46 protein-coding genes, 2 tRNA genes and 1 riboswitch are annotated in these 46,053 nt (G+C 46.9%); of the genes, 31 read left to right on the top strand and 17 right to left on the bottom strand.

Annotation, left to right across the window (positions count from 1 at the left end; genetic code table 11):
* Positions 1–273: 273 nt before the first annotated feature.
* On the bottom strand, positions 274–1,410 hold the full coding sequence (locus GBH70_RS11595; RefSeq protein WP_151681200.1) for a M20 peptidase aminoacylase family protein: 1,137 nt from the start codon (positions 1,408–1,410) through the stop codon (positions 274–276).
* A gap of 96 nt (positions 1,411–1,506) precedes the next feature.
* Positions 1,507–1,836: a hypothetical protein gene (locus tag GBH70_RS11590; protein ID WP_151681199.1), complete on the bottom strand. Its 330-nt coding sequence runs from the start codon at positions 1,834–1,836 to the stop codon at positions 1,507–1,509.
* 199 nt (positions 1,837–2,035) lie between these two features.
* Between GBH70_RS11590 and GBH70_RS11585 the strand changes: the two genes are divergently transcribed.
* Positions 2,036–2,350: an iron-sulfur cluster biosynthesis family protein gene (locus GBH70_RS11585; protein ID WP_172967411.1), complete on the top strand. Its 315-nt coding sequence runs from the start codon at positions 2,036–2,038 to the stop codon at positions 2,348–2,350.
* Between the two features lie 16 nt (positions 2,351–2,366).
* Positions 2,367–3,356: an acrylyl-CoA reductase family protein gene (locus GBH70_RS11580; protein WP_151681197.1), complete on the top strand. Its 990-nt coding sequence runs from the start codon at positions 2,367–2,369 to the stop codon at positions 3,354–3,356.
* A 279-nt stretch (positions 3,357–3,635) separates the two neighbouring features.
* Here the strand turns inward: GBH70_RS11580 and GBH70_RS11575 are convergent, their stop codons facing one another.
* Positions 3,636–4,511: a cation diffusion facilitator family transporter gene (locus tag GBH70_RS11575; protein WP_172967412.1), complete on the bottom strand. Its 876-nt coding sequence runs from the start codon at positions 4,509–4,511 to the stop codon at positions 3,636–3,638.
* Between the two features lie 379 nt (positions 4,512–4,890).
* Between GBH70_RS11575 and GBH70_RS11570 the strand changes: the two genes are divergently transcribed.
* The 15 genes from GBH70_RS11570 (at position 4,891) to GBH70_RS11505 (ending at position 21,299) form a co-directional block, all read left to right on the top strand.
* Positions 4,891–6,126 carry a glycosyltransferase gene (locus tag GBH70_RS11570; RefSeq protein ID WP_151681195.1) on the top strand — a complete coding sequence of 412 codons (1,236 nt, stop codon included), beginning with the start codon at positions 4,891–4,893 and terminating at the stop codon, positions 6,124–6,126.
* Positions 6,123–7,538, top strand: a complete 1,416-nt coding sequence (locus GBH70_RS11565; protein ID WP_151681194.1) for a lipopolysaccharide biosynthesis protein — start codon at positions 6,123–6,125, stop codon at positions 7,536–7,538. The genes GBH70_RS11570 and GBH70_RS11565 overlap by 4 nt, the downstream gene beginning before the upstream one ends.
* Positions 7,539–7,759: 221 nt before the next feature.
* Positions 7,760–8,419 (top strand): sugar transferase, encoded by a 660-nt coding sequence (locus GBH70_RS11560; RefSeq protein WP_151681193.1) that lies wholly within the window; start codon positions 7,760–7,762, stop codon positions 8,417–8,419.
* Between the two features lie 29 nt (positions 8,420–8,448).
* Positions 8,449–9,798 (top strand): UDP-glucose 6-dehydrogenase TuaD, encoded by a 1,350-nt coding sequence (gene tuaD / locus GBH70_RS11555; protein ID WP_151681192.1) that lies wholly within the window; start codon positions 8,449–8,451, stop codon positions 9,796–9,798.
* Complete coding sequence (locus tag GBH70_RS11550) at positions 9,791–10,729, top strand: NAD-dependent epimerase/dehydratase family protein (RefSeq protein WP_151681191.1); 939 nt, start codon at positions 9,791–9,793, stop codon at positions 10,727–10,729. The genes tuaD and GBH70_RS11550 overlap by 8 nt, the downstream gene beginning before the upstream one ends.
* A gap of 52 nt (positions 10,730–10,781) precedes the next feature.
* A complete protein-coding gene (locus GBH70_RS17280; protein WP_253693808.1) occupies positions 10,782–11,231 on the top strand; it encodes a hypothetical protein in 450 nt (149 codons plus the stop codon).
* Positions 11,129–12,292, top strand: a complete 1,164-nt coding sequence (locus GBH70_RS17645; RefSeq protein WP_308697049.1) for an O-antigen ligase family protein — start codon at positions 11,129–11,131, stop codon at positions 12,290–12,292. The genes GBH70_RS17280 and GBH70_RS17645 overlap by 103 nt, the downstream gene beginning before the upstream one ends.
* Positions 12,258–12,947, top strand: a complete 690-nt coding sequence (locus GBH70_RS11540; protein ID WP_151681189.1) for a YveK family protein — start codon at positions 12,258–12,260, stop codon at positions 12,945–12,947. Before GBH70_RS17645 ends, GBH70_RS11540 begins: the two co-directional genes overlap by 35 nt.
* Positions 12,948–13,712, top strand: a complete 765-nt coding sequence (tuaG, locus tag GBH70_RS11535; RefSeq protein ID WP_151681188.1) for a teichuronic acid biosynthesis protein TuaG — start codon at positions 12,948–12,950, stop codon at positions 13,710–13,712.
* Between the two features lie 17 nt (positions 13,713–13,729).
* On the top strand, positions 13,730–14,887 hold the full coding sequence (gene tuaH / locus GBH70_RS11530) for a teichuronic acid biosynthesis protein TuaH (RefSeq protein WP_308697046.1): 1,158 nt from the start codon (positions 13,730–13,732) through the stop codon (positions 14,885–14,887).
* 286 nt (positions 14,888–15,173) lie between these two features.
* Entirely contained in the window at positions 15,174–16,916 is a 1,743-nt protein-coding gene (locus tag GBH70_RS11525; RefSeq protein ID WP_151681186.1) for a phospho-sugar mutase, read from the top strand.
* A 257-nt stretch (positions 16,917–17,173) separates the two neighbouring features.
* Complete coding sequence (locus GBH70_RS11520; protein ID WP_151681185.1) at positions 17,174–18,502, top strand: N-acetylmuramoyl-L-alanine amidase family protein; 1,329 nt, start codon at positions 17,174–17,176, stop codon at positions 18,500–18,502.
* A gap of 283 nt (positions 18,503–18,785) precedes the next feature.
* The gene (locus GBH70_RS11515; RefSeq protein ID WP_151681201.1) at positions 18,786–19,271 is read left to right on the top strand and encodes a VanZ family protein; all 486 of its coding nucleotides are present in this window, start codon (positions 18,786–18,788) and stop codon (positions 19,269–19,271) included.
* An 89-nt stretch (positions 19,272–19,360) separates the two neighbouring features.
* Positions 19,361–20,173: a teichoic acids export ABC transporter ATP-binding subunit TagH gene (gene tagH / locus GBH70_RS11510; RefSeq protein WP_151681184.1), complete on the top strand. Its 813-nt coding sequence runs from the start codon at positions 19,361–19,363 to the stop codon at positions 20,171–20,173.
* A gap of 382 nt (positions 20,174–20,555) precedes the next feature.
* A complete protein-coding gene (locus tag GBH70_RS11505) occupies positions 20,556–21,299 on the top strand; it encodes an SDR family NAD(P)-dependent oxidoreductase (RefSeq protein ID WP_151681183.1) in 744 nt (247 codons plus the stop codon).
* Between the two features lie 85 nt (positions 21,300–21,384).
* On the opposite strand, the gene qoxD is transcribed toward GBH70_RS11505, so the two are convergent.
* Genes qoxD through qoxA form a run of 4 tightly spaced genes read right to left on the bottom strand, consistent with a single transcriptional unit; the run spans position 21,385 to position 25,173 of the window.
* On the bottom strand, positions 21,385–21,669 hold the full coding sequence (gene qoxD, locus GBH70_RS11500; protein WP_151681182.1) for a cytochrome aa3 quinol oxidase subunit IV: 285 nt from the start codon (positions 21,667–21,669) through the stop codon (positions 21,385–21,387).
* On the bottom strand, positions 21,669–22,277 hold the full coding sequence (gene qoxC, locus GBH70_RS11495) for a cytochrome aa3 quinol oxidase subunit III (RefSeq protein WP_151681181.1): 609 nt from the start codon (positions 22,275–22,277) through the stop codon (positions 21,669–21,671). The genes qoxD and qoxC overlap by 1 nt, the downstream gene beginning before the upstream one ends.
* On the bottom strand, positions 22,277–24,220 hold the full coding sequence (gene qoxB, locus GBH70_RS11490; protein WP_151681180.1) for a cytochrome aa3 quinol oxidase subunit I: 1,944 nt from the start codon (positions 24,218–24,220) through the stop codon (positions 22,277–22,279). Before qoxB ends, qoxC begins: the two co-directional genes overlap by 1 nt.
* Before the next feature lie 20 nt (positions 24,221–24,240).
* A complete protein-coding gene (gene qoxA, locus GBH70_RS11485) occupies positions 24,241–25,173 on the bottom strand; it encodes a cytochrome aa3 quinol oxidase subunit II (protein ID WP_151681179.1) in 933 nt (310 codons plus the stop codon).
* A 355-nt stretch (positions 25,174–25,528) separates the two neighbouring features.
* Here qoxA and GBH70_RS11480 point away from each other — a divergent pair, with 355 nt between their 5' ends.
* A complete protein-coding gene (locus GBH70_RS11480; protein WP_151681178.1) occupies positions 25,529–26,188 on the top strand; it encodes an HAD family hydrolase in 660 nt (219 codons plus the stop codon).
* 62 nt (positions 26,189–26,250) lie between these two features.
* Here the strand turns inward: GBH70_RS11480 and GBH70_RS11475 are convergent, their stop codons facing one another.
* Positions 26,251–27,165: an LCP family glycopolymer transferase gene (locus tag GBH70_RS11475; protein ID WP_151681177.1), complete on the bottom strand. Its 915-nt coding sequence runs from the start codon at positions 27,163–27,165 to the stop codon at positions 26,251–26,253.
* Between the two features lie 360 nt (positions 27,166–27,525).
* On the opposite strand from GBH70_RS11475, the gene GBH70_RS11470 reads away from it, so the two are divergent.
* From GBH70_RS11470 to GBH70_RS11450, 5 genes are all read left to right on the top strand, one after another.
* Positions 27,526–28,470, top strand: coding sequence for an efflux RND transporter periplasmic adaptor subunit (locus GBH70_RS11470; RefSeq protein ID WP_151681176.1), 945 nt, complete (start codon positions 27,526–27,528; stop codon positions 28,468–28,470).
* Positions 28,470–29,180, top strand: coding sequence for an ABC transporter ATP-binding protein (locus tag GBH70_RS11465; RefSeq protein WP_151681175.1), 711 nt, complete (start codon positions 28,470–28,472; stop codon positions 29,178–29,180). The genes GBH70_RS11470 and GBH70_RS11465 overlap by 1 nt, the downstream gene beginning before the upstream one ends.
* Entirely contained in the window at positions 29,158–30,324 is a 1,167-nt protein-coding gene (locus tag GBH70_RS11460) for an ABC transporter permease (RefSeq protein WP_151681174.1), read from the top strand. The genes GBH70_RS11465 and GBH70_RS11460 overlap by 23 nt, the downstream gene beginning before the upstream one ends.
* 197 nt (positions 30,325–30,521) lie before the next feature.
* Positions 30,522–31,199: a response regulator transcription factor gene (locus GBH70_RS11455; protein ID WP_151681173.1), complete on the top strand. Its 678-nt coding sequence runs from the start codon at positions 30,522–30,524 to the stop codon at positions 31,197–31,199.
* Positions 31,200–31,202: 3 nt separating this feature from the next.
* Entirely contained in the window at positions 31,203–32,462 is a 1,260-nt protein-coding gene (locus tag GBH70_RS11450) for a sensor histidine kinase (RefSeq protein ID WP_151681172.1), read from the top strand.
* Positions 32,463–32,525: 63 nt separating this feature from the next.
* On the opposite strand, the gene GBH70_RS11445 is transcribed toward GBH70_RS11450, so the two are convergent.
* From GBH70_RS11445 to GBH70_RS11435, 3 genes are all read right to left on the bottom strand, one after another.
* The gene (locus GBH70_RS11445; RefSeq protein ID WP_151681171.1) at positions 32,526–32,924 is read right to left on the bottom strand and encodes a hypothetical protein; all 399 of its coding nucleotides are present in this window, start codon (positions 32,922–32,924) and stop codon (positions 32,526–32,528) included.
* 91 nt (positions 32,925–33,015) lie between these two features.
* Complete coding sequence (locus GBH70_RS11440; RefSeq protein WP_151681170.1) at positions 33,016–33,441, bottom strand: helix-turn-helix domain-containing protein; 426 nt, start codon at positions 33,439–33,441, stop codon at positions 33,016–33,018.
* Positions 33,442–33,869: 428 nt separating this feature from the next.
* The gene (locus tag GBH70_RS11435; RefSeq protein ID WP_151681169.1) at positions 33,870–34,490 is read right to left on the bottom strand and encodes a histidine phosphatase family protein; all 621 of its coding nucleotides are present in this window, start codon (positions 34,488–34,490) and stop codon (positions 33,870–33,872) included.
* A gap of 199 nt (positions 34,491–34,689) precedes the next feature.
* Positions 34,690–34,838: riboswitch (cyclic di-AMP (ydaO/yuaA leader) on the top strand.
* A gap of 286 nt (positions 34,839–35,124) precedes the next feature.
* On the opposite strand from GBH70_RS11435, the gene gltP reads away from it, so the two are divergent.
* Complete coding sequence (gltP, locus tag GBH70_RS11430) at positions 35,125–36,414, top strand: glutamate/aspartate:proton symporter GltP (protein WP_151681168.1); 1,290 nt, start codon at positions 35,125–35,127, stop codon at positions 36,412–36,414.
* A gap of 225 nt (positions 36,415–36,639) precedes the next feature.
* Complete coding sequence (locus tag GBH70_RS11425; protein ID WP_151681167.1) at positions 36,640–37,794, top strand: metallophosphoesterase; 1,155 nt, start codon at positions 36,640–36,642, stop codon at positions 37,792–37,794.
* A 48-nt stretch (positions 37,795–37,842) separates the two neighbouring features.
* Here GBH70_RS11425 and GBH70_RS11420 read toward each other — a convergent pair whose 3' ends face one another.
* The gene (locus GBH70_RS11420; protein ID WP_151681166.1) at positions 37,843–38,694 is read right to left on the bottom strand and encodes a MurR/RpiR family transcriptional regulator; all 852 of its coding nucleotides are present in this window, start codon (positions 38,692–38,694) and stop codon (positions 37,843–37,845) included.
* Positions 38,695–38,961: 267 nt separating this feature from the next.
* Between GBH70_RS11420 and GBH70_RS11415 the strand changes: the two genes are divergently transcribed.
* Positions 38,962–39,876 carry a DUF1002 domain-containing protein gene (locus GBH70_RS11415; RefSeq protein WP_151681165.1) on the top strand — a complete coding sequence of 305 codons (915 nt, stop codon included), beginning with the start codon at positions 38,962–38,964 and terminating at the stop codon, positions 39,874–39,876.
* On the opposite strand, the gene GBH70_RS11410 is transcribed toward GBH70_RS11415, so the two are convergent.
* From GBH70_RS11410 to GBH70_RS11400, 3 genes are all read right to left on the bottom strand, one after another.
* Positions 39,836–40,600 carry a hypothetical protein gene (locus GBH70_RS11410; protein ID WP_216643885.1) on the bottom strand — a complete coding sequence of 255 codons (765 nt, stop codon included), beginning with the start codon at positions 40,598–40,600 and terminating at the stop codon, positions 39,836–39,838. The two genes, GBH70_RS11415 and GBH70_RS11410, sit on opposite strands and share 41 nt — an antisense overlap.
* Positions 40,601–40,735: 135 nt before the next feature.
* The gene (locus tag GBH70_RS11405) at positions 40,736–41,158 is read right to left on the bottom strand and encodes a DUF6114 domain-containing protein (RefSeq protein WP_151681164.1); all 423 of its coding nucleotides are present in this window, start codon (positions 41,156–41,158) and stop codon (positions 40,736–40,738) included.
* A gap of 24 nt (positions 41,159–41,182) precedes the next feature.
* On the bottom strand, positions 41,183–41,785 hold the full coding sequence (locus GBH70_RS11400; protein WP_151681163.1) for a DUF6230 family protein: 603 nt from the start codon (positions 41,783–41,785) through the stop codon (positions 41,183–41,185).
* 298 nt (positions 41,786–42,083) lie between these two features.
* Between GBH70_RS11400 and GBH70_RS11395 the strand changes: the two genes are divergently transcribed.
* The 5 genes from GBH70_RS11395 (at position 42,084) to GBH70_RS11375 (ending at position 45,570) form a co-directional block, all read left to right on the top strand.
* Positions 42,084–43,619, top strand: a complete 1,536-nt coding sequence (locus tag GBH70_RS11395) for a response regulator transcription factor (RefSeq protein WP_151681162.1) — start codon at positions 42,084–42,086, stop codon at positions 43,617–43,619.
* Between the two features lie 380 nt (positions 43,620–43,999).
* Entirely contained in the window at positions 44,000–44,218 is a 219-nt protein-coding gene (locus GBH70_RS11390) for a DUF1659 domain-containing protein (protein WP_151681161.1), read from the top strand.
* Positions 44,219–44,239: 21 nt separating this feature from the next.
* Entirely contained in the window at positions 44,240–44,458 is a 219-nt protein-coding gene (locus GBH70_RS11385; RefSeq protein WP_151681160.1) for a DUF2922 domain-containing protein, read from the top strand.
* Between the two features lie 74 nt (positions 44,459–44,532).
* A complete protein-coding gene (locus tag GBH70_RS11380; RefSeq protein ID WP_151681159.1) occupies positions 44,533–44,673 on the top strand; it encodes a YvrJ family protein in 141 nt (46 codons plus the stop codon).
* Between the two features lie 111 nt (positions 44,674–44,784).
* Positions 44,785–45,570 carry a 5'-nucleotidase, lipoprotein e(P4) family gene (locus GBH70_RS11375; protein WP_151681158.1) on the top strand — a complete coding sequence of 262 codons (786 nt, stop codon included), beginning with the start codon at positions 44,785–44,787 and terminating at the stop codon, positions 45,568–45,570.
* Positions 45,571–45,620: 50 nt separating this feature from the next.
* Here GBH70_RS11375 and GBH70_RS11370 read toward each other — a convergent pair.
* Positions 45,621–45,708, bottom strand: a tRNA-Ser gene (locus tag GBH70_RS11370).
* A 61-nt stretch (positions 45,709–45,769) separates the two neighbouring features.
* A tRNA-Thr gene (locus GBH70_RS11365) sits at positions 45,770–45,842 on the bottom strand.
* Between the last annotated feature and the right edge of the window lie 211 nt (positions 45,843–46,053).

Here is a 46,053-nt window from a genome sequence, read left to right as displayed (position 1 = left end):
TTAGTCACCTCCTCCTACTCGATTGTGAAATTACGTTTTATGAAGATACAAACATAAACTTTATTTTAAGAAGAAAAGCCTTCCTGTGAAAAGCGTTGGAAAGGTATAAAGAACAATCATGTTTAAACAGACACCTGATTTTTTAATTCCGGGACCGGTTTTTGCATGTTGGGAAAAAATACAGAGACAAAATATTTGCCGTAGGCCGGTACATTCAAATGATCCAAAGCCGTGACTATAAAAAACGTAACCGGCGAAATCCTTCCAATTTGTTTAGTTGGCGGCATCCAGCGCTTTTAACAGGGCGGAGGAGAGAATTTGGACGCCTGTGAGGATGGCTTTCCGGTCGAATGCCATCTGCGGGTGATGAAGCCCCGGGGTGAGCCCGCAGCCGAGGCCGAGCATCGTCGTTTTTAAGCCAGGCCGTTTTTTTGCGTAAAAATGGAAGTCTTCCCCGCCTGTCGTCACAAGTGGAGGATCGCATTTGTCATTGCCGAGGCATTCACGAATGGCGGCCGCCATAATGTCTGCTGCTTCCCGGTTCATTGTGGCTGCGGCAAGATAATCCGGGACATACAGCTCGATTTTGACGTTGAAAAATTCGGCGATCGTATGCACGGCGCGTTGTACCTGACCGATTAGGTGCTCCATCACTTCATTCGTTTGCGCGCGCAGATCAAGGCTGAAATGGGCCTGCCCCGGGATGATATTGGTGCTAGTTCCGCCGGCCTGGAGTTGTGTCATTTTAACCGAATGGGGCACAAGCGGGTCTGCGTGGATATGGGCAAGTTCATTCACAAGGGAAGCCGCAACTTCGATGGCGTTCGTCCCGAGATGCGGTCGGCTGGCATGTGCATCCTCCCCGATAATTTTCCCGGTGATGGTTGCACTCGCGCCGTGGAGAATGGAAGGGGAGGCGTGCCCATTTTTCGTCTCCTGCACGGGGCGGAGATGGACGCCAAACAAATATTCCAGGTCATTTACGGCCCCTTTTTTGATCATCAGCTTTGCGCCCTGGCCGATTTCTTCCGCCGGCTGGAAAATATAGCGGATTGTTCCTTTTGGCCGGATATTCATTTTTTTAAAATACATTAATGTCCCGAGTACCATTGCCATATGTGCGTCGTGCCCGCAAGAGTGGTTGGCGCGGAATACCCCGTCCACTTCCTGCCAGAGGGCATCCATGTCAGCGCGGATGCCGACTACAGGGGATTCGCTTCCAAATTCGGCAACGACGCCGGGATCATCTCCGAACGTTTTCACACGGCATCCGAGTCCGGTTAATTTCTCTTTCAAAAATTGGGTGGTACGGTATTCTTCCATGCTGAGTTCAGGATGGGCATGGAGATCATCAAAAATCTCCAGGATTTCTTCGGAGAGTGTCGTGTTGTACAACTGGGGCAAATTCATCTAACAAACACATCCTCGTAAAATTTTAAATTTGAAATGTTTACACTATTGTAACAAAGGTTAAATTTATTCGCAATATTCGGCATTATTGGATTTTCAAGATTGATTTTTTCTATTATTATATTTATTCAACCGGCTGAAAAAATTGCCGGAAAAATCATAAGGTGTCTGGAAATTTTTGTATATTTTTCTCAAAAATATCGCTGAGAAAGAATTTTCATCATCATCGGGTATTCTTATCATTTCCATTCTGATCGTGGCGGAATCAGCGGAAAGTGGAAACATACCAGCATGCAACAGTAAAAAATCTGGCCGACTCCAGGGGTATCCGCCATGTTCTAAATCGTTCCGCAATCCGAAATCAGCGAAAAAAGGGAGAAAATCAGCAAAGATTCCAAATATATCAGCGATAAACGAAAAAATCAACGAAAACCCCGATAAATCAGCGGACAGCCTTTAAAATACCTATGTGGGTATCTCCCCCCCCTCCCTCCAAGTCCAAGCCGAAAAGAAGGAAAATATTGGCCCCCTGTGGAATATGAAAAAAGTGAAAGCCTGTTTTGCAAAAAAAGGAAAGCGGGTAGTAGAAAGAAATATTACATTTGCGAAAGAAAAGGTGAAGAAAATGGAAATTATTATCAAACCCGCTGCACTCTCCCAATTTAAGCAAATCTATTTTAATGAAGGTGAAGGGATCCGGATTGAAGCAGTTTTTGTCGGGAGTTGCTCGATTGCCGTGGAGCATTATTTGAAACTTGACTGCAAACGCGAAGATGACGATTTGTTTAATGTATACGACATTTCGATGCTAATTTCAAAGTCAAGCCAAAAACAGCTTCATAATAAAGTGACGATTGACTACAATCCGAAAATGGGGTACAAGCTTTCCTCGGATGAGGAAGTTTACCAAAATAATTTGGACTTAACAAGGGCCGAATAAAAAGAGGTGTTTAGCATTGAAAAGTACTTTTCATGCATTGGTGATGGAAAAAGGGGAAACGAAACCGGAACTCTCCGTGAGGGATTGGAACATCGGCCAGCTGCCGGAAGCGGAGGTAACAGTAAAGGTCGCTTACTCAAGCGTCAATTATAAAGACGCGCTTGTCGGCATCAAAGGAAGCTTTGTAAAATCGTACCCGTTTATTCCCGGAATCGATTTGGCCGGTACCGTCCTGCAATCCGAAGACAGTCGTTTCAAAGAAGGCGATGAAGTGATCGTCACTAGCTACAAGCTTGGAACCGGCCATTGCGGCGGTTACAGCGAAATGGCGCGCGTCCCGGCTGAATGGGTTGTGCCGCTGCCGAAAGGATTGACGTTAAAAGAATCGATGATTTTAGGCACAGCCGGCTTTACCGCTGCACTTTCCGTGCAAAAATTGGAAGACCATGGGCTCAAACCCGGGCAGGGGCCGGTGCTCGTTGCCGGGGCAAGCGGCGGCGTCGGCAGTGTAGCCGTTGACATTTTGGCAAAAAGAGGATACGAAGTGGCGGCCGCTACCGGCAAAACATCCGCGCATGATTATTTGAAGCGGCTCGGTGCGAAACGGGTGATCGGCAGGGAGGCGATTGTCGATCACGAGCAAAAATCCATCCGCAAAACGGAGTGGGCCGCTGCGGTGGACCCGGTCGGCGGAAAAACAACGCAATATATCATTAGCACGCTCCGGTATGGCGGGGCGGTAGCGACAAGCGGCCTTACCGGCGGAACGGAAGTAACGACGACCGTTACGCCGTTTCTCGGTCGTGCCGTGAGCTGGCTCGGCATTGATTCTGTTTTTTGCCCGATGGACCTGCGCGTAAAAATATGGGAACGGTTGGCCAGCGATTACAAACCGGAACATCTAACAAGCGAAATCGTCCGGGAAATCAGCCTGGAAGAAGTCCCCCGGGCCTTAGCGGACATTTTGGAAGGCAAACTGCAGGGCCGGACGATTGTAAAAATGTGAAAAAGGGGCTGCTCCAAAAGCCAGAGGACTGGCTTTTGGAACAAGCCCCGCTTTAAGAATTGCTAATGAACAATTCGAGGAGAAAATAAAGTCAAATTGATCCTTACAGAGTTGCCATGGACCAGTTCAAGGAAAAATCTTAAAATTACTTGTTTAAAAGGGGCTTTTGGGGCGGCCCCTTTTCATCACTATAACGGCCCTGCCCAAACCGCATCCTTTTTCGCAGCCGTGGACGGGATGCTTCCTTGGCCGCGGCTTCAGGCTGGCCAAGGAAGCATTTCAGCTTTCGCTCGGTTCGACATGGACGATCACTTCATAAATCTTGCAATCTTTGATCAATGAATCTTCCACTTTCGTTGAAATATCGTGGGCGTGGCGGAGGTCGAGGGAGGGGTCGACTGCGATGACAAGGTCAATGACGGTGTTGTTGCCGTAATGCCGCGCTTTGATATCTTTCACACTTTGGACGCCGGCAATGCTTAAAACTTTATCTTTGTACGTTTCCAATTCTGCTTCATCAAAGCCGTCCGTCAGCAGGTGGGATGTATCGCGGAAAATCTCCCAGGCTGTTTTGCAGATGAGCACGCCGACAATCAGTGCTGCTGCCGGATCGAGCCACGGAAGATGGAACTGAGAACCGATAATCCCGATGCTGGCGCCGACACTGACCCAGGCGTCCGACAAGTTGTCCATGGCGCTTGCCTGGACGGCCTGGCTGTTAATCCTTTTTGACAAACGGCTATTATAAAGGTAGACGCCGAACATGACCCCGGCGCAAAATAAACCGGTCCAAGCCGCAACCATATCCGGGGACTGCGACTTTCCGTGGACAATCGAAAGTATGGCGTCATATAATACTTGGAAACCGACACCCATCATGATCAAAGATGCGACCATTGAAGCGACATTTTCCGCTTTCCAGTGGCCGTAAGGATGGTCATGGTCTGCCGGTTTCCTAGACAGCCTCAGCCCGATCAACACTGCAATCGAAGAAAGGATATCCGTAATATTATTCAGCCCGTCTGCCTTTAAAGCGCTTGAATCCGTATGGTAGGCGATAAGGAGTTTCAGCGCCGACAAGCTTAAATAGGCAGTCATGCTGATCATGATTCCGTATTCGCCCAGCTTTAAATTATGGTATTTTTCTTCATTCATTGAAATCACACCCAATTATTGTACATTCTTATCATAGCAATGAACAGCCGAGTGGGTCTACAGCAACGTTTTTTCCGCCCACTATAAAAGTAAAAGGGATACATAAAAGTTAGATGGGGGAAAAACAGGCAGGCCGGGTAATCAAACAATCTTGCTCGTCTGCCAAAAAAACAAAAGGAGGCGGCAGTTGTGCATATTGCCATATCCGGCGGCAGCAGGTCATTCCTTATAGGCCCAATTTTCCATTCTATACCCGGATTTGTGCACAGCATTTTGGCAAAATCACATCAAAAAAGATTGATTCTTTCAATTCTTTACGCTATATTCCAATTAAACAGTGGCTGGCCCTCATTCGAAAACAGCGAAATGAGGGAAATAGATGGATATTTTAGTTATCGCGGGGGAATTTCCTAAACTCTCGCAAACTTTTATTTTAAATCAAATCACCGGTCTGATCGATGCAGGGCACAGGGTCACGGTCCTCGCCAAAAAAAGCGATGGCAATGCACGCGTTCACGAGGCAGTAGCGCAGTACCGCCTGCTCGATCATACAGTTTATTATCATGCGCGTGAACCGGAACAAAAATGGAAGAAAACGGCCCTTTACTTGATCCATTTGGCCCGCTTCACCGCACGTACCAGCTTGCGACCCGGCAGGCCGGATATCCATTTCAGCGACATTGCCAGGCAGCCGAATTTGATGTACATGGTCCGGGCGCTTAAGAAAGCGGACACCCGCAAGTTTGATATCATCCATGCCCATTTCGGGCCGAACGGATTGCTCGCGCAGCATCTGATTGACAGCGGTGTGCTGGAAGGAAAGCTTTTTGTCACCTTTCATGGCTACGATATGCTGAGGTTTGTCCGGCAGAAAGGGGAAAATGTGTACAGCAAACTTTTCCGTTCGGATGCGGTGCTACTGCCGATCAGTGAGTTTTGGAAAAAAAGATGCATCAACCTGGGGGCTCCCCCTGCCAATATCCGTGTCCACCATATGGGGATTGATACAGAGAAGTTTGATTTCTGCCCGCTTTTCCCGCATGAAAATGAAACCATTAAAATGTTGACGGTGGCACGGTTTGTGGAGAAAAAAGGCATCGCATACAGCATCGCGGCCGTGGACCGGCTTATCCGTGAGGGGATCAGTGTGGAGTATTGGATTGTCGGCGGCGGCCCGCTCGAAGGCCGGCTGAAACAGGAGATCAAGGAACGGGGCCTTGGTTCAGCCGTCCGCCTTTTAGGGTGGAAAACGCAGGAAGAACTGGTTGAAATCATGAAACAAGCGCATATCGTGCTGCTGCCGAGCGTGACGGCCCGCGACGGGGATATGGAAGGGATTCCGGTGCTGTTGATGGAAGCAATGGCAATGGGCAAAATTGCCGTTTCCACTTACCACAGCGGAATTCCGGAACTGATCCGCGACAAAGAGACCGGCTTTCTTACGGAAGAACGGGATGCAGGAAAACTTGCGCTTGTCCTCCGGGAAGCTTTGGAAAAAAGAGCATCATGGCCGATGATTGCGCGGCGGGCGCGGGAAACGGTGGAAGAATCTTTTCACATTGAAAAGCTGAACCGGCGCTTAATGGACATGTTCGAAGGAAGCTTGAAGCCATGAAACCATTTATGAAAAAACTGTTCGGCTTTTCGATCGGGCCGGTCGGCGGGGCTTTCATTTCATTTATCACGATCCCGGTGACAACCCATTTCGTTTCCCCTGCAGAGTACGGGAAAGCGAGCATGTTTATACTGTTCCAAACCTTAATCGGTACTTTTCTGTATCTCGGGGTGGACCAGGCCTATACAAGGGAATACCATGAAGCGGATAACAAAGCGGATTTATTCCGGAATGCCCTCTTGATTCCGCTTGGTTTGGCGGCTGCCGTATGCGCGGTGATTGTATTGGACAGCCATTTCGTTTCCCGTGTGCTGTTTGGAGAGGGGCGTTATGTGCTTGCATCCGCTTTATTCGGGATCATGATTGTGTTCATGGTGTTGGAAAGGTTTATCCTTCTATCCATCCGCATGAAAGAAAGGGCGTTTGAATACTCGTTTTTTAATCTCCTGATCAAAGCCGTGCTACTTGTTGCCACGCTCGTTTTTGTCTTGTTCATCCGCCGCGATTTTCTCGCGGTCTTGTATTCGACGGTGGTCGGCCAGATTCTCGGCGATTTGTATTTGATCATCCGGTACAGGCGTTATTTCCTGGTGAAACATTTCCGCCCCGATAAAAGGCTCGCCGCCCGGCTGCTAAAGTTCGGTTTGCCGCTTGCCGTTGCGGCTTCGGTCACAAGTCTGTTAAATTCCTTCGGCAGGCTGGGCCTCCGCGCATGGAGCAGCTACGAAGAGATCGGGATTTATGCCGCGACCTTGAAAATTGCTGCGCTTTTGTCGATCGTGCAGACAAGCTTCACCAACTTTTGGGTGCCGACCGCGTACCGGTGGTTCAATGAAAAACGGCGGATGGTGTATTTTAAATTGGTGAGCGAAGGCGTTTTGCTTGTCATGTCGTGGCTTTTTTTCACCATTTTGACGTGCAAGCGGCTCGTTGTGCTGCTATTGTCCCCGGGGTATGCGGATGCCGCCTATTTAATCGGTTTTTTGTGTCTCCAGCCCGTTTTATATACGGTCAGCGAGACGACAACTTTGGGGATTGTGTTTTCGAAAAAAAGTTATTTGAACATCTGGGTAAGCTTCATTTCGATTGCCACCTGCTTGTTGTTGAGTGTGCTGCTGATTCCGCATTTCGGAGCGGTCGGGGCAGCTGTTTCAACCGGCGTTTCCTACGTGTTCTTTTTCTGGGGAAGGAGTTTTTTCTCAGAAAAAAATTGGGAAGGGTTCCCGTTAAGAAAACATTTTTGGGTTACCGCCGTCATGTTTCTTGCGGCATTGGCAAATGCATTTCCTTTAAAAGGCATCGAATTGCTGAACATTGCTTTGTTTTTGGCGGTGTCAGGGATCCAAATGCCGGCCATAAAAAATATTTGGAACATGTTCCGCGCAAAACAGTTGAATTTGGAAAAGAGTTAGGCTGCAGGCTTCTATGCTTGCGGCATTTTTATTGTTCTGCGAGCTTTATCAAAAATTAACATTCATTTACAATTTCTTAATTATTTCTCAATTCAAACGATACAGTGGCAGGCTATGATCAATTACAGGGCCAGCCACTATTTATATTTTCAAGCAATTGAAAAGGAGCTGATCAAACACCAGAAACCGAACAAGCAGATCCTACAGCGAGGTGAATTCAAATGGGTGCTGATAAAAGTATCCGGCTTTCTGTCCATGAATCCGCTATGCTCACAAACGGCGTTTATCTTTCAAAACAGACGAAGCAATATTTGCATGTCAAAAGAGGGATAGATATTGTGCTGTCTGCAATCGGCATTCTTTTCGCACTGCCCGTTGTGTTCATCTTTGCCGTCCTCATCGTTTTGGAAGATTTCGGCCCGCCTTTTTATATACAGGAACGCGTCGGGAAAAACGGAAAAGTTTTCCGCATCATCAAACTGCGGTCGATGCGGATGGACGCTGAAAAAGACGGAGCGAAATGGGCGGAAGCAAACGATCCGCGTGTGACAAAAATCGGGACGTTGATCAGAAAAACGCGGATTGATGAGCTGCCGCAGCTTTTGCTTGTGTTAACGGGAGAGATGAGCATTGTCGGACCCCGTCCCGAAAGGCCAGTGTTCGTCGCCCAATTCGAGCGGGAAATTGAAGGATTCGAAAACCGCCTGCTTGTAAAGCCGGGGTTGACCGGGCTGGCACAGGTAAACGGCGGCTATGATATATCCCCTTATGAAAAGTTGCAGTACGATTTGGCCTACATCCGGCAAATGTCATTCAGCCTTGATATGAAAATCATAGGAAAAACATTCAAAGTGCTGTTGACCGGGGAAGGCGCAAGGTAAAAAACATCCGGAACAAGGAGTGTTGAATCATGAAGATTGCCGTCATTGGAACAGGATATGTCGGGCTCGTTACCGGAACTTGTTTTGCGGAAACCGGAAACCGGGTCATTTGCTGCGATATCGATGAAGAAAAAATTGAAGGGTTAAATCTCGGCCGGATGCCGATTTATGAACCGGGGCTTGAAACGCTTGTTGACAAAAATACTAAGCAAGGCCGCCTGCGTTTTACAACCAATATCAAGGAAGCGGTCCGGGCATCCGATGTCATTTTTATTGCGGTAGGAACGCCGATGTCCCGCACCGGAAATGCCGATCTTTCCTTTGTAAAGGAAGCGGCCGAAACGATCGGGAAACATCTCAACGGATATAAAATCATTGTCAATAAAAGTACGGTGCCTGTCGGGACGGGAAGGCTCGTCGCTTCCATCGTCTGGCACCATGCAAAAGGGAATGTGGCATTTGATGTTGTTTCTAACCCGGAGTTTTTAAGGGAAGGGGAAGCGGTCCGCGATACGATGCAGATGGAGAGGGCGGTGATCGGCACAGACAGCAGCCGGGCTTTTGAAATCATGGAAGAAATCCACCGGCCGTTCCGGACAAAAATCATCCATACGTCCATCGAAACGGCCGAAATGATCAAATACGCAGCCAATGCGTTTTTGGCAACGAAATTATCTTTTATCAATGATATCGCGTTGATCTGCGAACGGGTCGGCGCAGATGTCGATCAAGTATCGGAAGGTATCGGCGCCGACAGCCGCATTGGCAAATCTTTTTTACAGGCGGGCATTGGCTACGGGGGATCGTGTTTCCCGAAAGATACGGCGGCGCTCCATTATTTGGCAAAAATTAACGGGTTTGATTTCAAAATGCTGGAAGCGGCGATTGAAACGAATTTCCGGCAAAGGGAAGATTTCGTAGCCAAAATTGAAAAAACACTAGGTTCGCTCGAAGGGAAAGTAATCAGCGTATTAGGGCTTTCGTTTAAGCCGAATACAAATGATGTCCGCTATGCGCCGTCGCTTGATGTGATCCCGATGCTGCGGGAAAAAGGCGCGATGGTGAAAGCTTTTGATCCGGCTGCCATATCAAGGGCGAAAAGACAGCTTGGTTACCAGTGCTCCTATACGGACGATATTTATGAAGCGATCCAAAATACGGATGCATGCGCCATCTTAACCGATTGGGATGAAGTGAAATCACTTGATTTAAATAAAGTGAAAAACCTTTTAAACGAGCCGGTCATCATTGACGGCCGCAACGTTTTTGATTTAGATGTGATGACGCAGCTGGGGTTTACATATGTATCGATCGGGAGGCCGGCGGTTACCGGCAGGGTGGAAATGAAGAGCTCCCGGGGAGGAAACGCAAATGGGTAAAGTGCTTGTCACAGGGGGCGCGGGGTTCATCGGCTCCCATATTGCCGAAGTGCTTTTGGAACATGGGTATGAGGTTGCGGTGATCGATAACTTCTCGACAGGCAGCCGGCATCATATCGCCCATCTGCCAATTGAAGTCTATCCGTGCGATATTACCGATCCCCGGGTCATTGATTTAATCGTGTCGATCCATCCCGATTATATCGTCCATCAGGCTGCCCAAGTCAGTGTACCCGGGTCTATAAGGGATATTTTGTTTGATGAAGAGGTGAATGTGAAAGGGTCATTGCATGTCATCAAGGCGGCAGTAAGGGTATCGGCCAGGAAAGTGTTATTCGCCTCATCTGCAGCGGTATACGGTAATCCCGCCGAACTGCCGATTACCCCTTTTCACCCGGCAAGGCCCGAGTCCCCCTATGGACTTTCAAAATGGACGGTCGAGCAATACTTCAAAATGGCCGGTAAATTTTACGGCCTGCCGTACGGAATCTTACGTTACAGCAATGTGTACGGCCCACGCCAGGATGCAAACGGCGAAGGGGGCGTCGTCGCCATTTTTGCGGACCGGATTACAAGGAAGATTCCTCCGGTCATTTACGGGGACGGGGAACAAACGAGGGATTTTATTTACGTGCGCGATGTTGCCGAAGCAAACGCCAGGGCGCTCGCGGTCCGCGGAAATTTTTGCGTGAATATTTCTTCCGGAAAATCCGTTTCCATCCAGGAATTGCTTGGCATGATGCAAAAAGCGGCCGGAACCGGTTTGGAGGTCTCCTTTGCCGAAGCAAGGGAAGGGGATATCCGCCACAGCCTCCTTTCCAATGATGGTGCAAAAAACTTATTGGGGTGGGAACCGGCTGTCGGATTGCCGGAGGGCATCAGAAAGACGATGGATGATGCAAGGGGGAATCTTCTGTTGCAACCCTCTTAACGTGTTCCGGTCCGGAAGCAAGGCCCCGAAAAAATAAACAGGAGAAAAGGAAATGGAAAATCATCATACGTACCGGCTGGCTGCCGCGGCATTTGCTTTTGCCGCCATTGCAGCAGCGGCCTTGTATCTTTTCATTCCCGCGAAAATGCCGATTCTGTTGTTTGTATGCGGAATGGCCGGGATGGCCTGCTTTTATGGCATGGCAGCCGTTTCCCCGTTGGAACTGGAGAAAATTCTACAGTGGGCGATGTACGCGTTTATTGCGTCCACATTTTTAAACCAGTCTTTTTTCCGGATCCATATCGGGTTTTTTACCATTTTTTTATATCGGCTGCTGTTTATCGTCGTGATGGCGCTGTTCGCAGCATACGTATGGAAAAGCAGGCAATTGCCTCAAAAATGGGGGCCGTTTCCGTTAAAGGGCATCACCATCTTTTACTTGCCTGGTTTTTGTACGGTCTCATATCGCTGCTTTGGGCGCCTTCGGTATTGGCCGGCGTAAAATACATGCTTCTGCTCGGCATGGGCATGATGTTTGTTCTCCTCGCAACAGTGGTGATGAAGGATATTGCCGGCACGTTACGCTTTTACCAAATTTGGCTCGGCATGGCAGCCGTCCTGGTTGGAATCGGGCTTGCCAACCATTTTGCGCATATCCAGCTGCCAAGCTCCACCCTTTACGGCGGCCCTGCTTATAAATTGTCCTACCCGACGGCGGTGTTTACGAATCAAAATGATTTTGCCGCATTTTTATCGATTTCTTTCTTTTTGTATCTGGCGGCTGCGAAAAGCGGCAAAATCATCTATTCCAAATTTGCCGCGCTGGTAATGTCCGCCCTGTGCATTTACCTCATTGATCTGACGGAATCGAGGGCGAGTTTATTGGGGGTGTTTGCGGGCCTCGCATTCTATGGATTTATTCTTCTTCCGGCGCGGTTCAAAAAATGGTGCGCCATGATTGCCTGCTTCATCGTGGTGTTCGCGGCCCCGTTGCTCACCGGCCGTGCCGCCAGCGTTTTTCAAAATCTGTATGCCGCAGCCGTCCAAGCGGGCGGTCCGGGGCCATTGCCGTCAAATCTTGAAAGGCTCCGCCTGCTGATCAATACGTTTCATAATCTCGCGGACACGTACGGCTTCGGGGTCGGGGCGGGGAATATGCCTTATTATTTAAAATATCATGCGACGCTGGATACGCACGGGGTGTACGAAGTGCATAACTGGTTTGCGGAAATTCTCGGCAATTTCGGGGTGTTTCCTGCTCTTGGCTATGCCGGCATGTATGCGTATTTGCTGTATAGTTTATACCGGCTTTATCCGTCCGCAAGAAGTCGGGAACAAAAAATGATGGTGGAAGGCTGCATGGCGGCGCTGGCTGCATTCCTATTTGCCAGTATCAGCCCGAGTTCTGTGAGCAATTTGTATTTCCATTGGGTGCTGCTTGGCCTGGCTGCAGCTGTTGTATCGGTTTCAAAAGTGGCAGCACGGGAAGCCAGGGCGTGCCAAAACGTTTCTTTACAAGGAGAAAGTGATGGACGACGTGTGGAAAAAGCGGTTTCTAACTAAAAAAGCAATGTTCTTCATCATCCTGCTTCCGGTTATTTTCGGGATCATCGGATGGGCGTCGCCAGCCGGGAACATGCCTGCGCATTACACGGCTGAAGCGGCCATTCTTCTTGGAAACTATCAGGATGACATCATGAATAACCCCGACCAGGTGGTGCTGGAACTCGGAAATAATGCTTTTTATCAAAAGAATTTGCCGGACTTAAGCGGGGAAGAGAGAGCGCAACTATTAAGCAACTTAAAAGTGTCAAAGGTAAACAGTAGCGAAATCCAGCTGTCATTAACCGGGACGTCCGGGGCTGCCGCGTCGCAGCTCGACAGCATTGTAAATGCGTTTTTACGGGAAGACCAGAAACGTTATCAGGAACGAATGGAGGTGGTGGAAGAGGCAATCGGGGATTTACAAAAAATCAAAGCGGACGGCAGGGAAACGGCGGAAGAGGTGAAATGGCTGTACAAACTCAAAATGGAGCAGCTTTCGATGGAGAAAGCGGTGCGGTTCGATCCGGGGACAGATGCTCCGCAATTGGAAGAAAAAATGTTCTCGCGGAAAGAACGCGCTGTTTTAGGTACGCTGTTGGGCATCGCCATTGCATGCATGCTGATTTTGCTATTGGAATTGGTGAAAAAACGGAAACATGGGGAGGACTTTTAAATGGGGGAAAAAGCACCATGCGTGTCCATTATTACACCAGCCTATAATGCCGGTTCAACGATCGAAGACACCATCGAATCAGTGATACGGCAAACATTTCCGGACTGGGAAATGATCGTGGTCGACGATGGTTCAACAGATGATACTGTAAAAAAACTGCTGCGGCTGGAAGCGGAGGATTCCCGCATCCGGGTCGAGGCCCTTCAGGAAAACGGCGGTGCCGCCAGAGCGCGGAATATTGCGCTGAACTATGCAAAAGGGCGGTATGTGGCCTTTTTGGATAGCGATGACCGCTGGAAGCCGGAAAAACTTGAACGGCAGCTCGGATTTATGGAAAAAAACGGGCATGCTTTTACTTTTACAGGGTACGAAATGATCGGGCGGGACGGCAATCCGCTGAACAAGGCCGTCCATGCACCGTCCTGCGTCTGTTATACAGATATGTTGAAAAACAGCATTATCGGCTGTTTAACGGTGATGATTGACCGCGGGCAGCTCGGCCATATTCAAATGCCGAATATCCGCACCAGGCAGGATTATGCGACGTGGCTCTCCATTTTAAAACAAGGGACGGCTGCGTACGGTTTGGATGAAAATCTGGCGGAATACCGGGTCGGCAACAACGCATCCCTCTCGAGCAATAAATGGAAAATGGCAAAGCAGAACTGGTATGTATACCGCGAAATGGAAAATCTGGGGCTGCTTGCGGCTTCTTGGTGTTTTGTCCATTACGCTGCGAATGCCGTCCGGAAAAGGATTTATTAAGAATGGGGGCAAAAACATTGGGTACAGTACATGTAGTGGTTGCAGCCGGCAGGTGGAACCATGACCGCCTCCGCTACCGGCGCCACCGCCTCGCGGAATTTTTACAAAACGAAACACGGGAGGGGAAAGTCATTTGGCTTTGCCCGGTCCCTGACAAAAAAGAGCCGGAACGGAGAAGACTGCCGAACGGGATCATCGAATGGGCCATTCCGGATTTGTTTCCAAATAAAATATTCCGGTTTGGGAGATATATCGATTTTTTCTATGAAAAAAAACTGCGGGCCTTCTTGGATGAACTGGAGCGGGAAAAGGCGGGCAAATATTATTTATGGTACACTTTTCCCGGTTTCCCCGCACTATCGGAGCTCTTTCCATGGGATAAAACGGTGTATGACTGCAGCGATTTATGGTCGTATCCGATGGAAGGCAGGCAAACGGCTGTTTCGTTCCTACGCCGAAAAGTGGTCCAACAAGCGGAAGACCGCGTCATCCACAAAGCGGGTACCATCTTTTGCACATCAGACTATTTGTACAGCCTGGTGCTTAACAGGCTCGGCCCGGATCGTGCGCCGCATGTGCATACGCTGGAAAATGGTGTTGAGTTTGCTGCTTTTGCGGGAGTGGAAAAACGAAACGGCGCCCCCGTTTCCCACAGCGGAACGGTTTTTGGGTATATCGGCGGGATTAAGCCGAAATTGGATTTCAAACTCATTCAAAAAATGGCCGAACGGCATCCGGAATGGCTGTTTTTTCTCGTCGGGCCAGACGGGACGGGGCGCTCCGATGAATTCCGGCGCCTGCTGCAGACGAAAAACGTCGTATGGAAAGGGAGCATTCCTCCCGCGGAAGTGCCGGCATATATGCAGATGATTGACGTAGGGGTCATGCCGTATAAACCGACTTCCTATAACGCAGCCGTTTTCCCGCTGAAGCTGTTTGAATTTTTGGCAGCCGGCAAACCCGTAGTCGGCGCGCATCTGCCTTCTACGAAAAAATATGTTGCTGAAGGCATTTACGCCTATACGGAAAGCGATGATCCGGAAGATTTTATGCGTTTATGCCAGAAAATGGCGGAGGAAAGTGCGGATGAAGTTTACAGGCAGGCACGCATCCGGCTCGCCCGTTCCAAAAACTGGAATGGCATTTTTCGGGAAATGGTGGAAAAGGTAAATTGACTCTTTGGAAGGGATTCGCACTTTTGCGGATTTTTTTATGGGGTTGTTCCAAAAAGCCGATAAACTAGGAAAAAGTGCGATGATTACGAAATTTACTCGCTTTCCGCATGGGTCCGTAAATTTCGCGATCATCGTATGATTTCAGCTTTTAAAGGCTTATGGGACACCCCCTTTCTATGCAACGGGGAAAGCCCGGCCGGCAATTCGAAATTCACATAGAAAGGGTCTGGGAATTCTTTGAAATTATGCTAAGATGGAAATAGAAAAATTTATGTAGGAGGCCAACATGAGTACAGATTGGAAAACTTCTTATGAGAAATGGAACCGCTTTGCGGGGTTGGATGCTTCCTTAAAAGAAGAATTGTCCCAGGTAAGCGGCGATGAGAAAAGTTTGGAAGACCGTTTTTATAAAAATTTGGAATTCGGAACGGGCGGTATGCGCGGGGAACTGGGCGCAGGCACGAACCGCATGAATATCTACACGGTTCGCAAAGCATCTGAAGGGCTGGCGAATTTCATTTTGGACCAGGGGGAAGAAGCCAAAAAGCGCGGCGTTGCAATTGCGTACGATTCAAGGCGGCAGTCTCCGGAGTTTGCGCTTGAAACGGCGAAAACGCTCGGTAAGCACGACATTCAGACTTATTTATTTGACTCCCTCCATCCGACGCCGCTGTTATCGTTTGCGGTCCGTTATTTGCATGCTTATGCCGGCGTTGTGATCACGGCAAGCCACAACCCGAAAGAATACAATGGCTATAAAGTGTACGGTCCGGACGGCGGGCAGTTGCCGCCGAAAGAAGCGGACGAGCTGATCGGCTACGTGAACCGCGTCGAAAATGAGCTGCTTGTTGAAGTGGCAGAAGAAAAAGAACTTGTAGAAAAAGGCCTGCTCGTTTACATTGGCGAAAATGTGGACAAGGCGTACCAGGAACAGCTCATCAAACTCCGCCAAAACAAAGAAGTGATCGACTCGGTGGCGGATTCATTTAAGATCGTTTATACGCCGCTCCACGGGACGGGCAATCTTCCGGTTCGGCGCGGGCTTGAAAACTTCGGCTTTAAAAACGTGACAGTCGTCAAAGAACAGGAACTGCCGGATTCCGAATTCTCAACCGTTGTATCGCCAAACCCGGAAGAACATGCCGCATTTGAACTGGCGATCCGCTATGGGGAGGAAAGCGGCGCAGACCTTTTACTCGGCACTGACCCGGACACAGACCGGTTGGGCGTCGCAGTAAAAAATAAAGAAGGAAAGTACCAGGTTTTGACCGGGAACCAGACAGGTGCGCTCATGCTGCATTATCTACTGACGCAAAAACAAAGGCAGGGCACGCTTCCGGAAAACGGCGTTGTCGTAAAAACAATCGTGACTTCGGAAATCGGACGCGATATTGCAAAGTCTTTCGGCATTCCTACGATCGATACATTGACCGGTTTTAAATTCATCGGCGAAAAAATTAAAGAATTTGAACAAATCGGCGCGCACACTTTCTTATTCGGTTACGAAGAAAGCTACGGCTATTTAATCGGCGATTTTGTCCGCGATAAAGACGCCGTCCAATCGGCAGTATTTGCGGCGGAAGTGGCCGCCTACTATAAATCGCAGGGCAAAACTTTGTATGAAGGCCTGCTCGATATTTTCGAACGCTACGGCTATTATAAAGAATCTTTGACCTCCCTTACACTGAAAGGGAAAGAAGGATCGGAAAAAATCTCCGAAATCCTGGCCAATTTCCGTGCCAACCCGTTAAAAGAAGTGGCGGGCATCCAGGTGGCCGCGCTCGAAGACTACCAATCGCAAGTAAGGACGAACATTCAAACAGGGGAAACTTCAGCGATTGAACTGCCGAAATCGAATGTGCTGAAATTCTTCCTCGAAGACGGTTCGTGGTTCTGCATGCGCCCGTCCGGAACAGAACCAAAAGTGAAATTCTACTTCGGCGTCAAAGCCGATTCCCTCGATGCAAGCGAAAAACTGAATAAACGTTTAAGCGATGAAGTTATGAACCTTGTGAATGAAATGCTTTAAAAAAACGAGGTGTCCCAAAATCCTTTTACTGGCCGGGACACCTTTTTTGTGCTCCGTTCCCGCAAAATCCACGGAGGTGCCAACAGCAAAATGTTACACGCTTTGGCAGAAAGAATAGGCCACTGTGCCTAATTTTGAAAAAATATGAAAAATGTTCTACAAATAGAATATTTTATGCCAAAAACTATCAAAACATGTGATAAACTGGTAGCGTGATAGAACAATAGAGAACAAAAGAAAGGGTGGTCGAAAAAAAGATGGCCAAAGCACGCAGAATACTGTTGCTCTCTGCCGTTGCATTCCTCATTTCGCTCTGTGCGCTGCCGCAGCCAAACGAGCGCGCTTATGCGGCAACTTCCCTCGGCCAATACCAGGTTACGGCAACAGCACTGTATATGAGGAAAGGCCCCAGCAAGAACTACAGTTCCATAGCTTTGCTCAAGAAGGGGACTAAAGTCACAGTATACTCTATCAAAAACGGCTGGGCTTACATATCATACGGAGGCAAAAAAGGCTATGCAAGCAGCCAGTATTTGAAAAAAGTGGCCGCTGCTTCTCTCGGGACATATACCGTAACCGCCACCAGCCTTTACATGCGCAAAGGCCCGGGAAAAAACTACGGCACCATAGCTTTGCTCAAAAAGGGGACAAAAGTTACAGTATACTCTATTAAAAACAGTTGGGCCTACATCCAATACGGCAGCAAAAAAGGCTACGCAAGTTCGAAATATTTGAAAAAGTATACCAAGACGGGCAGCACGGCGTCTTCTTCCGGCACAACGGGCTCCACAACGCCCAGTACAGGGTCATCGTCGTATCAATATGAAGTCGTAACGGCCAGCGCCTTAAATTTAAGAAAAAGCCCAGGCAGCGGCAGCACGATTTTAAAAGTATTGTATTACGGCGATAAAGTGAAAGTATACAGTGTTTCCAACGGTTGGGCCTATGTGGCATACGGAACCGCCAAGGGTTATGTCAGTGCCAGTTATCTGCTTAACCTGAACGGTAAGACAATTTGCATCGACGCCGGCCATGGGGGAAGCGACCCGGGGGCCAGCGGCAAATTAAACGGCAGTACAATCTATGAAAAAACCATTAATTTGGCTGTTGCGTTAAAAGTCCAATCGCTCCTGCAAAACAGCGGGCTGAAAACCGTCATGACGAGAACCGGTGATACGTATCCTGCCCTCTCGCAGCGCGTTTCCATTGCGAAGAATGCAAAAGCAAATCTGTTTATCAGCATCCATTCCAATACTTCCAGCAGTTCCTCCGCTTACGGTGTGGAAACATTCTACCCGAATAACAACAACGGTACTGCTTCGCGCGTTACCAACAGCATCAAACTGGCTTCTTATGTGCAGGCAAGGGTTGCAGCTGCAATGGGCTACGCTTCCGGCTATGGAAATCGAGGATATTTTTACAAGGATCTTCACGTCCTCCGCGAAAACACGATGCCTGCTATTTTGGTAGAGTTGGGTTTCCTGTCCAACAGTACGGATCTCAAAAAACTGGCCTCCGCCACTTACCAGTCAAAAAATGCACAGGCGATTTATGATGGCATTATCGATTACTATAAAAAGAATTGATCAATTTTTAAGAGCCGACCGATAAGGTTTGGCTTTTTTTCATAAAAATGTCTGGGAAAAGTTCTGCAATTCTTTCATTTTTAAAAATCAAAGGACACAGCTTATCCAGGAAAGCAAGCAAAGCGCGGTAATCTAAGTGTACAAAAAGAGTGCCTTGAAATACCCGACATTATAAACCCTGCCGAGAAAAAATTGACACATACAAAAATCCCAAAAGGGGTGCAACATTCCTTTCGCTCATGTACAATGGAAGAAGCGAAGAGGGAGGGTTTTAGCATTGCTCATGAAGAAAAAACAAAACGCCGTGCTGTTTGCGGTTTTGAGCATCCTGTTTATGGCGGTTATGTTCGCTTTTTCAAACCAGCCTTATAAGGAGCAGGACATGCGCCCGGAATTGGAAAAGCTGATCCATTTGAATGCAGGTTCATTGCCGAAAGTGGAGTTTTACTACGGCGGCGCGCTTGTGACGTCTACGCTGCCGTATGATTTTATCGAATTCTGGATCCGGAAAGCATGCCATGTAATGGAATACATGGTTTTAACTTTGCTCGTCCTTTTCACGCTCCGCATGGCGTCCGTTCCCACCCGTTATGCGGTTCCGGCCGGATTTTTGGCAAGCTTCATATACGCCAATCTCGATGAATGGCACCAGACGTTTATCAGCGGCAGAACAGGGCATTTTATTGATGTGGTCACTTTTGACAGTTTCGGAATTTTAGCCGGCATTTGCCTGTTTGTGGGGATTGCCCGTGCAAGGGGAACCAAATGACGTTTCCGATGTTTTGCCCTTAACGAACGGCGGCCTATTCGGTATAATAATTAAATCATGACATAAATGAACACAGGGAGTTCTTATATATGAGTATATCTGTCAGATTCCATCAAGTTTCGAAAAGGTATAAGATGTACCGGAACAATTCGGAAAAAATACTGGATATTATTTTGCCCGGCGGATACGGCGATGACTTTTATGCGCTGCAAAATATTACGTTTGAAGCAAGCGCAGGCGATGTGATCGGCGTTGTCGGGGTAAACGGCGCCGGTAAGTCGACCTTGTCCAATTTGATTACCGGCATTATACCGCCTACGACGGGTACGATCGAATTAAACGGCGAAACATCGCTTATTGCCATCAATTCGGGCCTGAATAATGAATTGACCGGATTGGAAAACATTGAGTTGAAATGTTTAATGCTCGGTTTTACAAAAAAGCAAATTAAAGAGCTTACGCCTCAAATTATTGAATTTGCGGATATTGGGCAATTCATTGAACAGCCTGTAAAAAAATATTCGAGCGGGATGAAGTCAAGGCTCGGTTTTGCAATTTCCGTTAATGTGGATCCTGATATACTGGTGATTGATGAAGCGCTGTCTGTCGGGGACCAGACTTTTGCGGATAAATGTTTTGATAAGATGAATGAATTTAAAGAAGCGGGAAAAACCATTTTTTTCATCAGCCACTCCATGGGCCAGGTGAAAAAATTCTGTAAAAAGGCGATGTGGCTCGAGGCCGGGGAAATCAAGCAATACGGACCGATTGATGAGGTGCTGCCAAATTACGAGAAGTTCCTGAAAGAATTCAAATCCTGGCCGAAAGAAAAGCAGAAAAATTTCAAAAAGATGGTGCTCGAAAAACGAAGCAAAGAAAGAAAAGAAAAAGTTGCGGAATAAAAGACAAAAAGGGTCTGCGCCAAAAGCCGGCAAACTTGCTTTTGGCACAGACCTTTTTCAAAGAGAAAAATCGTTTGAAAGTCGTCTTTATAACTTCTAAGGCCCGTTTCGAAGGACGAATAGTTTCAAAGTGGTTCTTACAAAGCTTCTAAAGACCGTTTCGAGTGGAAAGTCAAAATGGCCATTAAAAATAATTGCGCAAAACGGGGTTTTTGGGACAGATCCGTGTTCGTGTTATTAATATATTCTCCAATCCTTTGCGGCAAAAAAGAGTTGAAAAAATTCTTACAATCTGGTAAATAAAATTGACAACGCTTACAAAACGGGAGTATAGTAAAAACAGTACAATAAATAGGCTTTATGAATCCGGGAGGGGATTTGGATGGCAAATTTAGAAAATAAAATTGCAATTGTTACAGGCGGCGCCTCCGGAATCGGGCTTGCAACTGTGAAAGCGCTTATCGGAAAAGGGGCTAAAGTGGTGATTTCCGACTATAATGAAGAAGGCGGAAAAGCCGTTGAAAAAGAACTGAAAGAAAACGGAGTTGACGTTGTATTCATACGCGCGGACGTCTCGGATGAAAAGTCGGTTCAAAATCTTGTTGCGGAAACCGTTAAAAAATACGGCAGGCTCGATATAATGGTCAATAATGCCGGCGTCGGCACATTGGCGGTAACACATGAACTCAGTTTTGAAGATTACAATAAAGTCATCTCCGTAAACCAAAACGGCGTATTTTTCGGATCGAAATATGCCATCCGCGAAATGCTGAAAACTGGCGAGGGCTGTATTGTCAATACAGCATCCATTTTGGGCCATGTCGGCGAACCCGGGGCTTTTGCCTATAACGCAAGCAAAGGCGCCGTAAAATTGATGACAAAATCGCTGGCGCTGGAATATGCCTCAAAAGGAATTCGTGTAAATGCGGTTTGCCCGGGGTATGTGGAAACCGGCATGGTGAATAAAGAAGCGCTCGGGGACTTTTATGACGGCTTAGTCACAAGGCATCCGATCGGCAGGCTCGGCAGGCCGGAAGAAGTCGCCCATGCGATCGTGTTCCTGTGCGAAAACGATTTTGTCACGGGTATCTCCTTGCTGGTTGATGGCGGCTATACGGCACAGTAAAAATACGCAGATTACAATTGATCAGAGAAGCAGATCCGTAGGCAAAAAAATCCTGCACCCTTTGAGGATGCAGGATTTTTTTGGATTAATAATGCATAACCCAGATTGTTCCATATACAACGACAATGGCAATGATGATGCTGTAGATCATGTTGCTGACATTGATTTTGCCGTTTTCCCCTTCTTTTACGTGCATGAACATGAACAGCTGCACACCGGCCTGGAGGAAGGCAAAAAAGCCGATTGTCCAGATGATCACCGTTTTGGACAGGTTGGTGTACAGGGCAACATATAAAGCCACAAGGGTTAAAACGATCGAAAGCAGAAAGCCGATAATGTGCCCGATTGGATACTTGGAATGGTGCTCCATTATTTCATCAACCCTCCTAAATAAACAAATGTGAAGATGAAGATCCAGACAACATCCAGGAAGTGCCAGTAAATACTGATGACAAAGAATTTACGTGCACCCACTGGGTTTAACCCGCGCCGAATCAACTGCGTGATAATTGAAATTCCCCACAAAATCCCGAAAGAAACGTGGCATCCGTGCGTCCCGAGCAATACATAGAAAGCAGAAAGGAATGCGCTCGTCGGCAACGTTGCACCATCATGGACATAAGTGATGAATTCATTGATTTCAAAACCAACAAATGCCGCGCCCAACAGCAGCGTCACAATAAACCAGCCAAGCATCGCATTTTTATTTTTGTTCCGCATATTAAAAACGGCAATCCCGCAAGTGAAGCTACTCGTTAACAAGATAAAGGTCTCAATCAGGACACCTTTGAGTTCAAAGATGTCCTGTTGTACCGGCCCGTTTGCCGTTTGGTGCTGAAGCGTAAAGTACGTTGCAAACAGAGTCGCAAACAGCGTGATTTCAGCTGCCAGGAAGACCCAGAAACCAAAGATCGTGAGGCGGTCCTGATTCCGCTGGTATTCAAGTGGCAATGATGTATCCAAATGTTCACCGCTCATCATTTTAACCCCCCTGCTGCATTTTCAGTGCGTCTAATTTCATCTACGCCGATATGATAGCCTTTATCCGGGTCAAACGATCTCCAGGCCAGGCAACCGAGGAAGATGAGACCGCCAATGATGGCAAGCCACCACCACGACCAAACCAACCCGAATCCTGCAAGCCCCATACCGACTGCAGAGAAGAACGGCATTGCCGAGTTGCTCGGCATATGGATCGGGCGGATGTCATCATCTTTAAAAATAGGTGTTCCGTTTTCTTTGTATTCAGCATAAGCGTCAATCGTCGAAACGATCGGTTGTTTTGCAAAGTTGTAAACCGGGACAGGCGTATGGGTTGCCCATTCGAGTGTTCGGCCGTCCCATGGGTCGCCGGTCGTATCGCGTTTGCCGTGCTTAATGCTGTAAACAATGTTCCAAGCGAGTACGAGAAAGGCAACGCCCATGATGTAAGCACCGACTGTAGAGGTGAAGTTCCAACCGGTCCATCCGAGCCCTGCTTCATAAGTGTACATCCGGCGTGCCATTCCGTCGAGCCCGACAAAGTACTGCGGAAGGAAGCAAACGTTAAAGCCGACCATCCACAACCAGAACGTAATTTTTCCGAGTTTTTCATTCAGCATGTAGCCGAACATTTTCGGATACCAGTAGTGGAGCCCTGCAAAACAAGCATAGGCGACTGCCGGAATCAACGTGTAATGGAAGTGGGCAATCAGGAAATACGAATTATGGTATTGGTAGTCTGCTGCTGCCATCGAAAGCATAACGCCCGTAACCCCGCCGATCAGGAACGTCGGGATGAAGGCAAGCGACCACAGCATTGGTGTCGTCAACCTGATTTTCCCTTTGTACATCGTAAAGATTTCGTTGAATAATTTGACACCTGTCGGAATCGCGATAATCATCGTTGAAATCGAGAAGAACGAGTTAACGGCCGATGTGTTCCCCATTGTAAAGAAGTGGTGGACCCATGTGAAATAGCTGAAGAACGCAATCCCGGCCATGGCGACAACCATTGAAGTATAACCGAAAAGCCGTTTTCCCGAGAATGTTGTGATGATTTCCGAATAAATGCCAAGAGACGGAAGCAATACAATATACACTTCCGGGTGGCCCCAGATCCAGAACAAGTTTGCCCAAAGCATCGGGCTACCGCCTGACCCCATTGTAAAGAAGTGGGCGCCGAATGTGCGGTCAAACGTGATTTCAGCCAATGCCACTGTCAATACAGGGAAAGCGAAAAGTACGATAATAAATGTAATTAAAGTAGACCAGGCAAACATCGGCATTTTCATCAGTGTCATGCCCGGTGCCCGCATCTTAAGGATCGTGACAATGAAGTTAACGGCTGTTGCCAGCGTCCCGATCCCGGAGAGCTGCAGGCCAAGCGCATAATAGTTATTTCCCACGCCTTTTGTAAATTCGGTACCGGCAAGCGGGAAATAACTCGTCCAGCCGGCAGTAGGCGAACCCCCGATGATAAATGAAATATTAAACAGCGCCGCCCCGGCAACCATTGCCCAGAAGCTGAATGCGTTCAAAAGCGGGAAGGCGACATCGCGCGCCCCGATTTGCAATGGAACGACAATGTTGATTAACCCAAACAGGAACGGCATCGCCATAAATAAGATCATGACTACGCCGTGTGTTGTAAAAATCCCGTCGTAGTGGTTAGCGTCCAATAAATGCTGGTTCGGCAGCGCTAGCTGTGTTCTCATCATTAAAGCATCGACGCCGCCGCGGAATAACATCAAAATAGCAACGATAATGTACATAATTCCGATTTTTTTATGGTCAACGGTCGTCAGCCATTCTTTCCATAACCATTTCCATTTTTTGAAATAGGTCAATGAAAAGACGACAGCGATTATACCGAGTACGATACCGACTTCGGCAGCGTATATGGCCGGTTCACCGGTGACGAAAAAATCACTTAGTTTCACGCTTTTTTCCTCCTATTCCGTTAGTTGTTACCGCTCATATCCATATTGGACATATCCATATTGCTGTGGTCATGGCTTTCGTTTGACTTCGTTTTCGATTGTTCGCCGTAAGTATGCTGCTCATGGACATTTACCCATTTTAAGTGCGTGCCGGTATACGTTTGTGTTCCGACAAGCCCTTCCGTTTTGACAAGTTTTTCATAATCCGATTTTTTCATTTTTGGGGCGGTGCTTTTGACTTCTTTTACCCATTTATTAAAATCGGACTGTGTTTGGGCAACAACGTTAAAGTCCATTTTAGCGAAACCTTCGCCGTTAAAGTTTGAGTTTCTCCCCGTATAGTCTCCCGGATGGTCCGCAGACAGGATCAGCTGCATTGTCATATTCGGCATCGTGTATTTCTGCCCGCCTAGTTCAGGCACCCAGAATGAAGCCATCGTGCCGGCTGATGTCAACTGGAATTTAATCGGGCGATCTGTCGGAATATTTGCGTAGTTAACGGTTTCAATCCCTTGTTCAGGATAACTGAAAATCCATTTCCAGTCCGCAGATGTGACGTAAATGGTTAAAGGTTTTTTGTCTTTTAACGATTTTGGCGTTTCTTCCACCGAATAGTTTGCTTTCACAGTAGGAATTGCAATGGCAATAATGATAAGCACCGGGATCAGCGTCCAAACGATCTCAAGCACCTTATGCCCGTGGAGTTGCGGCGGTTTGTAGTCAGCCGGCAAACGCGACTCCCTGTATTTAATGACCATGTAAAGGTACAGTCCCAAGACAACGACAAACACAAAAGCCATTAATATTGCCGAGTAAACAATAAGATGATATTGTTCCCGTGCCATTGGGCCCTGTGGATCCAGTACTGCCATTTTTGTGTCACATCCGCCCAATAAAAACAGCGAAGTGAGAGACAACAGCAGTGTCAACTTCCAAGGTAGTTTCCTCAACACATTTTTTCTCTCCTTCCGGTTTGGTAAAATGATGTACAGATAAAAACAAAATGATAGAAGTTGATGAAAACTGCTACCTTAATATTTTTCCACCTTTATTATGGTGCAAATCTATTTTACAATCAAACTGTATATTTTGTGTTGTATTTTACCTTGGAATCCCCCATTATTCATAAAATGTTCATAAAAAATTCATATAATATTCATAGACTTGTCAAATTTTTGTTGTTATACGAGAATAATTTACAAATATGTGAATAATCGCGAAGGAAACATGGTGAAAAAGATTTCATAACCTTAATGGAAGAAAGTATTTTTACAGTATAATATGAATGAAAAAAAGGGGGTTTTGCGGATGATCAAAGCTGTCATTTTTGATTTTGACGGGCTGATTATGGATACGGAAACGGAACATTATGAAGTGCTATGTGAAATTTTCCGCGGCTATCACTGCGAATTGCCGTTGGAGCTGTGGGGAAAAGGAATCGGGACCCGTTCCAATTTTGAGCCTTTCAAATATCTTGAAGAACAAATCCGGCAGCCTGTTGAGATAGAAAAACTGAACAGGCAGACTGAGGAGCAGTTTTTAAAAAGACTGGAAAAGGGGACGGCCCGTGAAGGTGTGGAAGATTACTTGAAATCGGCCAAACAGCTGGGCTTAAAAGTCGGGCTTGCTTCCAGCTCCGATTATGAATGGATTTCCCGCTACTTAAATCATCTCAAGCTTTTTGAGTACTTCGATTGCATCAAATCATCGGATGATGTGGAAAAGGTGAAGCCTGATCCGGCTTTGTACTTGAAAGCTGCCGACTGCCTTGGCGTTAAACCGGAACACTGCCTCGTATTTGAAGATTCGCCAAACGGGGCTTTGGCGGCAAAACGCGCCGGCATGTTGTGTGTCGTGGTGCCGAACCGGGTAACGAAGGATCTGCAGTTTGGCGATTTCGACCACCGCATCCATTCGATGGCCGAGACGCCTCTTGAAGACCTGCTCCGCATGATTGGAAATAAATGACCGTAATTGTTCATGCAAAAAAAGGTCCGCCCCGCATTTTTGTGATGCGGGAGCGGGCCTTTTTAGTTGTTTGATAGATTTTGCCGGAGCATTTGCGCCACTTTTTCTTTTTCGGCGTCTGAAACGGATAAGTAATACACGCCATTGATCGTCGTATTTGTGCCTTTTACTTCATACTGCGTAATTTTATTGGCGGCATTCCGGTAATTTTTTTCAATCGTAAGCATGTCATTGAACGTCATGTTGGTTTTGACGTTATCGCCGAGCGTATTCAAAATGCTTGTGAATTTCGTAACCGAAGTAATGCTTGTTGCCTTTTGGATCAGGGCTTCAATGACTTTCCGCTGCCGTTTATTCCGTCCGAAATCCCCCTCCGGATCCAAATGGCGCATTCTGACGTAACCAAGCGCCTGGGCCCCGTTCAGATGGATTTCCCCTTTTTTGTAATGGTAACCCTTTTTATAATATCCTTCATCATACCAGTCGATCGTATTGTTGACGGTGATCCCGCCGACCGCGTCTACAAGTTCTTTGAGGGCCTTCATATTGACGCGGACATAGTAATCCATTTGCATGCCCGTAAAATTTTCAACTGTCTCAAGCGCCATTTCGGTTCCGCCGTATGCGTAAGCGGCATTGATTTTATCCATCGTGCCGCGCCCGGCAATCAGCGCCCTTGTATCGCGGGGGATGCTGATCATTTGCGTTGTGCCTTTTTTAGGGTTCAGCGTCATGACGATGATCGTGTCCGAACGGCCCGGATCGTTTTTGCGCTGGTCAACGCCGAGCAGCAAAATCGAAATTGGCTGCCCGTTTTGGCTGGAGGCTGTTGTGGTAATTGAAGTACTTTTTACGGTTTCGTGCATTTTATCTGCGGCGGCTTTTGCCGAGTTATATATATAGTACGCGTACGCCCCGCCGGCGATGATAACGATCCCGATCAAACTTAAGAAAGACATCAGGATTTTTTTCTTCATCGGTTCGTCCTCTCTTTTTTCAGTCATATGATTCGACATTATAACACGGTTCTGCATCATTAGATATATTTTTTTGAGGATTCACATAAAATGTCGGATTTTGGACATAGGTATAATGGCCTTCTTCCTATATATATGATATGGGAAGTGCCCGGACTGCAATTTTGATGATTACAATGTGCGGAACCCCTGCTGGATAAGCAGGCCGGCTTCGGGGGCCATCCTTTTTTATACCATTAAGAAAAATTTAAGATTGGCCATCCATAATAAAGTCAGCGAGGAAATGAATCATCTGTGGAAGTATTGCCTTGGGGCAGGTTGTTCCTTATATAAACGGGAAGCAGGAAAGGAGAAATAAGGATGAAAAAATGGATTATCACAATCGTCTTGATTGTCGTCATTATAGGGGGAGGGTCGTTTTTTTATGTGAAAAGTAAGCAGAGCAGTGCGGATGCCAGCACGACAACAATACAAACCTCCTCGGTACAGAAGGGGACATTAACGGTCAAGGTAACCGGTTCCGGGACGGTTGAATCGTCAAGCAGCAAAGATGTTGAAGCTGACGGCACAGCAACGGTGGATGAAGTGCTTGTTTCGAAAGGCGATAAAGTAGAAAAAGGCGATACATTGGTCACTTTTACCGATGGCAGCGACCCGATTACGGCACCGATTTCCGGTGAGATTACATCGTTAAGTGTCCAAAGCGGTGACCAGGTAAGGGAAAACCAGGTTGTGGCGCATATTAAAAATTACAACAAGTTGGAAACGACCATTAGTGTCGATGAAACGGATATTAACAAAGTGAAAGAAGGCCAAAGTGCGGAAATCACTTTGAGTGCCCTTGATGACAAAACTTTCAAAGGTAAAGTGACGGATGTTGCCGAAGAAGGAACCAATAATAACGGCGTATCAACTTTTGATGTAACGATATCCATCGAAAATCCGAAAAATATTAAAGTCGGGATGTCCACAGAAGCCACAATCACAACCAAAACGGTGAAAAATGCGGTTTATGTACCGGTTGATGCCGTCCATACCGATGGCAGCTCGAAATATGTTTACGTGAAAACTGATTCCGGCACAACAAAACAAACGATCAAAACCGGCATCAACAATGATGACGATATCCAAGTGACAAGCGGCTTGAGTGTCGGTCAAGAGGTTGTACTTCCTTCAGTCTCCAACAGTTCGTCATCTTCTTCTACTTCAGCCAAGAAAGGCGTGATGATGAACGGCGGATTCTCCGGCGGCGGCATGCCTGGCGGAAACTTCTCCGGTACCGGAATGCATGGGGGCGCTCAATAATGGGGAAGACACTGATTGAAATAAAAGATATGGTCAAAACGTATAAAGTCGGAGGGGAAACGGTGACGGCACTGCATCGGGTTTCCCTTCATGTCGAAGATGGCGAGTTTATCGCCATCATCGGCCCGTCCGGTTCCGGCAAATCGACATTGATGAACATGATCGGCTGCCTCGATAAGCCGGAATCGGGTGAATATATCCTTGAAGGGCATAACGTTGGGAAATTAAATGACAACCAGCTGGCGGCGATCCGCAATCAAAAAATCGGGTTTATTTTCCAAAATTTTAACCTGCTGTCCAAGCTTACGGCCATTGAAAACGTCGAGCTGCCGCTGTTATACCAGGGGATGGGCCCGCATGAACGCAGGAAGATTGCCCGGGAGTGCCTTGATAAAGTCGGTTTGGGGAACCGGGCACAGCATCTCCCGGCCCAGTTATCGGGCGGCCAGCAGCAGCGTGTTGCGATCGCACGTTCATTGGTCTGCAATCCGCCGATTTTACTCGCTGATGAACCGACGGGTGCGCTCGACAGTAAAACAAGCCGGGAAATCATGGAAGTTATGAAAAAATTAAATGAAGAAGGTCATACGATTATTTTGATTACCCATGATCTCGGTGTGGCAAGGCAGGCAAAGCGGATTGTGCAAATTAAAGATGGCCGTCTCTATGAGAATGGAGGGGATCTGGTTGAAACTTCTGCCTTCTTTTAAACTGGCATTAAGAAACATCCAAACAAGCAAATTGCGGTCAATCCTGACGATGCTCGGGATTATCATCGGGGTTGCTTCCGTCATTGCACTCGTTTCCATCGGGCAGTCCAGTTCCCAATCGGTTAGCTCCTCGATTAACAGCCTCGGGACAAACGTGTTAACGGTCAGTGTCCTCGATTCGGACAGCAGCGATTTCACGATTGATGATGTGAATCATTTGAAAAAACTAAGCGGCGTAAAGCGGGTGGCACCGGTGATTTCTGGCCGGGTAACCGCCAAATACGGCACAACGTCCTCAACGATTAACGTAATCGGTACGACTGCATCCTATCAAAAAATTAAAAATACAAAACTGTCAAGCGGCCGTTTCCTGGCTGATATCGATAATGAGTTGCGTTTAAAAACATGCGTGATAGGATCGGAAACAGCGACCGATCTGTTTGGGGCGGAGAATCCGGTCGGCCGGACCATCCAATTAAACGGGACTTCTTATAAAATTGTCGGCGTACTGCAATCTTCAGGCAGCTCAATGGGAACGAGCGGCGATTATACCATCTTTGTGCCGTTCAGCACCGCGGAAAGATTGGTTGGTTCGACCCATATTAGTTCCGTCTACGTACAGGCGGCAAGCGCCGATCAAGTTTCGTTTGTGGAAAGAGAAGTTAAATATTCGCTTCTATCCGTTTTCCATGACAGTGATTACTACAGTGTTTCCAATTCGCAGGATATCATGAATACGATGAGCGAAGTGCAAAATACGATGTCACTGCTTCTCGGCAGCATTGCCAGCATCTCGCTTCTTGTCGGCGGGATCGGGATCATGAATATTATGTTCGTCTCGGTATCGGAGCGGACGAAAGAAATCGGGATCCGGAAAGCGATCGGGGCGAAACGGAAAGATATTCTCGTACAGTTCCTGATTGAAGCGATTGTATTGAGCGCGCTTGGCGGACTGCTCGGCGTCGGCGTCGGATTCGCCGCCATCAAAATTTACGGGCTGTTTGCCAGTGCATCCGTGTCGCTGTCGCTGCCGGTAACTGCACTCGCCTTCGGATTTTCATTAATCGTCGGTGTCGTGTTCGGCGTCTTCCCGGCAAACAAAGCTTCAAAATTGAATCCGATCCAGGCTTTACGATATGAATAACATGAAAAACACTTGGATGATAATGATCCAAGTGTTTTTTCAATAGATTGCAAGCATGAAATCCGCAATACCCCTGATGGAAAAGCGTGCCGGGCGGGAAGCGGATTTCGCGAAACTTGTCACAAAAAAGGAAAGAGAATGGCCATTTTGTGCACAAAATGTTTTTGATATAATGGGGAAAATGGAGGTATTGCTGCATGAAACTTTTAATCGTAGAAGACAATGTATCATTGTTGGAATCCATGAAACGGATGCTCGAAGATGAGTTTGAAGTGGAAACCGCGACAGACGGGGAAGAAGCGCTTTTTTTGGCACAGCAAAATATTTACGACATAATTTTGCTCGATGTTATGCTGCCCGAAATGGACGGCTTTACGATATTAAAAGAATTGCGGAAAGACCAAATTATGACGCCTGTATTGTTTGTCACCGCCAAAGATTCATTGGAAGACCGGGTCAAAGGGCTTGAGATCGGCGGCGATGATTATATCGTCAAACCGTTCCAGACGGCCGAACTGAAAGCAAGGATCCGCGCTTCGTTGCGAAGGACAAGCAATATGACAATTGAACATACATTGCGTTACCGCGGGATCGAATTATTCGGGAAGGACAAAGAAATCAAAGTGGACGGCCATCCGGTCAAGCTGACGATTACCCAGTATGAACTGCTCGAATACCTGATCCAAAACAGCGGCAATATCTTAACAAGGGAACAGATTTTTGACAGGGTCTGGGGATTTGATAGTGACACGACCGTTGCAATTGTCGAAGTGTACATCCACCATTTAAGAAAAAAACTGGAACCATATGGATACCATAAAGACATCCAAAATGTGCGCGGGATCGGTTACATTTTAAAGGAGCCCAAAGAATAATCGATGTTCCGGAAAACAAGAATCAAGCTGACAGTCTTAAATTCATGCGTGTTCATTTTACTGATTGCGGTGCTAGGTTCGGTCATTTATTTGTATGTGCGCACACATATGTACAGTGAAGCCGACCGGAGTATTTATTCCGCATTGAACCGGATCGAAAAAACCGGCGTTGGCAGGGACGGCGATATTCACGGTGATATCCGCCTGCGCGTATTGATCTGGAGCCGGGACAATGAATTGCTGACGCATGCCGATAATGGGCCGGATGCATATATTTACGAAGATAACGAGGAGAAATTTGCGCCGAAACATTATGACATTATGGATACGATTGAGGTGGAAGGACATTATTTCCGTACGTATACGGTAAGAGGCGTCATGCAGGGGGAAAATGTCAAAATCCAATTCGTGGAGCAGATAGACGGGGAAGTCATTATGCTTCACAAACTGCTGATCATTACCATTGCCGGCTGCGCGCTGGCAAGCCTCCTTGCCGTGATTGCCGGACTGATTTTAGCGGAAAGGGCATTAAAGCCGATCAAAGCTTCTTGGGAAAAGCAGACGCAATTTGTTTCCGATGCTTCCCATGAAATCCGCACCCCGCTCGCGGTTATCCAGTCGCGGGTTGAGCTTTTGTTGCGGAAGCCGAATGAAACCGTCCAGGATATTCTCCCGGACATTTCTACGATATTAAAAGAATGCAGGCGCCTGACAAAACTTGTTTCCAGCCTGCTGACGTTGGCGCGTTCCGATTCAAATGAAATTGAAATTGAAATAAAGGATTTTTATTTGGATGAACTCATGAAAGAAATCGTGGACCATTTTTCGGAATTGGCATCAATACAGGGGAAAGAAATCATTTTAAAATCCGCGCCGCCGATTACTTTTTCGGGTGACCAGGACCGGATCCATCAGCTGATTGTCATTTTGTTGGATAATGCGATGAAATATACCGGGGATGATGGAAAAATCCAGCTTGCCTGCTTTGAAAGCAAAAACCAAGTCGGGATAACTGTGGAAGATAACGGAATCGGCCTGAAAGAAGAAGACCGTGAAAAAATCTTTGACCGTTTTTACCAGGTCAGCAAATCGCGCACCAAAACCGACAGCCTCGGCCTCGGCCTTTCCATTGCAAAGTGGATTGTCGAAAAGCATAACGGGAAAATCAAAGTGGACAGCAAACTCGGCGAAGGCACAAAGTTTACGATTACTTTTCCAAAAAAAAGGCGTAAAGAGTTGCAGGAAAAAAAGAGCGGCAAATAAGGGCCGCTCTTTTTTTGGCAATATGAAGGCATGAAAAACCCCCTTCGAAAAAGGGGGAGCGATTTATTCAATTTCCACTTTGTTTCCGCTCCGCACCTTCCATGCTAAGAGGAAACCGAACAAGGAAACGAGCAGAAAGACGAGATTGATCACTAAGCCGGCTGTGCCGGTTTCCATGCGCATGAGCGAGAATGAACTGTTGCTTGTCTGCTTCATACCGCTTGGCATTCCGGATGGCATACTGTTTGTGCTGCTTGAATAACTGCTGCCGGATGAGCTGCTGGAACTGCTGCTTGAAGAACCTCCAAACGTTGCCTGCCCCATACCGCCATGCATGGCTGCTGCTTGCCCGTTTTGCTTCGGGCTGGTGAAATAAGTATAAAGTCCTAATCCTGCCTGCAGGAAGAGTAAGATTGATGTAATGAGGCTAACAAAAAAATGGGCTTTTGTTGTTTTTGCCATAACCATATCTCCTTTACAATGTCATTCTTTCGTGGGTGATTCCCACGTTGTCCATTATGAAGGAGATCATTTAATTTTTGCTTAAAATGGTTTATGTATTTTCGCCATCGCCATGGTCATTCAGTTCTCTAATCAAATTCCACGTCCGGTAAATGCGGTTTGCCATTTTCTCGGGATCTTTCAGCATCAATTGATACAAATCCGGTTCATTGCTTAACGTTTCCAGCAGCTTCTTTTCCGGGTTGCTGACAGCATCATTTGTTTCATCAAGTTCCGGATGGTTGGTCAGCCCCAGCAGATAATCGATTGAAACTTTTAACACTTGTGAGATGCGGTACAGCACTTTAATAGAAGGAAAACTATACCCGGTTTCATAGTTGGAAATATTGCGGTCGCTCACGCCGATGCGTTTTGCAAGCCCGGGCTGACTGTAACCCCGCTCCGTCCGCATTTTCTTCAAGCGCGCTGCAAATATTTCTTTTACGTCTTTCATGTTTTCTTTCCCATGATTGGCCATAGCCATTTCTCCTTAAAAAAATCAAAAATGGTGGTTGACATCCAAAATAATTGTGTATAATATAAATGTATAGAAATTATTTGTCGAAGGACAAGTATCCCTTTTTACGGATATCGTGATAAAGGGCCGGGGACAGCATGAAAATAGACGTGTAGACAAAGATACCCCCTATTTTCTAATGAAATCTGATAAAATCTCTTTCAGTTCCCCAATAGTGATGAAAGATTTTGCGTTCCCGGCTCTTTTTTTTATAGTCCATCTACAGTTTAGCATGAAAAGAAGATTGATTTAAACTTTTTTCTATATGTAATCGTTTTCGTTATGAAAATGTATTCAAAAAGCGGCGGGTTGACCAGAATCCACCGCTTTTTTGAATACGAACAGCTTCTATTATTATATTCAAAAAATAGTATGAAATTTAAATAGATTCATTTTATAGAATATAAATGCGTGTTGATATTAATCGCCAGGAAGCGGGAATCTTCCGGGGTTTGTTTATAAATCGTAATGCCGGTATTGTCCTGCGGGATCATGCGATAATTTTTAAAAGGCACCTGCAAGGTTCCTGCAACAAAAAAACGGACGGCCATGCTGTGGGCAACCACAAGGATTGTCCCATCCGGATGCTTCTGTGCCAATTCATCGACACATTCACGGAAGCGGGTATAGACTTGGACTGCATTCTCTCCTGTATAGCCCGCCTTCGTTGTACCCGGGTCGCGGAGCCATGCCTCCCAATTGTCCGGGAACTTGACGGAGAAATCTTCCAATCTTTCCCCTTCCCACATACCGAAGTCGGTTTCGACGATACGCGGGTCTTTCCCGATAGGCAGGTTCCGCCCCCGGAGCAGAATTTCCGCCGTATCATAAGCGCGGCTTAATGTCGATGAATAAGCGGCATCAAACGGAACATCCTTTAAAGCTTCGGCCGCCAGTTCCGCCTGCCTGATGCCCAATTCTGACAACCCGATATCGCTCCTTCCGCAGTATCTGTTCCTGTCAGCATTCCACTCCGTCTGGCCGTGGCGCACAAAATAAAAAGTAGCCATGTCCTACCTCTTTTCATGAAAAATAAGTTTGTTATCATTTTAACAAATTATATGGAAAGGGTGAAGTTGAGGCCGTTACTATTAATTATGCAATTTTTTATAAGTAAAATATATTTGCTAAGTTATATTAAAATATTATATAATAGGCACGGACGCTAAAAAACTATTTGAAGGATGGTTGGAATTACTTTTTTCGAACTTCATATGATCGCTCAATTACATGCTTCATGTAAGCGGGGGAACCATTCGGTGTTTCGGCACCAGGGGTGAAACCTTTCTTTAGAAAGGTGGGGAGACTCTTTACTCCCTAATCCGTCAGCTAACCTCGTAAGCGTCTGGAGAGAACTGCACGTGTTTTTTGGACACGTCTTCTTAAGCTTTGTGCTGCGAAGGAGTCTCTCTCTTTCGTGGTTTTTTTTAAACCATGAACCCGGTTTGCCGGCCGCGGAACAGGGGTACGGTTTGGCATACCGCTTTAAAAAAAATGGCTGATTCCGCAATATTTTGCAGCCCCTAAAGGGAATCCGGCGCGCTGGAACCCCGGGGGCGGCTCCGGATTTGCAAGCGCGTTTTCACAAAGCGGATGTTGCGATCATCGACAGCCAAAAATATTTTACATCTGGGAGGGAATTTCATGAGAAGAATCAGCTTGGCTTGGCAGATTTTTATCGGACTTATTCTTGGCATTATCATTGGTGGAGTTTTCCATGGCAATGATACCGTTTCGAATATTCTGCAGCCGTTCGGGGATATCTTTTTGCGGCTGATTAAAATGATTGTCATTCCGATCGTCGTTTCCAGCTTAATTGTCGGCGTTGCCGGGGCCGGGGATATTAAGCAGGTCGGAAAGCTCGGCTTTAAAACCTTGATTTATTTTGAAATTGTCACGACGATTGCGATCGTTGTCGGGCTACTCGCCGCGAATATTGTCCATCCGGGCACAGGAATCGATATGAGCTCGCTGACAAAAACGGATATCCACAGTTATGTGCAGACAACGAAAGAAACTTCGGAACACGGCATTATCGATACGATTTTAAATATTGTGCCGACCAACTTGTTTGAATCATTATCGCAAGGGAATATGCTTCCGATCATCTTCTTTTCCGTGGTGTTCGGGATCGGGGTTGCCGCGATTGGCGAAAAGGGGAAACCGGTGCTCCACTTTTTCCAGGGCGTAAGTGAGGCAATGTTTTATGTCACGAATTTGGTCATGAAAGTTGCCCCGATCGGCGTATTCGGCTTGATCGGCGTGACAGTGACACAATTCGGGCTTAAATCGCTGATCCCGTTAAGTAAACTCGTTTTAACCGTGTACGGAACGATTATTTTCTTTATTGTGGTTGTCCTTGGTTTGATTGCTTGGATCTTTCGCGTCAATATTTTCCATATTTTTAAGATATTGAAAGATGAACTGATTTTGGCCTACTCAACCGCCAGCTCGGAAACGGTGCTGCCGAAACTGATGCAGAAAATGGAAAAATTCGGCTGTCCGAAATCGATTACGACGCTCGTGATTCCAACCGGTTATTCGTTTAACCTGGACGGCTCAACGCTGTACCAGTCGCTTGCCGCCTTGTTTATTGCCCAAATGTACGGCATCCATTTATCGATCAGCGCACAGATTTCGCTCGTATTGGTGCTGATGGTGACATCAAAAGGTATCGCCGGCGTGCCGGGCGTATCGTTCGTTGTCCTTTTGGCAACATTGGGCTCTGTCGGCATTCCGCTTGAAGGACTCGCCTTTATTGCCGGGATCGACCGTATCCTTGATATGGCAAGAACGGCCTGCAATGTCATCGGCAATTCGCTCGCAACCATTATTGTGTCCAAGTGGGAAGGCAAATATGATAAAGCAAAAGGGGAAGCATATCTCGCCGAAATCAGCGGAGAACGCGATGCCCAATATGCGACTGAATCTTAAATTGACTGAATAAATACGATACAGGAAAGCGGTGAGATACCACAACGGGTACAAGCTCATCGCTTTCTTTTTTTGTGCGCAGGCTGGAAAAGCGATCAAATTCCAGTAAGTTTTAACAAAGTTTTGCCAATGATTGTTACAGGGCGGTCCGAAATAATGGAGGACGGGCGGGCGCAAACTAAGTTCAACATTTTTTGCACCGCCGCCAATGGAAGGGGGATTCAGATGGACGGAAGAAAAATGCTGAGACGGGCGGCTGTATGCATACTTTTGGCAGCGGTTTTTTCCCGGGGGAAGGAAGCAGAGGCGGCTTTTTTGTTCCAGCCGAAACAGGCCCCGGTCGATTTAAGGTTATTGGAAACAACGGACTTGCACGGATATATGCTCAATTACGATTATGCAGCCCGCTCGGAGGTGGAAACTTACGGGCTGGCGCTGACCGCGTCGCTCATTTCCCAGGAAAGAAAGATGGCAAAAAATACGTTGCTTTTTGATGACGGGGACTTGCTTGAGGGAAACGATATGGCGGCCTATGCGGCGCGGCGCCCGCTGAAAAAAGGGGAAGTCCACCCTTTTATCAAGGTGATGAATCATTTGCAATATGATGCCGCGACAATGGGTAACCATGATTTCCATTATGGCCTTGATTTTTTGGTCCAAACGATCCGCGGCGCACAATTTCCGTTTGTGAATGCCAACATTTACTACAACTTCGGGAAAAACGATATGGACGAACAGAACTTTTTTAAACCTTATGTCATTTTGGACAAAAAAGTTGAAGACAGGCTCGGGCGCCATCATCATTTGAAAATCGGGGTCATCGGCTTTGTTACCCCGTCCGTGATTGAATGGGAAAAGCCGGGGCTTCAAGGAAGGGTTAAGGCGAAAGATATTATGCAAACGGCAGCGCATTTTATTCCGAAGATGAAACAAGAGGGGGCCGATCTCATCATTGCTTTGGCCCATTGCGGCGTGGATCCGCCCGCGAAACAGCCTTTTTATACCGGTGATGCCGTTTATTTGCTGAGCCAGGTAAAGGGAATTGACGCCATTTTATTCGGCCACCAGCACAGGGTTTTTCCAAGTGAAGTTTTTGCGGGGGTTCCCGGCGTCGATATACGGAAAGGGACGATCAACGGCGTACCCGCAGTGATGCCGGGCAGATGGGGAAGCCATCTCGGGGTTGTCGACTTGACGCTTGAAAAAAAGGGGGGAAGTTGGGTTGTTTCACGTGCAAAATCGGAAGCAAAGCCTGTTTATGCAATCCTCAGCCAGCAGGCCAAATCGGTTGTCCGGCCTGATCCGGATATTGTAAAAATGGTGGCGGAGCTCCAGAGGAATGTCCTAGGGTCGAGATTTACTTTATTCAGCGGGGAATAAAGATACAAAAATGCGGCAACACCCCGTCGGCATACAGGCGGGGCACTGTCACACGGTGTAAGTTTCTTTGCTTTTTTGCAAAACTTCTTCATTTTCGTCCTTTGTCTTCACCATGACATTCACATAGAGGGCGTCAATGATGCTGAGCTGCACAATCCGCGAAGAAAAGGAAGAGGAGCGGAAATCAGTTTCCTGCGAAACCGTAAACAAAGGAACATCCACTTTCTGGCTGAGCGGAGATTTGGCAAATTGCGTAATCCCGATCGTTTTGGCGCCGTTTTCCTGGATGGCATGCAGCAGTTTCAGCATATCCTTATCCGATCCAAAGTGGGAGATCAGTATCGCCGCATCATCGCTCGTTAACTTCGCCGCACTTAGCAGCTGCAAATGTGGGTCTGTATAAGCCGCCGTTTTAAGATCGGTCTGCAAAAATTTTTCGTGCGCATCGAGTGCGACAATCGCAGAACTGCCGAAGCCGTAAAAGATGACGCTGTTTGCTTTGCGGATAAATTCGACGGCATCATGAAGATGTTTTTGGTTAAAAGTGTGGATCGTATCCCGCAGCGTTTGGATATTTGATTCGAACACTTTTACCGCAACAGCTTTTTCGCTGTCAGTATCTTTGATGGCCTCGTTCACTTCTATTTCAGGGCGTGCGGCTTCCGCAGCCAATGCGATTTTCATGGCCTGGAAACCGCTGAAACCGATCCGTTTGCAAAAACGAAACACGGTGGCGTCGGCAACGAGCAAATCGTCCGCAACCTGGTTGATCGTGCTGTGAACCAAATGCTGCGGATTACTGAGGATGTAGTCTGCGATTTTTCTCTCTTTTTCACTAAATTCTGCGTACATCGTTTGAATCCTGTGAAGACACGGAAATGACTGCATTTGATTGCCCATGAGCAAACACCTTTCCTGTTTGTGTCGTAACTGCTATCTTTATTTTAGTATAAAATTCAATATTTTGAAAGCGTTATCTAGAAATCGTATTTGATTTTCAAAACTTTTTTCAGGCACAAGGGCCCGTTTTTCATCAAATTTTTAGGGAAAACTCATGGTGCAATGGTAATGATTGCATTATAATTTAGGATGTATGTTTACAGGCATCCTTGAAATGGCTTACGGCACGGCCGGCAACATTTCAAAACAGGAAAAGGAGAAAGTAACATGTTGAAAAGATTGGGTTTAATGGGATTAACAGTCACGGTTGCGCTTGGGTTTGGCATGAATGGCATTGCCAAGGCTTCCGGAAATAGTGATACGGGAATCGATGAAAAGTATGGGCAGCCGATTGTCGTAGTCGGCTCGGCGCTTTCCGCCTCCCAAAAAGCGGAAGTGGAAAAAGATCTTGGCGTTGACGACGCAAGCAATGTGGAAGAAATTACTGTGACGGGCGATGACCTCGTCCACTACATCCCAGACGGAAACCGCAATTCGCATATGTATTCTTCGGCGAAAATTACAAGAACCGATTCCGGCGGCGTCCAGGTCCATATTGTAACGCCGGACAATATTACAGAAGTAACGGCGGATATGTATAAAAACGCGCTGCTGACGGCCGGTGTCCAGAATGCGGACATCGAAGTGGCTTCCCCTTTAAAAGTTACCGGGCACTCCGCACTCGTCGGCATTTACAAAGCATACGACGACTCCAGCAGTTCGGGCGACAAGCTTGATTCGGACCGGACAAAAGTTGCCAGCCAGGAATTGAATGTGGCGACCGATTTGGCGCAAAAAGAAGGGTTAAGCAATGACCAGGTTACACAGCTTTTGACCGAAATTAAGCAGGAGATCGCGGCCCAGCATCCGGCGACCAAAGAAGATATCGAAAAAATTGTTGACGATAAATTAAAAGATTTAAATATCAATCTGACCGACTCCGACCGGCAGCTCTTGTATGATTTATTTGACCAAATGCGTAAGCTGAATATCAACTTTGATTCGGTAAAAAGCGAACTGGGCAGTTTGTCTGACAAACTAAGCAATAAAATCAAAGAAGCGGCAGGCGATAAAGGTTTCTGGCAAAGTGTGCAGGATTTCTTCAAAAAAATCTTTGATGCAATCTCCAATTTGTTTCAATAAAGCAAAAGAGGGCAGTTCGCTCCTGATTTTCGGAGCTGCTGCCTTCTTTTTGTTGAACGTTTGCACCTAGATTGCCTCCGTCTTGCCCGGATTGGGCGGAAGAGCGGGAAGCCTCGGATGAAGATTTTTCTTCAGAATGATTTTCCGTTTGTTTTGCTGAATGATCAGATTTGGCTTTTTCCGTATCCGGGGTGCTATCCTTGCTTTGATCCGGAGTTTTGCCACTCCCTTTATTTCCGGAAGCATCAGACTTTGTTTTGACGTCTTTTTGTTCCGTTCCACCACCCGATTTCAGCAGCTCGGTCAGCTGGTCGGCGATTTTCCGCAATGTTTCCTCATCTGAACTTGAAGTATCGATATTGGCAGCGCCATTTTCCATCGTTACATCCAAATTTGGGAGATCTGCAATTCCCGCCAGCTGTTGATGGGCAACGAGGCGGACATCTTTCATACCGATCCCGTCCAATTTGTCGGGGGCGTAAATTCCGCTGAATTCCGCTTTTGTGACGTCCACTTTCATATTTTTCAAATGAATAGGGCCGGCCGCATTCATGTGGACGGTTACCGGGCCCTCCGATGTTTGCAGCACTTTCGTAATTTTTAACCCGTAGATGGTTGCATCCGAATATTGCAGACGCAGCATTACCTGGTTTTGCTTTGTCATTGTATCGTCTGTGACAATGGCAGGGGCGAGCATCAATCCTTCAACGTGGTCCGCTTCCATAATGAAACCATCTGTTGTTGGGGATTCAGCCACCGTTAGATTCACAAAAAAGCAAAAATTGAATGCGATGAATGCGGCTATAAACAGGAAAGATTTTGTCTTCTTCACTTGCATCACCATTTCTGTCAATAGTCTTTATTTTTCTTCTACTGTCCCTGCGGCAATTTCCCGGATGGAACCCATTTCAGCCGCCGGTTCTTCCTGCTTGATCACTCTCCATGAAACAGATAAAGACCCGCCGATAATGCCGAGCAGGGTACCGATTAAAAATCCGCCCATTGCGCCCATAATGGAAAGGACGGATAGGAAAATCGTCAAAACGCCGAACACAATATTGAATTTTGGGAAAAAATATCCCATTCCGCCGATCAGGAAAATAACACCGCCGAAAATGAGGCCGATGGAAACCATACTCCCAGGTGCGGCTGCCACTTCGAGAAGCTGGACCGGCACATATAAAATAATCATTCCGGAGAGCAACGTAAACGTTGCCCCCCAGAACGGCCGGCTTCTTCTCCAGCTTTTAAATTTGGTGCGGAACACATGGAACTTGCCCATTATGATCACTCCTTGAAGACAAGCCTATTTTTTCACAAGCTGTACTTTCAGATCCGGCAGATTCGCCACTTTTTGGAAAAGATAATGCGTATCCAAGCTGCCGTTTCTGATCGTTAATGTATCTGACCCCTGCGTAAAGCCTTTTTTCACGGCTTCAGGGTCGTCTGCAGTTACATAGTTTTCGGAAATATTCATATTTGTAAAGACGGCGTCTCCTTGAATCAATGCCGCTTTTTGGATCAAACCTTTGAGATGTACAGGTGTGTCCCCGTCCCCTGCTGTAATTTTTACTTGATAGTCGCCGAGGAGCGGAATCGAAACATTTTTTGCAATGACAAGATCTTGAATGGTCACTTGATCAATTTCATTCACAAAGACAGGTTTGACGTGATCTGCGCCTTTGGAAGGATCCCCGTATAAGTCTCCGTATAATTTAAAGCCCTGCCCCTGCATTTCCTTAAATGAAACGTTAAACTTGCCGATGCCCCCGACTGAAGCCGCAACAGCAACCCCGTTGATGCCGAGCACCGCCAATAATCCTCCTAAAAATAAAAGCCCTGCAAGCAGCGATGAAAAGAACCATTTTTTCGACGTTTTCCCTTGAATCACTAAAGCCCCTTCGTTCATGTACAATCCTCCCCTTGTGAAAAAAAATCAATTTATAAAGCCGTGCGGATCGGAAGCAAAAACGCGGAATATCCCCTCCTTTCTATAATGGTATCGCTTACATTTTTTCTTTATTTTATTCATTTCGGGCTAAAAAATATATTCCTATGATTGTAGGAAATTTTTTATGCCCGGGCCTACAAATATCGTGTGCAAAATACCGGCCGGTCTTAAAAAAACACCGATGCCGTGCTAATATGATAATATAGAAGGAAAAAAGCTTGGCAAAGGGGTTAAAAATGGATGAAGGGGGAGAAAGGTGTCACTGTCGTTAAATGCGCATATGAAAATGGTCATGAAACACGGGGTTGATCTTTTGCGTTCGCACCAGCAGCAAATTACGTCGGAATGCAAGGAAATTTTGCGATATTTAAAGGAGACGCATAAAGGCAGTGCGAATGCTTTTGAATTCGCTTTCAATTGCTTCACCGCCTTTTTCCGTTCCGACCAGCAATCGGTTGAAACGTTGATTTACAATATCCGTTCCCAATGGGTGAAAGAATTTAACCGTCCGCCGGAGCCGCATATGCTGATTTTTATTTTGGCACTGATTGAAAATTCCGTGCATAAGGCGATCAAGGAAAGCACGACCCGTTCTTTCCATCTGCATCCTTCCGTCCAATATTTATTTTCAAAAATTTGCGAAAAAGCGCTGCTCATCTCGAAACAGGAAGCATTCCATATAGAGGCATTCTGCGAACAGCTTGTCCAGTCCGAACAGCTTCGGATTGAGTGGATTGCGAGGATCAGCCATGTGGATGGGGGATACCGCCTGAAAAAAGTGATCGGAATGGATGATGGCATCATTACGAGTGAGCTGTATGAACGGGCGGACCCCTCATGGTTCTGGCTGTCGGAAGCTTTATTGAAGCTGACGCCGCGCAAGAAGCCGGATGAAAAACGGGATGTATTCCCTGTCCCATGGAAAAATGAAGTACTGATTTTTTGCATGAGCGACCATGATGTTTCGGCAACCATCCCTTTTTTGACGTATGCAATGCACCTTTTGCAGATGGAAGAAGAAATAAGTGTGAAAATCTATGCGGGGGACCAGTGGAAAGATGCGGTCATATTGTTTAACGAATGGATTATGCGGTCGCAGGATTTAAACGAAGCCATCCAAAATATCGCTTACGGCTATGCACAATACCTGCCGTTTGAGCGCTGTGCCCTGTTCCGTTATTCGGCAAGTGACGGGGCAGGGTTCGGCCTTTTCGGCTACCATTTTAATAATGCGGATATCCAAAATATAAAAGAAGCGATCCACCATTTCCCGTCCATTTCAAAAACCTTGGCAAATGCGGAACCGCAGCCGAAGATGGTGCAGCATTTCCAGCCGCTTTATATTCCGAAAGCATCGGAAGAATTCCCAATGCAATATGTGAAGCAGTTCCAGCTTGAATCCGTCGTCGTGGCGCCGATCTGTGTGCCGTCGGAAGGGACGCTGATCGGTGGCGCCATTTTGGACCAGGGGCCGGGAAAGTTTTTCCAGGTGGACAGCAGCACATTCACGGCGCTCTTGAAATTTGGCCAGAGCGCAGGGGAGCTTTTGACCAAATTTTTAAAGGCGAACCAGTGGGACGAAAAACAATTGGAGCTTGTCCAATTGTCCGCCCGCGAGATCCATATCCTCCAGCTTTTGGCAGACGGGGCATCGACAATGGAAGCGGCTGAAATTCTGCATTTGAGCGAATATACGGTGAGGGATTATGTGTCAAGCTTAATGAAACGGCTGCATGCTAAAAATCGCACGGAAGCGGCTGTAAAGGCGATGCGGCTCGGTTTGATCCATTAATTTTTTATACAGCGGGCACTGCCTGTTTTCGCGTATCATGTGCGGGGCAGGTCGTTTTTGCAGCCGGGCAGCCATTTATATTTATGGACGGAACGGTCTTCAGTAACTCCCTTTCACGAAAATATCAGCCTGTATGGTTTGTTAATGACCGTTAGATTAAAAATTCAGGTACGAAATGGTTCTGATAACTCTTCTCAGAACCGTTAGGCATAAAATTCAGGCCATGAAATGTCTTTAAAGCCTTATAAAGAACGCGTAGCTTTCATATATTTCCCAAATGGTTTCAGCCTCTTTTATCAGTTTTCCAAAAATTTTGCGCATGGAGGTGCCCTTTTTCCCCGCTGGTCACTATATAAGGGGTGAAAGGGGGTGAGCGGGAAATGGCGCAAGCATATTTAAGACGTTCCCGCATTTCATTGATTTTTGACGATGGAGTGGATGAAAAGGGGAAACCGGTGACGAAAACGAAGACATTTACAAATGTGGCGCTGACGGCAACGCCGGACAGCATCCAACAATTCGCGCAGGCCTACGCGTCCCTGCAGCAAAAGCCTTTGGTTACGGTCGAGCGCATTGACAACAACGATATTTTAAGCTAATTCTAAAGGGGGAATAGTGAATTGAAAACATTGGAACTTCAATTTGTATCCGAAGACGGCAAAACGGTGCGCGTGGCAGTTGACAGCCCGGCCGAACCGGTTGATACGGCAAAATTAAAAAGTGCCATGGTGCAGATCTTGGGGTCGGGCGTCCTTGTCAGTCCTGCCGGCATGCCGTTGACCACCATGAAGGCTGCGCGCCTGATTGAACAAAATATTACCGACTATACACTTCAATAATGGAAACGGCGGCCCCCTGTTCCCTCGGCACGAAATTGGGGGCCGCTTTGTTTTCACGGGAGGAGAGCGGGTTGATGCAGGAGATGATAACGCTCATCAGTGAGGTCGGGTTTCCGATTGCGGTCACCGTTTATCTGCTGTATCGGATTGAGGTCAAGCTGGATGCGGTGGTGGAATCGATCCAAACCCTGCCGGAACGGATGAAGGGGATATAAAAGGGCAGAGGCTTGAAGTTGTTTTCAGGCCTCTGCTTTTTGCTTGTATGTATCATTTCCGCATTTTTCATTATACTAAGTTTAAAAGCGCTTCAGAAAGAAGGGACGAACATGAAAATGTTTGCCGGAGTATTCATTGTCTGCGCGTTGGTGCTGGGCAGTGCAGGATGCTCGGCCGCCAGTGAAAACCAAAACAAGGAAGCTGCCGCCTCGAATACGGCCGTTGTTTCCGGCTGCACGGCAAAACAGAAAGACGAGCAGTCGAAATGGGGCCTTGCCTGGTACCGCACTTCGGGTGAAGCGAAGGCACTCTATTACCAGGGGTACAATATAGGGAAAAAGCGCATAGATGAAAGCCTGCGCACACATGTAAAAAAGAAGCGGGCGATTGTGCTTGATTTGGATGAAACGGTGCTCGATAACGGGCCGTATTTAACGTATATGGTGGAAAAAGGAATCTCTTTCGGTGACGGCTGGGGAGATTGGGTGAAAAAAGAGGAAGCAAAACCGCTGCCCGGTGCGCTGTCGTTTTTAAAATACGCCGACCAAAAAGGAATTGATATTTATTACATTTCAAACCGGAGCGAAAAATATCTTGCCGCGACGCTGAAAAATTTGAAGAAAGAAGGCATCCCGCAGGCAGTTCCATCGCATGTGCTGCTCAGAAAAGAAACGGACAGCAAAGAAACGCGCCGCCAAACGGTGGAAAAAAACCATGAACTGATCGCCTTGTTTGGCGATAATTTGGGGGATTTTGCAAAAGCATTTGACGGAAAAGGAAACAAGGCGCGCAACCAGGAAGCGGTCCGTTTCCGCAGCGAATTCGGCAATAAATTCATCGTGTTTCCCAATCCCGTTTACGGCGATTGGGACAATGATCTGGCATGCGGTTCTTGAGCATAAAAAAATTCCGGGGTAACCCCCGGAATTTTTTTATAGAATATGAACGGAGAAGGTGGGATTTGAACCCACGCGACGGTAACCCGCCCTAACGCATTTCGAGTGCGTCCCCTTCAGCCGCTTGGGTACTTCTCCATAATATTTGTCAAAAATAAGGTTCTCCTATACAGGAGAAACCTTATATAAAGGATGGTGATGCTGGTGATAGGACTCGAACCTACGACCCCTTCATTACGAGTGAAGTGCACTACCAACTGTGCTACACCAGCGTGTGATCATCAAGACAATATAAATTATATTATAATAAAATTAGAATTGCAAGGGGTATTTAAAAAAAATATATGGAATGATTGTCGGATAATTTTCCGTTCCTACTCGAAAGAAAGGAAAAGAAGTCTTACAATAGAAGAAAACGTTTTTTAAGTCCTACGGTGTGATGTCAAGGGTTAAAAACAAGTGAATTGGAAATTTTGTTGGCTC

The sequence above is a fragment of the Weizmannia acidilactici genome, from assembly GCF_008974225.1.
Taxonomy (GTDB): Bacteria; Bacillota; Bacilli; order Bacillales; family Bacillaceae_C; genus Weizmannia; species Weizmannia acidilactici.
This window is presented reverse-complemented; position numbering and strand designations above follow the sequence as displayed.

What these genes read in the sequence shown, in the direction of transcription:
- GBH70_RS11595 (WP_151681200.1), bottom strand. Translation starts at nt 1,410, where the DNA reads ATGAATTTGCCCCAGTTGTACAACACGACACTCTCCGAAGAAATCCTG.
- GBH70_RS11585 (WP_172967411.1), top strand. Translation starts at nt 2,036, where the DNA reads ATGGAAATTATTATCAAACCCGCTGCACTCTCCCAATTTAAGCAAATC.
- GBH70_RS11575 (WP_172967412.1), bottom strand. Translation starts at nt 4,511, where the DNA reads ATGAATGAAGAAAAATACCATAATTTAAAGCTGGGCGAATACGGAATC.
- GBH70_RS11570 (WP_151681195.1), top strand. Translation starts at nt 4,891, where the DNA reads ATGGATATTTTAGTTATCGCGGGGGAATTTCCTAAACTCTCGCAAACT.
- GBH70_RS11565 (WP_151681194.1), top strand. Translation starts at nt 6,123, where the DNA reads ATGAAACCATTTATGAAAAAACTGTTCGGCTTTTCGATCGGGCCGGTC.
- GBH70_RS11560 (WP_151681193.1), top strand. Translation starts at nt 7,760, where the DNA reads ATGGGTGCTGATAAAAGTATCCGGCTTTCTGTCCATGAATCCGCTATG.
- tuaD (WP_151681192.1), top strand. Translation starts at nt 8,449, where the DNA reads ATGAAGATTGCCGTCATTGGAACAGGATATGTCGGGCTCGTTACCGGA.
- GBH70_RS11550 (WP_151681191.1), top strand. Translation starts at nt 9,791, where the DNA reads ATGGGTAAAGTGCTTGTCACAGGGGGCGCGGGGTTCATCGGCTCCCAT.
- GBH70_RS17280 (WP_253693808.1), top strand. Translation starts at nt 10,782, where the DNA reads ATGGAAAATCATCATACGTACCGGCTGGCTGCCGCGGCATTTGCTTTT.
- GBH70_RS17645 (WP_308697049.1), top strand. Translation starts at nt 11,129, where the DNA reads ATGGGGGCCGTTTCCGTTAAAGGGCATCACCATCTTTTACTTGCCTGG.
- GBH70_RS11540 (WP_151681189.1), top strand. Translation starts at nt 12,258, where the DNA reads ATGGACGACGTGTGGAAAAAGCGGTTTCTAACTAAAAAAGCAATGTTC.
- tuaG (WP_151681188.1), top strand. Translation starts at nt 12,948, where the DNA reads ATGGGGGAAAAAGCACCATGCGTGTCCATTATTACACCAGCCTATAAT.
- GBH70_RS11525 (WP_151681186.1), top strand. Translation starts at nt 15,174, where the DNA reads ATGAGTACAGATTGGAAAACTTCTTATGAGAAATGGAACCGCTTTGCG.
- GBH70_RS11520 (WP_151681185.1), top strand. Translation starts at nt 17,174, where the DNA reads ATGGCCAAAGCACGCAGAATACTGTTGCTCTCTGCCGTTGCATTCCTC.
- GBH70_RS11515 (WP_151681201.1), top strand. Translation starts at nt 18,786, where the DNA reads ATGAAGAAAAAACAAAACGCCGTGCTGTTTGCGGTTTTGAGCATCCTG.
- tagH (WP_151681184.1), top strand. Translation starts at nt 19,361, where the DNA reads ATGAGTATATCTGTCAGATTCCATCAAGTTTCGAAAAGGTATAAGATG.
- GBH70_RS11505 (WP_151681183.1), top strand. Translation starts at nt 20,556, where the DNA reads ATGGCAAATTTAGAAAATAAAATTGCAATTGTTACAGGCGGCGCCTCC.
- qoxD (WP_151681182.1), bottom strand. Translation starts at nt 21,669, where the DNA reads ATGGAGCACCATTCCAAGTATCCAATCGGGCACATTATCGGCTTTCTG.
- qoxC (WP_151681181.1), bottom strand. Translation starts at nt 22,277, where the DNA reads ATGAGCGGTGAACATTTGGATACATCATTGCCACTTGAATACCAGCGG.
- GBH70_RS11480 (WP_151681178.1), top strand. Translation starts at nt 25,529, where the DNA reads ATGATCAAAGCTGTCATTTTTGATTTTGACGGGCTGATTATGGATACG.
- GBH70_RS11475 (WP_151681177.1), bottom strand. Translation starts at nt 27,165, where the DNA reads ATGAAGAAAAAAATCCTGATGTCTTTCTTAAGTTTGATCGGGATCGTT.
- GBH70_RS11470 (WP_151681176.1), top strand. Translation starts at nt 27,526, where the DNA reads ATGAAAAAATGGATTATCACAATCGTCTTGATTGTCGTCATTATAGGG.
- GBH70_RS11465 (WP_151681175.1), top strand. Translation starts at nt 28,470, where the DNA reads ATGGGGAAGACACTGATTGAAATAAAAGATATGGTCAAAACGTATAAA.
- GBH70_RS11455 (WP_151681173.1), top strand. Translation starts at nt 30,522, where the DNA reads ATGAAACTTTTAATCGTAGAAGACAATGTATCATTGTTGGAATCCATG.
- GBH70_RS11450 (WP_151681172.1), top strand. Translation starts at nt 31,203, where the DNA reads ATGTTCCGGAAAACAAGAATCAAGCTGACAGTCTTAAATTCATGCGTG.
- GBH70_RS11445 (WP_151681171.1), bottom strand. Translation starts at nt 32,924, where the DNA reads ATGGCAAAAACAACAAAAGCCCATTTTTTTGTTAGCCTCATTACATCA.
- GBH70_RS11440 (WP_151681170.1), bottom strand. Translation starts at nt 33,441, where the DNA reads ATGGCCAATCATGGGAAAGAAAACATGAAAGACGTAAAAGAAATATTT.
- GBH70_RS11435 (WP_151681169.1), bottom strand. Translation starts at nt 34,490, where the DNA reads ATGGCTACTTTTTATTTTGTGCGCCACGGCCAGACGGAGTGGAATGCT.
- gltP (WP_151681168.1), top strand. Translation starts at nt 35,125, where the DNA reads ATGAGAAGAATCAGCTTGGCTTGGCAGATTTTTATCGGACTTATTCTT.
- GBH70_RS11425 (WP_151681167.1), top strand. Translation starts at nt 36,640, where the DNA reads ATGGACGGAAGAAAAATGCTGAGACGGGCGGCTGTATGCATACTTTTG.
- GBH70_RS11420 (WP_151681166.1), bottom strand. Translation starts at nt 38,694, where the DNA reads ATGGGCAATCAAATGCAGTCATTTCCGTGTCTTCACAGGATTCAAACG.
- GBH70_RS11415 (WP_151681165.1), top strand. Translation starts at nt 38,962, where the DNA reads ATGTTGAAAAGATTGGGTTTAATGGGATTAACAGTCACGGTTGCGCTT.
- GBH70_RS11410 (WP_216643885.1), bottom strand. Translation starts at nt 40,600, where the DNA reads ATGGAAGCGGACCACGTTGAAGGATTGATGCTCGCCCCTGCCATTGTC.
- GBH70_RS11405 (WP_151681164.1), bottom strand. Translation starts at nt 41,158, where the DNA reads ATGGGCAAGTTCCATGTGTTCCGCACCAAATTTAAAAGCTGGAGAAGA.
- GBH70_RS11400 (WP_151681163.1), bottom strand. Translation starts at nt 41,785, where the DNA reads ATGAACGAAGGGGCTTTAGTGATTCAAGGGAAAACGTCGAAAAAATGG.
- GBH70_RS11390 (WP_151681161.1), top strand. Translation starts at nt 44,000, where the DNA reads ATGGCGCAAGCATATTTAAGACGTTCCCGCATTTCATTGATTTTTGAC.
- GBH70_RS11380 (WP_151681159.1), top strand. Translation starts at nt 44,533, where the DNA reads ATGCAGGAGATGATAACGCTCATCAGTGAGGTCGGGTTTCCGATTGCG.
- GBH70_RS11375 (WP_151681158.1), top strand. Translation starts at nt 44,785, where the DNA reads ATGAAAATGTTTGCCGGAGTATTCATTGTCTGCGCGTTGGTGCTGGGC.